At 60.9% G+C, this 57,671-nt stretch carries 49 protein-coding genes, 1 other RNA gene and 1 riboswitch (2 of these 51 cut by a window edge); of the genes, 34 read left to right on the forward strand and 16 right to left on the reverse strand.

Going from position 1 to position 57,671, the window contains the following annotated elements:
* From DKK75_RS02220 to DKK75_RS02230, 3 genes are all read right to left on the reverse strand, one after another.
* Nucleotides 1-250, reverse strand: partial view of an MFS transporter gene (locus tag DKK75_RS02220; RefSeq protein WP_110451848.1) — the beginning only. Its footprint begins 1,043 nt before the window's first position; 250 of the gene's 1,293 nt are visible here — the first part of the coding sequence; the start codon lies at nt 248-250; its stop codon lies off the left edge, out of view.
* Between the two features lie 260 nt (nt 251-510).
* Nucleotides 511-1,584 carry a LacI family DNA-binding transcriptional regulator gene (locus tag DKK75_RS02225; RefSeq protein ID WP_110451849.1) on the reverse strand — a complete coding sequence of 358 codons (1,074 nt, stop codon included), beginning with the start codon at nt 1,582-1,584 and terminating at the stop codon, nt 511-513.
* A gap of 61 nt (nt 1,585-1,645) precedes the next feature.
* A complete protein-coding gene (locus DKK75_RS02230) occupies nt 1,646-1,981 on the reverse strand; it encodes an MTH1187 family thiamine-binding protein (protein WP_110451850.1) in 336 nt (111 codons plus the stop codon).
* Between the two features lie 200 nt (nt 1,982-2,181).
* On the opposite strand from DKK75_RS02230, the gene DKK75_RS02235 reads away from it, so the two are divergent.
* The 16 genes from DKK75_RS02235 to glnA all read left to right on the forward strand — a co-directional run bounded on the left by DKK75_RS02235 (nt 2,182) and on the right by glnA (nt 20,633).
* Nucleotides 2,182-3,699: a glycine--tRNA ligase gene (locus tag DKK75_RS02235; protein WP_110451851.1), complete on the forward strand. Its 1,518-nt coding sequence runs from the start codon at nt 2,182-2,184 to the stop codon at nt 3,697-3,699.
* Nucleotides 3,686-4,864, forward strand: coding sequence for a tRNA dihydrouridine synthase DusB (dusB, locus tag DKK75_RS02240; RefSeq protein ID WP_110451852.1), 1,179 nt, complete (start codon nt 3,686-3,688; stop codon nt 4,862-4,864). The genes DKK75_RS02235 and dusB overlap by 14 nt, the downstream gene beginning before the upstream one ends.
* Nucleotides 4,865-5,094: 230 nt before the next feature.
* Nucleotides 5,095-6,267 (forward strand): cell division protein FtsZ, encoded by a 1,173-nt coding sequence (gene ftsZ, locus DKK75_RS02245; RefSeq protein WP_110451853.1) that lies wholly within the window; start codon nt 5,095-5,097, stop codon nt 6,265-6,267.
* Nucleotides 6,268-6,285: 18 nt separating this feature from the next.
* A complete protein-coding gene (locus DKK75_RS02250) occupies nt 6,286-6,753 on the forward strand; it encodes a cell division protein SepF (protein ID WP_110451854.1) in 468 nt (155 codons plus the stop codon).
* Between the two features lie 41 nt (nt 6,754-6,794).
* Nucleotides 6,795-7,079 carry a YggT family protein gene (locus DKK75_RS02255; RefSeq protein ID WP_110451855.1) on the forward strand — a complete coding sequence of 95 codons (285 nt, stop codon included), beginning with the start codon at nt 6,795-6,797 and terminating at the stop codon, nt 7,077-7,079.
* Between the two features lie 91 nt (nt 7,080-7,170).
* A complete protein-coding gene (locus DKK75_RS02260; RefSeq protein WP_110451856.1) occupies nt 7,171-8,505 on the forward strand; it encodes a DivIVA domain-containing protein in 1,335 nt (444 codons plus the stop codon).
* A gap of 12 nt (nt 8,506-8,517) precedes the next feature.
* Nucleotides 8,518-9,048, forward strand: coding sequence for a signal peptidase II (locus tag DKK75_RS02265; protein WP_110451857.1), 531 nt, complete (start codon nt 8,518-8,520; stop codon nt 9,046-9,048).
* The gene (locus tag DKK75_RS02270; protein WP_110451858.1) at nt 9,045-9,974 is read left to right on the forward strand and encodes an RluA family pseudouridine synthase; all 930 of its coding nucleotides are present in this window, start codon (nt 9,045-9,047) and stop codon (nt 9,972-9,974) included. Before DKK75_RS02265 ends, DKK75_RS02270 begins: the two co-directional genes overlap by 4 nt.
* A 43-nt stretch (nt 9,975-10,017) precedes the next feature.
* Nucleotides 10,018-13,575 carry a DNA polymerase III subunit alpha gene (gene dnaE / locus DKK75_RS02275; protein ID WP_110451859.1) on the forward strand — a complete coding sequence of 1,186 codons (3,558 nt, stop codon included), beginning with the start codon at nt 10,018-10,020 and terminating at the stop codon, nt 13,573-13,575.
* Nucleotides 13,576-13,657: 82 nt separating this feature from the next.
* Complete coding sequence (hisD, locus tag DKK75_RS02280) at nt 13,658-15,055, forward strand: histidinol dehydrogenase (RefSeq protein WP_110451860.1); 1,398 nt, start codon at nt 13,658-13,660, stop codon at nt 15,053-15,055.
* The gene (locus tag DKK75_RS02285) at nt 15,052-16,200 is read left to right on the forward strand and encodes a histidinol-phosphate transaminase (RefSeq protein ID WP_110451861.1); all 1,149 of its coding nucleotides are present in this window, start codon (nt 15,052-15,054) and stop codon (nt 16,198-16,200) included. The genes hisD and DKK75_RS02285 overlap by 4 nt, the downstream gene beginning before the upstream one ends.
* Before the next feature lie 131 nt (nt 16,201-16,331).
* Nucleotides 16,332-16,934 carry an imidazoleglycerol-phosphate dehydratase HisB gene (gene hisB / locus DKK75_RS02290; RefSeq protein ID WP_110451862.1) on the forward strand — a complete coding sequence of 201 codons (603 nt, stop codon included), beginning with the start codon at nt 16,332-16,334 and terminating at the stop codon, nt 16,932-16,934.
* The gene (locus DKK75_RS02295; protein WP_110451863.1) at nt 16,931-17,710 is read left to right on the forward strand and encodes a hypothetical protein; all 780 of its coding nucleotides are present in this window, start codon (nt 16,931-16,933) and stop codon (nt 17,708-17,710) included. The genes hisB and DKK75_RS02295 overlap by 4 nt, the downstream gene beginning before the upstream one ends.
* Before the next feature lie 32 nt (nt 17,711-17,742).
* On the forward strand, nt 17,743-18,516 hold the full coding sequence (gene hisH, locus DKK75_RS02300; protein WP_110451864.1) for an imidazole glycerol phosphate synthase subunit HisH: 774 nt from the start codon (nt 17,743-17,745) through the stop codon (nt 18,514-18,516).
* A gap of 1 nt (nt 18,517) precedes the next feature.
* Nucleotides 18,518-19,249: a bifunctional 1-(5-phosphoribosyl)-5-((5-phosphoribosylamino)methylideneamino)imidazole-4-carboxamide isomerase/phosphoribosylanthranilate isomerase PriA gene (gene priA, locus DKK75_RS02305; protein ID WP_110451865.1), complete on the forward strand. Its 732-nt coding sequence runs from the start codon at nt 18,518-18,520 to the stop codon at nt 19,247-19,249.
* Nucleotides 19,250-19,295: 46 nt separating this feature from the next.
* The gene (glnA, locus tag DKK75_RS02310; RefSeq protein ID WP_110451866.1) at nt 19,296-20,633 is read left to right on the forward strand and encodes a type I glutamate--ammonia ligase; all 1,338 of its coding nucleotides are present in this window, start codon (nt 19,296-19,298) and stop codon (nt 20,631-20,633) included.
* A 9-nt stretch (nt 20,634-20,642) separates the two neighbouring features.
* Here the strand turns inward: glnA and DKK75_RS02315 are convergent, their stop codons facing one another.
* The 3 genes from DKK75_RS02315 to DKK75_RS02325 are packed head-to-tail and all read right to left on the reverse strand — an operon-like array spanning nt 20,643 to nt 26,280.
* On the reverse strand, nt 20,643-21,530 hold the full coding sequence (locus DKK75_RS02315; RefSeq protein WP_181414422.1) for a hemagglutinin: 888 nt from the start codon (nt 21,528-21,530) through the stop codon (nt 20,643-20,645).
* Complete coding sequence (gene hrpA, locus DKK75_RS02320; RefSeq protein ID WP_110451868.1) at nt 21,527-25,621, reverse strand: ATP-dependent RNA helicase HrpA; 4,095 nt, start codon at nt 25,619-25,621, stop codon at nt 21,527-21,529. The genes DKK75_RS02315 and hrpA overlap by 4 nt, the downstream gene beginning before the upstream one ends.
* Entirely contained in the window at nt 25,618-26,280 is a 663-nt protein-coding gene (locus DKK75_RS02325) for a class I SAM-dependent methyltransferase (protein WP_110452269.1), read from the reverse strand. The genes hrpA and DKK75_RS02325 overlap by 4 nt, the downstream gene beginning before the upstream one ends.
* A gap of 223 nt (nt 26,281-26,503) precedes the next feature.
* Here DKK75_RS02325 and hflX point away from each other — a divergent pair, with 223 nt between their 5' ends.
* From hflX to DKK75_RS02340, 3 genes are all read left to right on the forward strand, one after another.
* Nucleotides 26,504-27,970, forward strand: a complete 1,467-nt coding sequence (gene hflX / locus DKK75_RS02330) for a GTPase HflX (RefSeq protein ID WP_110452270.1) — start codon at nt 26,504-26,506, stop codon at nt 27,968-27,970.
* A gap of 98 nt (nt 27,971-28,068) precedes the next feature.
* On the forward strand, nt 28,069-29,031 hold the full coding sequence (locus tag DKK75_RS02335; RefSeq protein WP_110451869.1) for an L-lactate dehydrogenase: 963 nt from the start codon (nt 28,069-28,071) through the stop codon (nt 29,029-29,031).
* A gap of 72 nt (nt 29,032-29,103) precedes the next feature.
* Nucleotides 29,104-30,033 (forward strand): cation diffusion facilitator family transporter, encoded by a 930-nt coding sequence (locus DKK75_RS02340; RefSeq protein ID WP_110451870.1) that lies wholly within the window; start codon nt 29,104-29,106, stop codon nt 30,031-30,033.
* A 105-nt stretch (nt 30,034-30,138) separates the two neighbouring features.
* Here the strand turns inward: DKK75_RS02340 and lexA are convergent, their stop codons facing one another.
* A complete protein-coding gene (lexA, locus tag DKK75_RS02345; protein WP_258333122.1) occupies nt 30,139-30,951 on the reverse strand; it encodes a transcriptional repressor LexA in 813 nt (270 codons plus the stop codon).
* Nucleotides 30,952-31,249: 298 nt separating this feature from the next.
* Between lexA and DKK75_RS02350 the strand changes: the two genes are divergently transcribed.
* Nucleotides 31,250-31,531, forward strand: a complete 282-nt coding sequence (locus DKK75_RS02350; protein ID WP_219997307.1) for a LysM peptidoglycan-binding domain-containing protein — start codon at nt 31,250-31,252, stop codon at nt 31,529-31,531.
* Nucleotides 31,532-31,687: 156 nt separating this feature from the next.
* Entirely contained in the window at nt 31,688-32,170 is a 483-nt protein-coding gene (gene nrdR / locus DKK75_RS02355) for a transcriptional regulator NrdR (RefSeq protein WP_110451872.1), read from the forward strand.
* A 125-nt stretch (nt 32,171-32,295) separates the two neighbouring features.
* Here nrdR and DKK75_RS02360 read toward each other — a convergent pair whose 3' ends face one another.
* Nucleotides 32,296-34,530: a HelD family protein gene (locus tag DKK75_RS02360; protein WP_110451873.1), complete on the reverse strand. Its 2,235-nt coding sequence runs from the start codon at nt 34,528-34,530 to the stop codon at nt 32,296-32,298.
* 273 nt (nt 34,531-34,803) lie between these two features.
* Here DKK75_RS02360 and mraZ point away from each other — a divergent pair, with 273 nt between their 5' ends.
* From mraZ to DKK75_RS02420, 12 genes are all read left to right on the forward strand, one after another.
* On the forward strand, nt 34,804-35,286 hold the full coding sequence (gene mraZ / locus DKK75_RS02365; RefSeq protein WP_110451874.1) for a division/cell wall cluster transcriptional repressor MraZ: 483 nt from the start codon (nt 34,804-34,806) through the stop codon (nt 35,284-35,286).
* A gap of 11 nt (nt 35,287-35,297) precedes the next feature.
* Entirely contained in the window at nt 35,298-36,389 is a 1,092-nt protein-coding gene (gene rsmH / locus DKK75_RS02370) for a 16S rRNA (cytosine(1402)-N(4))-methyltransferase RsmH (RefSeq protein WP_181414425.1), read from the forward strand.
* Nucleotides 36,386-36,877 carry a hypothetical protein gene (locus tag DKK75_RS02375; RefSeq protein ID WP_110451875.1) on the forward strand — a complete coding sequence of 164 codons (492 nt, stop codon included), beginning with the start codon at nt 36,386-36,388 and terminating at the stop codon, nt 36,875-36,877. Before rsmH ends, DKK75_RS02375 begins: the two co-directional genes overlap by 4 nt.
* Nucleotides 36,874-38,655, forward strand: a complete 1,782-nt coding sequence (locus DKK75_RS02380; RefSeq protein ID WP_110451876.1) for a peptidoglycan D,D-transpeptidase FtsI family protein — start codon at nt 36,874-36,876, stop codon at nt 38,653-38,655. The genes DKK75_RS02375 and DKK75_RS02380 overlap by 4 nt, the downstream gene beginning before the upstream one ends.
* A gap of 46 nt (nt 38,656-38,701) precedes the next feature.
* Nucleotides 38,702-39,583, forward strand: coding sequence for a UDP-N-acetylmuramyl peptide synthase (locus DKK75_RS02385; RefSeq protein ID WP_110451877.1), 882 nt, complete (start codon nt 38,702-38,704; stop codon nt 39,581-39,583).
* 9 nt (nt 39,584-39,592) lie between these two features.
* Nucleotides 39,593-41,119: a UDP-N-acetylmuramoyl-tripeptide--D-alanyl-D-alanine ligase gene (locus DKK75_RS02390; protein WP_110452273.1), complete on the forward strand. Its 1,527-nt coding sequence runs from the start codon at nt 39,593-39,595 to the stop codon at nt 41,117-41,119.
* Nucleotides 41,120-41,193: 74 nt separating this feature from the next.
* Nucleotides 41,194-42,297, forward strand: coding sequence for a phospho-N-acetylmuramoyl-pentapeptide-transferase (mraY, locus tag DKK75_RS02395; protein WP_110451878.1), 1,104 nt, complete (start codon nt 41,194-41,196; stop codon nt 42,295-42,297).
* 79 nt (nt 42,298-42,376) lie between these two features.
* A complete protein-coding gene (gene murD / locus DKK75_RS02400; RefSeq protein WP_181414426.1) occupies nt 42,377-43,816 on the forward strand; it encodes a UDP-N-acetylmuramoyl-L-alanine--D-glutamate ligase in 1,440 nt (479 codons plus the stop codon).
* A complete protein-coding gene (locus tag DKK75_RS02405) occupies nt 43,800-45,023 on the forward strand; it encodes a peptidoglycan glycosyltransferase FtsW (protein WP_110451880.1) in 1,224 nt (407 codons plus the stop codon). Before murD ends, DKK75_RS02405 begins: the two co-directional genes overlap by 17 nt.
* A gap of 70 nt (nt 45,024-45,093) precedes the next feature.
* A complete protein-coding gene (locus DKK75_RS02410; protein ID WP_181414457.1) occupies nt 45,094-46,326 on the forward strand; it encodes a UDP-N-acetylglucosamine--N-acetylmuramyl-(pentapeptide) pyrophosphoryl-undecaprenol N-acetylglucosamine transferase in 1,233 nt (410 codons plus the stop codon).
* A gap of 97 nt (nt 46,327-46,423) precedes the next feature.
* The gene (murC, locus tag DKK75_RS02415; RefSeq protein ID WP_375314994.1) at nt 46,424-48,064 is read left to right on the forward strand and encodes a UDP-N-acetylmuramate--L-alanine ligase; all 1,641 of its coding nucleotides are present in this window, start codon (nt 46,424-46,426) and stop codon (nt 48,062-48,064) included.
* Complete coding sequence (locus DKK75_RS02420) at nt 48,061-49,338, forward strand: cell division protein FtsQ/DivIB (protein ID WP_258333123.1); 1,278 nt, start codon at nt 48,061-48,063, stop codon at nt 49,336-49,338. The genes murC and DKK75_RS02420 overlap by 4 nt, the downstream gene beginning before the upstream one ends.
* Here the strand turns inward: DKK75_RS02420 and dtd are convergent.
* The 4 genes from dtd to DKK75_RS02440 all read right to left on the reverse strand — a co-directional run bounded on the left by dtd (nt 49,331) and on the right by DKK75_RS02440 (nt 51,127).
* Nucleotides 49,331-49,831, reverse strand: coding sequence for a D-aminoacyl-tRNA deacylase (dtd, locus tag DKK75_RS02425; RefSeq protein WP_110451883.1), 501 nt, complete (start codon nt 49,829-49,831; stop codon nt 49,331-49,333). The genes DKK75_RS02420 and dtd overlap by 8 nt on opposite strands.
* Before the next feature lie 143 nt (nt 49,832-49,974).
* Nucleotides 49,975-50,163 carry a hypothetical protein gene (locus DKK75_RS02430; protein ID WP_110451884.1) on the reverse strand — a complete coding sequence of 63 codons (189 nt, stop codon included), beginning with the start codon at nt 50,161-50,163 and terminating at the stop codon, nt 49,975-49,977.
* A 58-nt stretch (nt 50,164-50,221) separates the two neighbouring features.
* A complete protein-coding gene (locus DKK75_RS02435; protein ID WP_110451885.1) occupies nt 50,222-50,740 on the reverse strand; it encodes a GNAT family N-acetyltransferase in 519 nt (172 codons plus the stop codon).
* Nucleotides 50,741-50,809: 69 nt separating this feature from the next.
* Entirely contained in the window at nt 50,810-51,127 is a 318-nt protein-coding gene (locus DKK75_RS02440) for a DMT family transporter (protein ID WP_110452275.1), read from the reverse strand.
* Between the two features lie 8 nt (nt 51,128-51,135).
* Nucleotides 51,136-51,199, reverse strand: a riboswitch (guanidine-III (ykkC-III) riboswitch).
* A 200-nt stretch (nt 51,200-51,399) separates the two neighbouring features.
* Here DKK75_RS02440 and DKK75_RS02445 point away from each other — a divergent pair.
* A complete protein-coding gene (locus tag DKK75_RS02445) occupies nt 51,400-52,839 on the forward strand; it encodes an FtsX-like permease family protein (RefSeq protein WP_110451886.1) in 1,440 nt (479 codons plus the stop codon).
* A gap of 19 nt (nt 52,840-52,858) precedes the next feature.
* Here the strand turns inward: DKK75_RS02445 and DKK75_RS02450 are convergent, their stop codons facing one another.
* From DKK75_RS02450 to DKK75_RS02465, 4 genes are all read right to left on the reverse strand, one after another.
* Nucleotides 52,859-55,543 carry an ABC transporter permease gene (locus DKK75_RS02450; RefSeq protein WP_110451887.1) on the reverse strand — a complete coding sequence of 895 codons (2,685 nt, stop codon included), beginning with the start codon at nt 55,541-55,543 and terminating at the stop codon, nt 52,859-52,861.
* A complete protein-coding gene (locus DKK75_RS02455) occupies nt 55,537-56,238 on the reverse strand; it encodes an ABC transporter ATP-binding protein (protein ID WP_110451888.1) in 702 nt (233 codons plus the stop codon). Before DKK75_RS02455 ends, DKK75_RS02450 begins: the two co-directional genes overlap by 7 nt.
* 337 nt (nt 56,239-56,575) lie before the next feature.
* Nucleotides 56,576-56,974, reverse strand: a transfer-messenger RNA (tmRNA) gene (gene ssrA, locus DKK75_RS02460).
* 244 nt (nt 56,975-57,218) lie between these two features.
* Nucleotides 57,219-57,671 carry the 3' portion of a carbohydrate kinase family protein gene (locus DKK75_RS02465; RefSeq protein WP_110451889.1) on the reverse strand. Its footprint extends 447 nt past the window's final position, so 453 of the gene's 900 nt are visible here — the last part of the coding sequence; its start codon lies off the right edge, out of view; the stop codon is at nt 57,219-57,221.

Raw genomic sequence — 57,671 nt, forward strand, 5'->3', positions numbered from 1 at the left:
TGAAGATGGCCAGGCGACGCTTCACGCCAAGTTCGTCCTGGATGACCCCGTAGACAAACATGATGATCAGGGTTGCCACGGAGTTGATGGAGTAGATGTTGCCTACCTGCGTGTTGTTCATCCCCAGGCCCGTCACCAGCCACCGCTGGTAGAAGGACCACCAGATGCCCCATGCGCAGAAGAAGAAGAATATTCCGGTGGAGGATTCCAGATAGGATGGGTTCCTCCACGCCGATGATTTGGCGGCCATGCTGCCCCTCTCTCCTTAGTTGTGCACCGCTTCTCCGCAGTGCCTCCAGGTTCGCTGCACGTCCTATGTGCAGAGCGAATCCTGGTATGTATAGTAGGCTGTCAATCGATTTACGTCAAACGATTGACGAACGCTGTGCGTTCCTAAGAGCACGACTAGTAGCTAGCAAAGGATCCTGACCGATTGGCGATTGCCGCTAAGCCTGCCGGAATTCGATCCTGGCTTATCATCTTGCTAGGGCAGGGGGGGCGATCCTGGATTTAGTGGCTGGCTACGACTGGGTCCAAGGCGGCATCGAGTCGAGTGGAGCCCTTGCGGATCAGGGCGCAATGGATCCGCACCCCGTCAGTTTGATCAAGCGGTGGCAGGATGGCACGGGTTTTAGGCAGCGGCAGGGCAACGCGACGGGGGTTGATTTGCGCCAGCAGTCGCCGCACTGCCCAGAAGCCCATCTCGTAGTGGGGCAGTTCGACCGTGGCCAAGGGGGGTGCTGTGGTTTCGGCTACGACCTGGTGGTTGTCCACGCCTACCAAATTGAGGTCCACGGCGATAATCAGATGCCGGGCAGCGGCGGCCTGATACAGGTAGAAAGAGCGCGAATCATTGAAGCAGAAAACTCCATCGGGATGCTGACCGTCCACCAGATCATTCACCTGGTCCATGGCTTCCTGATTGAAGCCCACTAAGCGAATCAAGGCTTTACTCGCAGGTAACCCAGCCTCCTTGAGAGCGGCCTGGTATCCGCGCATTCTGTCTGCTTGTGCCGGCAAATCCTGTGTGGTGCCCAGGTAGGCCACTCGGCGGCAGCCTGATTCGATCAGGTGACGGGTGGCATCGTAGCCGATCAGAAATTCGTCAGGGGCGATGCTGGGGCAGCGGTTGTCCCGCTCTACCGCGTTGACCACCACGGTAGGGCAGGAGCGCAGAGCCTGGGGCAGGTCGACATTCTGGTCATACATTTTGGCGAAGAGGAAGCCGTCCACCCCATAGCGCTTCAAAGCCCGGATCTGCTCGGATTCCCGGACGCTTCCATCGGTGGAGACGGTGAGAAGCACATAGCCGCGCTCGGCCGCCGCATCCTGTGCTCCCTGAATGATGGCGCCTGCATATGGTGTGGTGGCCACATCTTCGCTGATGAAGCCCAGCATGCCGGTCTTGCTGGTACGCAACGACCTAGCCATGGGATTGGGCCGATAGCCCATAGTCTTGGCTGTACTGCGCACCTTTCGGGCGGTTTCCGACTTGACTCTGCCCTTGTCGTGGCCGTTAAGCACCAAGGAGACGGTGGAGACGGAGACGCCTATGCGTTCGGCGATCTGCTTCATCGTGATCATGGGCATACCTTAACTTGCTCAGGCGATTTCAGCGCGGCCGATTTTCGGTGACAAGGAGGCTTCAGCGATTTTTTCCTTCCAGGATCCGGTCGATCAGCTCCACCTTCTCATGGATCTGGTCCCGCTTGCCGGGGCGGATGTCCAGCCTGAGGCTGACGCCGGTCCGATATCCCTGCTCGGCCAGGACCCGCGTGGCCTCTTCCGTAACCTCCATGACCTTGTGCAGATCCCCTTCGATGACGGTGCTCATGGCGTTGGTCTGATTGGGCAGTCCCGAATCCCTGATGACCTTGATGACCTGGGCCACGTAAGTGGACATCTCCTCGCCCTGGCCAGAGGGTGCAATCGTGACCTCGGCTACGGTATTCAGATAGGATGGGTCATTCATATCGGGCATATCGGGAACCTTTCCACATCGATTGGTGTTCGTAGGCAGGATGCCCGGTGTCCCCAGCGGTCACCTGCGCGGCCTCCCGTTCCTCCTTCGATGGTAGGCCTCTACGCTGACAGCCGGTCATCCGCCGAAGGTATGCTGGAGGCCGGTCATCAGGTCGTATGTCCCCCGAGGAGGGGGTTTCCGAGCAGAAGGTGTGATCAGTGGCAGTATCGAAACTGGATGAGGTCATCTCCCTGGCCAAGCGTCGGGGATTCGTCTTCCCTGCAGGGGAGATATACGGCGGGACGCGCTCGGCCTGGGATTACGGCCCCCTGGGCGTAGCGCTCAAGGACAATATCAAGCGCGAATGGTGGAGGACTATGGTCGTTACCCGCGACGACGTGGTCGGCGTAGACACCTCGGTCATCCTGCCCACGGCGGTCTGGGAGGCCTCGGGCCATGTCTCCGTATTCAACGACCCGCTGATCGAGTGCCTGAACTGCCACAAGCGGCACCGGGCCGACACCTTGGAGGAGGCCTACGCTGAGAAGCACGGCCACGATCCGGAAAATGGCCTCAAGGACATTCCCTGCCCGGATTGCGGCACCAAGGGTCAGTGGACCGAGCCGCGGGACTTCAACATGATGCTGCAGACCCACCTGGGACCTGTCCAGGACGAGAAGAGCCTGCACTACCTGCGCCCCGAGACCGCTCAGGGCATTTTCGTGGACTTCAAGTCCGTCATGGCATCCTCCCGCTCCAAGCCTCCCTTCGGCATCGCCAACATGGGCAAGAGCTTCCGCAACGAGATAACTCCCGGCAATTTCATCTTCCGCACCAGAGAGTTCGAACAGATGGAGATGGAGTTCTTCGTCCATCCCGGTACCGACGAGCAGTGGCATCAGTACTGGATCGACGCCAGGACACGTTGGTACGTGGACCTGGGCGTCAAGCCCGAGAACCTGCGCCACTATGAGCATCCCAAGGAGAAGCTGGCCCACTACTCCAAGCGGACCGTGGACATCGAGTACCGGTTTGGCTTCCAAGGCTCAGAGTGGGGCGAGCTGGAGGGCGTGGCCAACCGCACCGACTACGATCTCAAAGCCCATGCCGAGCACTCGGGCGAGGATCTGAGCTACTTCGACCAGGCCAGCGGGGAACGCTACATCCCCTACGTGATCGAGCCCGCGGCCGGTCTGACGCGCTCGCTTATGGCATTCCTGGTGGATGCCTATGACGTGGATGAAGCCCCCAACACCAAGGGCGGAGTCGACCGGCGCACCGTACTGCGTCTGGATCCGAGGCTGGCCCCGATCAAAGCCGCTGTCCTGCCTCTATCCAAAAAGCCTGACCTGCAGCGGATCGCCCATGACCTGGCCGCCGACCTGCGCCAGAACGAGTGGATGGTGGACTACGACGAGTCCGGCGCTATCGGACGTCGCTACCGTCGTCAGGATGAGATCGGCACCCCCCTGTGCATCACCGTGGATTTTGACACTCTGGATGACAAGGCAGTCACCATTCGCAACCGCGACTCCATGCAGCAGGACCGGGTGGCCCTGGATCAGGTGGAGGACTATGTGCGCCGGGTCGTCGGCGAGCAGCGGGTGCGTTACCCTATGGGCCCGGCTGATCTGACCGGTGCACGTGCCGCTGACGGCTACACGGACCTGGCCGGCGAGCCGGGCACGGACGAGAGCGAACCGATCAAGGTGGCCGAGGCCGGTGGCCGGTACTGAGACTGATCGCGCCGCTTCCAAGGTCGCTCCGGTTCAGCTCGGCCCTATTACCGTGCCTGTGCCGGTCATGCTTTCACCTATGGCGGGTGTGACCAACTGGCCCTTCCGCCTGATCTGCCGCGAGTATGGACCTGATGGGCTGTATGTGGGGGAGATGGTCACGGCCAGGGCCTTGGTGGCGCGCAATCCCAAGGCCTTCCGGCTCTGCCGCTTCGCCTCGCAGGAGAGGGTGCGCTCCCTGCAGCTGTATGGTGTAGACCCTCAGATTATGGAGCAGGCCACGCGGATGGTGGTCGATGCTGGCTGGGCTGATCACATCGACATGAACTTCGGCTGCCCGGTTCCCAAGGTCACTAGGCATGGCGGCGGGTCCGCCCTGCCCTGGAAGACCGACCTCTTCTCCGAGCTGGTTCATCGCGTGGTAGCTGTTTGCTCTCCTGTCGGAATCCCTGTCACTGCAAAGATCCGGGTGGGCATCGACCACCAGCACGAGACCTTCCTGGAGGCTGCTCACATCGCCCAGGAGGAAGGGTGCGCCGCTGTGACCCTGCACGCCAGAACCACGGCTGAATACTATGGCGGTCATGCCGACTGGGATCGGATCGCTCAGCTGGTCCAGGCCGTCGACATCCCTGTCTTCGGTAACGGGGACATCTGGACCGCTGAAGATGCCTTGGATATGTTTGCACAGACCGGATGCGCAGGCGTGGCTATTGGCCGGGGCTGCCAGGGCCGCCCCTGGCTCTTTGCAGACATCGCGGCGGCCCTGGCAGGTTCTCCGGAACGGCAGGAGCCCACCCTGGGCCAGGTGGGGGCCATCATGGCTCGCCATGCCCGGCTCCTGGTCAAGTTCTACGACGGCGATGAGCGCATGGCCGTCCACGATATGCGCAAGCACGTGGCCTGGTATCTCAAGGGCTTCGCCGTAGGAGGACAGGTGCGCCGCGACTTCATGGCCTGCGAGAGCCTGGATGAGCTGGACCGCTGCATAGCTGATCTGGACCAGGACATGCCCTATCCGCGCGCTGTGGCCGGCAAGCCCCGGGGTCGGGTCCGCTATGCCAAAAAGGTCCGTCTGCCCTATGGTTGGCTGGATTCGCGGACCACCACCCATCAGGAGCGCGAGACGCTCTTCGGCAACGACCCTATGGATGCGTCCTACTGAAGATGGAAATATTCTCGTCGCCAACCATGCGCGCCCAGATCTAGAATCAGGGTTTAGAATACGGACAGAACGGCGTGGAGGTTCTCTTGAAAGCCGGGGTAGTCGGCTGCAGTATCCCGTGCCCAAGGCCCACGGCCGTAAGAGAGGGTCGGAACGCCTGTGGGCAAATGCGTGTTGGCGTATACGACCTGCGCTAGAGTTGAGCGTAACGTGAGTGACAGGAGCATACTGTGAGCGAGATTGCCCAGAATGACAATTTCAACGACAAGACCAACATCAAGGTCGTTGGTGTTGGTGGAGCCGGTGGCAATGCTGTCAATCGCATGATCGCCGAGGGCTTGCAGAATGTCGAATTCGTGGCCATTAACACCGATGCCAAGGATCTCCTGCGCTCCGATGCCGATGTGAAGATCTCCCTTTCGGATGCCAATAGCCGCGGCTTGGGGGCCGGAGCCGATCCGGAGAAGGGAGCTAAGGCTGCCCAGGACCATCAATCCGACATTGAAGAGGTCCTCAAGGGCGCCGACATGGTCTTCGTCACAGCTGGGGAGGGCGGCGGCACCGGCACCGGTGCCAGCCCGCTGGTTGCGCGCGCGGCCCGTCAGCAGGGCGCGCTCACTATTGCTGTGGTCACCCGGCCTTTCACCTTTGAGGGACCCAGGCGCTCCGCTTCCGCCGAATCGGGCATCGAGAACCTGCGCAAGGAGGTCGATGCCCTTATCGTTATTCCCAATGACCGGCTTCTGGATCTGTCCGATCGCACGGTATCGGTCATGGATGCTTTCAAGACTGCTGATACGGCCCTGCTGGCCGGCGTTCAGGGCATCACCGACCTGATCACCATGAACTCGTACATTCACGTGGACTTCTCTGACGTCACCGCGATCCTCAAGGATGCAGGCACCGCCCTCTTCGGCATCGGCGCGGCTAGGGGCGAGGATCGAGCCACCCAGGCGGCCGAGATTGCCATCTCCTCTCCGCTCCTGGAAGAGAGCATTGAGGGAGCACATGGAGCCCTGATCAACGTCGCTGGCCCCACTGACCTGAGCATGCAGGAGGCATCTGCCGCCGCCCAGCTGGTGCAGGATGCCATCCATCCCGAGGCTCAGATCATCTGGGGTCTGGCCTTGGATGACGCTTATGGGGACGAGGTGCGGGTCACGGTCATTGCTGCGGGATTCGATCCCACTCCCAAGAAGGAGGAGACCCCGGCTCCGACAGTGGATTCGACTGCAGCACCGGCAGTGGCCGCCCCGGTCCAGGAGCCTCAACAGCCGGTGACAGGCCCGTCCGTTCAAGCGGAGTCCGATGAGACCTCCGAACATGATGTGGTGCTCCCCGACTCCGGCGACGACGGCACTTCCGACCCGGGATATCTGGATATCCCCGATTTTCTGCGGTGATGAGGTGAAGGAGCAGATATGGCAGGATTGATGAAAAACGCGATGTCCTTTTTCGGAATGTCGGATGTCGTGGACGACGATGACGACGACCTGGCCGATGATGACGAGGCCTGTGAAGGCTTCGACACTGATCACTCCGTGACCCCCATGGCTGCACAATCCACGTCCAACGGCCAGGAGGCCGAGTCCACGCCCTTCCAGAGCCGGATCAACCGCATCACCACCATCCATCCCAAGTCCTATGAGGACGCCCAAATGGTCGGCAGGGCCCTGCGGGACGGGGTGCCGGTGGTCCTCAATCTGACTGGAGTGTCCGAGTCAGTAGCATACAGGATTGTCGATTTTTCAGCTGGTGTGGTCTTCGGAGTGCGTGGATCCATTGAGCGGGTCACTCCCAGAGTCTTCCTGCTCAGTCCCGCACAGGTCAACATCAAGGTGGAGGAGCCCAAGTCAGGCTCATCGGCCAGGGGGCTTTTCGACCAGTGACCGACGCCCCGAAAGCCTTGCCCGCAGGAGCTTAAAGACGCATGCTTGTTTCCTTTGTTCGATATCTGGTGGACATCCTCATCGAGACCTACCTGCTGATACTCTTCGTGCGGATGATCCTGGACTGGGTTCTGGTTCTGTCGCAGCGCTGGTATCCGCGTGGCTTCATGGCCTCGCTCATCCGTGTCATCTATGCCTTGACTGAACCGCCCCTGCGATGGTTGCGCCGCTACATTCCGCCCCTGCCTATGGGCAGAATCCAACTTGATGTTTCCTTCATGGTGCTCTATGCAGCACTGATCATCATCCAGGTGTTGTTGGGGTAGCGACAAGACCGCTGATACGACATATCCCGTGCTAGCATGCAGTTAGAGAACACGATCGGGCTAGTTGGCCTGAAGCGAGGTGGAGAAACATATGGCTCTATTGACGCCTACTGACATAAGTGAGCATACGTTCCAGACAGTGAGGTTCAAGGAAGGCTACGACGTCGACGAGGTTGACGACTTTCTGGATCAGGTCCAGCAGACGGTTGAAGCTCTGGGCAAGCAAGCCATGCAGAGCAACTCGGCTTCGACGCAGTCCTTGGGTACGGATGTCGCCTCGCTGAATTCCAAGATCTCCGATCTGACGGCTCAGGTGGAATCGCTGCAGGCGGAAAACCGGGATCTGAAGCAGGCCCAGAGCTATGCGGAACAACAACCGGCCACTGATGCCCAAGCCAAGAGGCTTTTGGCCGAGTCCCAGAACCAGGTCAAGACCCTGGTCTCCCAAAACGACCAGTTGAAGCGTCAGGTTGAACAGCTCAACACTCAGATTGATCAGCTGACAGCCCAGGCCGCTGCAGGCAACGACAGCCAGGCGCTGAACAACCAGCTGACAGCCATGCAGAAGGAGCGCGACCAGGCCCGCCAGCAGGTTCAGTCGCTGGACAACCAGCTGACAGCCATGCAGAAGGAGCGCGACCAGGCCCGCCAGCAGGTTCAGTCGCTGACCAACCAGCTCAATAGCTCTCAGCAGAGCATGGCCACCGTACGCCAGCAGATCGCCCAGGCTCAGAAGACATCTCAGGAACAGCAGCAGCGCACCGAGCAGTTGAACAAGCAGCTGGAGGAATCCCGTCAGCGTGAGGAGCAGCTGCGTCAGCAGGTTTCGAAGACCGAGCCTTCCACCGAAACAGGCAGTCTGCAACGGATAGCAGGTGCTGGTGCCGACGAGGACAGCATCGAAGCGAGATCCACCGCCATGCTCAAAATGGCCACGACGCTACATAACCAGTACGTGAATAAGGGCAAGGCCAAAGCCGCCGAGTTGGTGGGCGATGGTCAGGCTAAGTACGACGAAATCGTCAAGAAGGCTGAGGAATACTCCAAGCGAGTGCACTCCGAAACTGATGGCTACTCGCAGCGTATACGCTCGCAGGCCGATGAATACTCGACCAGGACCCGCTCTGACGCCGATGCTTATTCTAAGCGCCAGCACACCCAGGCCGACGAGTACGAGACCCAGGTGCAGACTCGGGCACAGGAGTACGACAAGAACACTCGCGACAGCGCCGACCGCTACGCCACCGATGTCAAGAGCAAGCTCATGGACCAGTCCAAGGTTCTGGAGGAGAATATCCAGGGGCTCAAGCAGTTCGAGGCTGGCTACCGCAGCAAACTGACCGAGTTCCTTAACCAGCTTGTCCACCAGCTTTCGGACACCAGCAATTACCAGTCCATGGAGAAGAAGTCCGAACAGGCACACTGAGCCCATCCGGTAATGACGAAGAACATACACGAGGGACGGCTGCGCAGGCGCGTGGCCGTCTTCGTCGCTCTGGCTGCGGCGGCCATTGCTCTGGATCAGGTGACCAAGGCCCTGGCCTTGGCACGGCTAGGTGATGGATCCAGGGTGGCTCTGCCAGGTCCTCTGCGGGGCTTGCGTCTGGTGCGCAACCCTGGAGCCTCCCTAGGTCTGGGGTCCGGGCGCACCTGGGTCATATCCCTGATCGCCCTGGCCGCTTGTCTGCTCCTGATTGTTCTGGCTCTGCGCACCACTTCCATGGTCTGGACCATGGCCCTGTCCTTGGCTTTCTCCGGGGCAGCAGGCAATCTGATCGACCGAGTGGCCTATGCTTCAGGCTTTCTTGACGGCGCCGTGGTCGACTTTCTGGACTACGGCTGGTCGGTGGGCAATGTGGCCGACATCTATCTGACCTTGGCCGCTGTGGTCATGGTGGCTCTCATCGCCTGCAATGTAGAGTTCAGTGATCGGTTCAGAACCCAAGGACATGGGGGAGCGGCCAAGTGACCCGGCTTCTTCCTGCGCCTGATGCTCTGGTGGGTCGGCGCTTGGACATGGCCCTGTCCAAGATGCTTGGCCTGTCCAGGGCCAAGGCCAGCGATCTGGTGGCCCAGGGCCGTGTGCGGATCATGGGCCGCAGGGTGAGCAAGGCCACCATTTTGATGCTCGGCGATCTGATAGAGCTGGATGAGCCCGAGTCGATAAAGCAGGTGGAGCCGGTGGCCGAGGATATGCCTGTGGTTTACGAGGATGAGGACGTGGTCGTCGTCGACAAGCCAGTGGGGGTGGCGGCGCATCCCTCCATAGGCTGGACCGGACCAACCGTTCTGGGCAGCCTCCTGCAGCGGGGCACTCACATCACCTCCATGGGTGCCCAGGGCCGTCAGGGCATCGTCTCCCGCCTGGACGCAGGTACCAGCGGCCTCATGCTGGTCTGCAAGTCCGATCTGGCTTACAAGGAGATGCGCCGACAGTTCGCCCGGCATGAGGTCGTGAAAATATACCACGCCCTGGTCCAGGGCAATCTTTCCGAGGACAAGGCCACCATCGAGGCCCCCATTGGCCGGGCCCGCGTCTCGGACTTCCGTTTCACGGTCACCCCTGCGGGCAAGGAGGCCATCACCCACTGGGATGTGCTGGAGCGCTTCGGCTCGGCTACTCTGGTCAGCGTCAATCTGGAGACTGGGCGTACTCATCAGATACGTGTGCACTTCTCCTCAATAGGCCATCCCCTGGTGGGCGACCATATGTATGGAGCCAACCCCGACCTGGCGGACAGACTGGGCTTGAAGCGACAGTGGCTGCATGCCATGCGTCTTGAATTCCGCCATCCCCGCACCAGGATCTGGACCAAGGTGGTTTCCTCTTACCCGCCTGATCTGCGCCGTTCCCTGCAGATCGAGCGTCAGAGCGCCTCCGGCATACGCAGCTAGCGGACTCCGGCGATTCTGCCAGGGGCCTGGGTAAATTAGAGATATGTCCTCAACTCGGTCAGACTTCGTTCACCTTCATACTCACACCCACTATTCCACCTTGGACGGGGCCAGCAGGATACCCGATCTGATTGCTGAGGTGGGACGGTTGGGGCAGTCGGCCGTGGCCATCACTGACCATGGCAACATGCACGGAGCCTACGAGCTCTGGCGGACGGCCGTGGATGCCGACATCAAGCCCATCATCGGCATTGAAGCCTATGTGACCCCAGAGACCGCCCGACAGGACAAGAGCCGGGTCCACTGGGGAACCGACGAGCAGCGTTCGGACGATGTTTCCGGAGGCGGCTTCATCACTCACATGACCCTCTGGGCCAGCGACGATACGGGCCTGGTCAACCTGATCAAGGCCTCCTCGGTGGCTAATCTGGAGGGCTTGGTCGGCAAGTGGCCCCGTATGGACAAGGACCTGCTGTCCACCTACCACAAGGGGGTCATCGCCACGACCGGCTGCCCCTCTGGCATCGTCCAGACCAGGCTGAGGCTGGGCCAGTTCGACGAAGCCCTGCGGGCTGCCGGGGAGTTCCAGGACATCTTCGGCAAGGAGAACTACTACGTGGAGCTGATGGATCACGGGCTGGAGATCGAGCATCGGGTGACCAAGGATCTGCTGGAGATCGCCCGCCGTCTGGATGCTCCCCTGGTGGCCACCAACGATTCGCACTATGTGCGCAAGGAGGATGCTTCGGCCCAGGATGCTCTGCTCTGCATCAACTCGGGATCCCGGCTGACCGATCCCGGCCGCTTCAAGTTTGACGGCAGCGGCTACTACATCCGCTCGGCCCAGGAGATGCGCGAGATCTTCAAGGAGTTTCCCCAGGCCTGCGACAATACCCTGGAGATCGCGGAACGCTGCAACGTCATGTTCGACGATCACGAGGACGGGGCCTTCATGCCCCGGTTCGACTGCCCGGAAGGCTGGGACGAGACCTCGCTCTTTCTGAAGAAGGTGGACGAGGGCCTCAAGAACCGCTACCCGGACGGGGTACCCGAGGAGGTATCCCACCAGGCCGACTACGAGTGCGGGGTCATCTGCCAGATGCAGTTCACCGGATACTTCCTGGTGGTGGCCGATTACATCAACTGGGCCAAGAACCACGGGATCATGGTGGGGCCGGGCCGTGGATCGGCGGCAGGATCCATGGTGGCCTACGCCATGGGCATCACCGAATTGGACCCGCTCAAGCACGGTCTGATCTTCGAGCGATTCCTTAACCCTGAGCGTGTCTCGCTGCCTGATATCGACGTGGACTTTGATCCTGAGGGGCGCATGAAGGTCCTGGACTATGTGGGCCGCAAGTACGGCTCCGACAAGGTGGCCCAGTGCGTGACCTACGGCACCATCAAGACCAAGCAGGCCCTGAAGGACTCGGCCAGAATCATGGATTATGAGTACTCGGTGGGCGACAAGGTCACCAAGGCCCTACCGCCTGCGGTCAACGGCAAGGACATGAGTCTCAAGGATATCTTCGATCCCCAGTCCAAGCGCTATCCGGAGGCCAAGGAGTTCCGTGACCTGTACGAGTCCAACCCGGATGTCAAGCGGATCACCGAGGAGGCCAAGGGCATCGAGGGCATCATCCGCCAGACCGGCGTGCATGCATGCGCCACCATCATGGCATCCAATCCCATCACCAATACCTCGCCGCTGATGGAGCGCACCGACGGCACGGTGACCACCACCTTCGAGTACCATACCTGTGAGACCCTTGGGCTGGTCAAGATGGACTTCCTGGGGCTGTCCAACCTGACGGTCATCAGAGACACGGTCGCCAACATCAAGCGCAACGGCAAGGAGCCCATCAGCATCGAGAAAGTTCCCCTGGATGACAAGGAAACCTACCAACTGCTTTCCCGGGGCGATACCTTGGGCGTATTCCAGCTCGATGGTGATGGTATGCGCTCCCTGCTGCGCATGCTCAAACCCGATAACTTCAACGACATCTCCGCCCTGATCGCCCTCTACCGGCCAGGGCCCATGGATATGAACTCGCACATCAACTATGCCAAGCGGAAGAACGGGCTGCAGAAGATCGAGCCCATCCACCCCGAGGTGGCCAAGCCCTTGGCGGGCGTGCTGGATGAGACCTATGGCCTGATCGTCTATCAGGAGCAGGTCCAGTCTGCAGCTCGAATTCTGGCAGGTTACTCCCTGGGCCGAGCCGATGTGCTGCGAAGGGCCATGGGCAAGAAGAAGCCTGAGGTCCTGGCCAAGGAGCAGGTCCCCTTCTTCCAAGGCATGAAGGAGCACGGCTACTCTCAGGAGGCTGCACAGGCGGTCTGGGACGTTCTGGTGCCCTTCTCCGGCTACGCCTTCAACAAGGCGCACTCTGCTGCCTACGCCTTGATCGCCTACTGGACCGCCTACCTGAAGACCCACTATCCAGTGGAGTTCATGGCCGCCCTGCTGCAGAACGAGCGGACCAACAAGGACAAGACCGCCCTCTATCTGGGCGAGGCAAGAAGGATGGGCATCCGCATCCTGGCGCCTGACATCAACGAGTCCGTGGCTGAGTACTCCGCCGTCGGCGACGTGGTCCGCTTCGGCCTAGGAGCCATTCGCAATGTGGGCGACAAGGTGGTGGCGGACATCATCAAGGAGCGCCAGGGGCCCCGGGGCAAGTTCGTCAACTTCATGGACTTCGTCAAGCGGGTGCCCATGGAGGTGCTCAACAAGAGAACCGTGGAATCCCTGATCAAGGGCGGCGCTTTTGACGGCATCGACCCCAATCGAAGGGCTCTCTTCCAAATCCATGACGAGGCCGTCGACCAGGTCATGCCCATCAAGCGCAAGCAGGCCGAAGGCCAGTTTGACCTCTTTGCTGATGCCGATGACGACGTGCCCCAGCAGGACGCCTTGGGTGATGCCCAAGTAACCGTGCCCGACATCGATGAGTGGGACAAGTCCACCAAGCTCAACTTCGAGCGGCAGATGCTGGGCCTGTACGTATCCGACCATCCGTTGAGCGGCATGACCTCGGTCCTTGCCGGCATGCGTGACATGTCCATCGCTCAGCTGCTCAACCGGTCCAACAGCATGGACGGCAAGGTGGTGACCCTGGCGGGGCTGGTCACTGCAGTGGATCGCCGGGTCTCGAAGAAGGGCAATCCGTGGGCCATCGTTACCATCGAAGACCTGGAGAGCTCCATTCAATGCATGTTCTTCGGCAAAGTCTACGAAGCACACGCCGATGACCTGATCCTGGACTCGGTCATCCGGATAAAGGGAATGGTCGAGCTGCGCGATGAGGCCACCAACATCCGCGCCAATGATATGGAGGTGCCTGTCCTTGAGTCTGCGGACGAGCGGCCCCTGACCATCACTCTGCCCAGGCAGGCCCTGGATCGGGGGCACATGGAGCGGCTGGCCCGGATACTCAAGTCCCACCCTGGCTACTGCCAGGTCCGTCTGGCCGTCCGCGACGACCGGGGCAATGTGCGTCTGCTGACGTTCGGCGACGGATTCCGTACTAGGCATGACACATCCATGGTGGCCGAAATCAAGTCGGTCTTTGGGCCCTCCTGCCTGCCGTCGGCCTAGAACGCGCCCGGAACCGTCTCACCATTTGGGATTGGGGAGAGTCGCTGGCTGTGGCGACACAAAAGTTCACTACCATCAAAGTATGTCAAAGCTCATGATGAGAACCATGGATCTGCGTGGGAAAACCATGTCCCGCGCCCAACTCCTCGCCGCCATGCCCCGAGCCGATATGGGCACGCGGGAGGCCAGCGCCCAGGTGCAGCCCATACTGGACCAGGTGCGCGAGCATGGGGCTGCGGCCCTGCGCGACCTGGAGGAGAGGTTCGACCATGTGCGTCCTCATGATTTGAGGGTTCCGGCATCGGCCATGCAGGAGGCCCTTGAGCAGCTGGATCCCAGGGTCAGGGCAGCAATAGAGGAATCCGTTGCCCGCGTTCGCAAGGTCTGCACCACCCAGGTGCCCAAACCCTTGGCTACCGATCTAGCCTCTGGCGCCCGGGTCAGCGAAAGGTGGATCCCGGTCGAACGGGTTGGTCTGTACGTGCCCGGAGGCAAGGCCCTGTATCCCTCCTCAGTCATTATGAATGCTGTGCCAGCCCAGGTGGCCGGTGTCGATTCTCTGGCTGTAGCCACCCCGCCCGTCTCTGATGACCCCCGCGGTCTGCCAGCGGCAATCATCCTGGCCACTTGCGCCATCCTGGGAGTGGACGAGGTCTATGCCGTGGGCGGCGCGCAGGCCGTGGCCATGTTCGCGTACGGGGCCAGGGGATCCGAGCCGCAGGACGGAGAGATTCTCTGTGATCCGGTCGATAAGATCACCGGCCCGGGCAACATCTTTGTGGCAACAGCCAAGCGGATGGTCTCCGGCATGGTGGGCATCGACGCTGTGGCCGGACCGACGGAAATCGCCGTTCTTGCCGACGGGCAGGCCAACCCAGACTGGGTTGCGGCAGACCTGATCGGTCAGGCTGAGCATGACGAGCTGGCCGGTTCGGTGTTGATCACTGACAGCCAGAAACTGGCTCAGGGTGTGCAGGAGGCTCTGGAACGCAGGGTGCCTCGAACTGAGCATGCCGACCGGGTGCGCACCTCCCTAGGCGGCAACCAGTCAGGAATCATCCTGACCGACGGGATCGACCAGTCCATCGACGTGGCCAATGCCTATGCCGCCGAGCATCTGGAGGTTCAGACAGCTGATCCTGATGCCGTCATCGACAGAATTCGGAATGCCGGCGCTATCTTCCGCGGCCCATACTCTCCTGTGCCCCTGGGCGACTATATGTCCGGGTCCAATCACGTTCTGCCCACTGGCGGCACGGCCCGATTCGACGTAGCCTTGGGCGTCCACACCTTCATGAAGCCTGTGGAAGTCATTGAGTACGACCAAGAGGGACTCAAGCCCATTGCAGCCAAGATCAATGATTTCGCCGTATCCGAGGACCTGCCCGCCCATGGCGAATGCATCCTGAGCCGGTTCCTGGACGACCCCTACGACAAGGCCGACCTGGAGGCCAACGAAGAGAAGGCTGGTCTGCGGTGAGTGCCATACCTGCCGATCTTCCTCTCCGTACGGATCTGGCGGGGGAGGAGCCCTACGGCGCTCCCCAGCTGGACGTTCCAGTCTGCCTGAACGTCAACGAGAACCCCTACCCCCTGGACCAGGAGGTGGTCGAGGCCATCTGCCAGCGCGTGCGCCAGATGGCGCCCGGCCTCAACCGTTATCCGGACAGGGAGCATGTGGATCTGCGGCGGGCCCTAGCCGGCTATCTCAAGAAGGAATCAGGGGTCTCGCTTGAGCCTGAGCAGATCTGGGCAGCCAACGGTTCCAATGAGATCATGCTCCAGCTCTTCCAGGCCTTCGGAGGGCCGGGCAGGACCGCAATGGGCTGCGACCCGACCTATTCCATGTACCCCGAGTACGCCAGAGACACCTTCACTGACTGGAAGCTGGTTCACCGACTGCCTGATTTTAGCTTGGATATGGATACGACCATCGAGCGCATCAAGGCTTTGGGGCCAGCCATGGTTCTGGTGACCAGCCCCAACAATCCTACAGGGACGCCTTTGCCCATGGATCAGCTGACCCGGCTCCTGGAGGTCTGCTCTACGGTCCCGGTATCGGGCGCGGATCCGTTCGCCCGGCCCATCGTGGTCGTGGATGAGGCCTACATCGAGTTCCGTGACCCGGGCACGCCCTCAGCGGTCAGTCTGGTCGGGCAGTACGATCACCTGGCGGTCAGCCGGACCATGTCCAAAGCCTTCGCCTTCGCCGGAGCCAGGGTGGGCTACCTGGCTGCATCCAGGGGGATAGTCGACGCGGTCCGCATCGTTCGGATGCCCTATCATCTGAGTGCCCTGACCCAGGCTGCGGCCCTGGCTGCCCTGGAGCATACGGACCTCCAGCTGGCTCGGGTGGATCAGCTTCGCCAGACCCGTCGAAAGACCGCTGAGTGGCTGGCTGGGCAGAAGTTTCATGATCAGCCGCTGACCGTAGTCCCTTCGGCCTCCAACTTCATTCTCTTTGGCACTTTTCCTGACCGCGATGCCGTCTTCGAGTCCATGAAGGACGAAGGCGTGCTGATCCGGGCCGTGGGTCCTCAGGGCTACCTGAGGGTCTGCATGGGCACGGACGCAGAGATGGATCAATTCCGCCGAACCCTGGTCGATGTCCTCAAGCGATTCTAAAAGGATGCGGACCAGCGGCCCGGCTATGCTGGTGGTCTAGACGCCGTGCAGAAGATACAGTGCGGGCCGACGCGATGGCTTTCTGGCCCGTGGCGCAAGTGGAGTGTGCGGCAGAAAGCGGAGGAGCAGCAATGGCAGGCAGAACAGCCACCATCACCCGCCAGACCAGTGAATCCAAGGTGAGCCTGAGTCTGGACCTGGATGGCACAGGAGTGACCGATATCGACACTTCGGTTCCTTTTTATGACCATATGATGACGGCCCTGGGCAGGCATTCCTTGATTGACCTGACCATTAAGGCCAGCGGTGACACCCAGATCGACGTGCATCACACTGTCGAGGACGTGGCCATCGTCTTTGGCGAGGCCTTGGCCCTGGCCTTGGGGGACAAGCGAGGCATCAAGCGCTTTGCTGATGCCACCGTGCCCTTGGACGAGGCTTTGGCGCGAGCCGTGGTCGACATTTCCGGCAGGCCATATGCGGTTTGCACCGGCGAACCGGAAGGGTTCGAGTACGCCATGATCGGTGGGCATTTCACTGGCTCCCTGGTCAGGCATGTCATGGAGTCCATCGCTCTGCATGCCGACATCTGCCTGCATCTGACCCTCTTGTCGGGAAGGGATCCGCACCATATCGCCGAGGCTGAGTTCAAGGCCCTGGCCAGGGCTCTGCGTTTCGCTGTGGAGCCTGATCCCAGGGTGAAGGGCATCCCCAGTACCAAGGGGTCGCTATGAGCGCCGATGAGCACGAGGACAGGGACAGCAAGGATCAGGACCTGCCGGATTCCGGTCATCATCTGAGCGAGGAAGAGGTCGAGCGGGCCCTGGCCAGCTTTGAGGCCGAGTTCAATGAGAACCAGGACCAAGTGGATCATCCTGCCAGGAGCGATTCCAGTGTGGATCCTGCCGGAAGCTCCGGATCAGCCGTGGATAACGAGACCGGGCTCAATTCAGGGTCCGCTGACGAATCCTCGGCGAAACCGGATGAGGCCCATGGAGTTGCCGCTGATTTCGATCAGGAGCTTGAAGGTCTGATCGGCAACCGTGCCAAGGCCGCCGTCATGGTGACCCGCCTGGCTTCTGCAGAGCTTCTCGCAGCCTTCTGCCAGATATCCGATATCTCTGCCTGGTGCGTCCAAGCCCGCGAAGGCGCCGTGGCCGTCCTGAGGAATCTGGACGGTGGCGGACCAGAGGCGGCCATCCGCGATCTGACCACAGTCGTATCCGGGCTCAGCGCCATCCTGGCGGTCAACCGGGCCGACAAGCTCGAAGCGACCCTCTGGATCAGCGGACAATCAGGGCAGACGCTTGCGCCGCCCATTCTCTTTGCCGCCACCGCCGACTTTGTGGAGGATCTGATGATCGGGACCACCACGGTGGACAGGCTGCGCCAGGATGGGGCCACCATCTTCGATTCAGGAGAGTACGACCGCGAGAAGGCTATGGGCATCATAGCCTCGCACACCAGGTTCGGGGCCGGAGGATCGACTCGAAAGGGTCGCGTGGAGTAAATGTTCAGGTAAAAGGTTTGGCTAGGAGGAACATGACCAGGATACAGGTGTTTGACTATGGATTCGGCAATGTCAGATCCATGGTGCATGCCCTCTCCCAGCTTGGGGTTGATGCGCGAATCAGCGCTGATCCGGACCTGGCCATGAAGGCCGATGGCCTGGTCATTCCCGGCGTGGGTGCCTACGGGGCCTGTATGGCGGGGCTGCGCGCTGTCGGTGGCGATCGGATCATTCTGAATCGCCTGGCCCAGGGTCTGCCGGTTCTGGGGGTCTGCATAGGCCTCCAGGTCATGTTCCAGTTCGGGGACGAGGACGGTCGCAGCGAGCCCGGTCTGGGCCTGATCCCCGGTCGGGTGACCAAGCTTGACGCCGACGTGGTGCCCCATATGGGCTGGGACCATGTCCAGGCGCCTCAGGAAACACGACTTTTAGCGGGGGTCCAGGATCAGCGTTTCTACTTCGTCCACTCCTATGCCGCCATGGCGGCGCAGGGGGAAGACTACGCCAGCGGGTCGCAGATCGATCCATCCTTGCGTGTATCGGCAGTGGATCGAAAGGGCGAAATCCGGCCAAGGTCAGTCCAGCTAGAGTCTGACAAGACCTCACAAGGCGCATCTTTCAGTAAGCCGCTGGTTACCTGGGCCGACTATGGACGAAGCAGATTCGTGGCTGCCTATGAATGCGGTCCCTTGAGCGCCACCCAGTTTCATCCTGAAAAATCCGGGCAGGCCGGTGCACGGCTGCTGACCAATTGGGTGCGAACCCTTCCCGGATCTTCCATGCTTCCGTCCGAGAAAGGTGAATGAGATGCTGACGCTCCTACCTGCTGTCGATGTTCGTGACGGAAAGGCGGTCCGCCTCAGGCAGGGGGTATCCGGATCCGAAAAAGTCTACGGGGAGCCTGCCGACGCTGCCAAGACCTGGGTCGATCAGGGTGCCGAGTGGCTCCACCTGGTCGACCTGGATGCGGCCTTCGGCACCGGAGACAACCGTGACAAGCTGGCCGCTCTGGTCAACGAGCTGGGCGATCGCGTCAAGGTCGAGCTCAGCGGCGGCATCCGCGACGATGCCAGTCTGGAGACAGCCCTGGATGCCGGTGCCACACGGGTCAATATCGGCACTGCAGCATTGGAAGATCCGGAATGGACCGGTCGGATCCTGAGCCGCTACGGTCAGAAGGTCTGCGTGGGGCTGGACGTGCGCGGACACACCCTGGCCGCCCGGGGCTGGACCAGACAGGGCGGGGATCTTTTCGAGGCCATGAAGCGACTGGACAGGGATGGGTGCAGCCGCTACGTGGTTACCGACGTGAGCCGCGACGGGATGATGACAGGCCCCAATCTGGACCTGCTGGGCCAGGTGGCTGACCGGACCCCAGCCAAGGTGACCGCCTCGGGCGGCATATCCAGCCTGGATGACCTCAGCAGGATCATGAACCTGGCCGATCGGGGCGTGGACAGCGCTATTCTGGGCAAGTCCCTCTATGAGGGCGCCTTCACCCTGGAGCAGGCGCTGGACCTGGTCTCGGGTCATTGTTAACGCTATAAGCAAGTCTGCGAAATATAGGAATGGGAGCATGAGCTCTATGGATAAGCAAGAGGAGTTCGCGCTGCGCACTGTCGAGGAGCGCGATGTCCGGTTCATTCGTCTTTGGTTTACCGACGTCTTAGGCACGCTGAAGTCAGTGGCCATAGCGCCCACCGAGCTGGAGGTGGCCTTCGAGGAGGGGCTGGGCTTTGACGGCTCAGCCATCGAGGGCATGACCAGGGTTTCCGAGGACGATATGATCGTAAAACCCGATCCGTCCACCTTCCAGATACTTCCTTGGAGAGGCGGACCGCAGGGCACGGCGCGAATCTTCTGCGACGTGCTCACCCCGGATGGCGAGCCCAGCAGCGGTGACCCACGGCACGTGCTCAAGCGGGCGCTGGCCAAGGCCAAGGAGAAGGGCTTCATCTTCTACACTCACCCGGAGATCGAGTTCTATCTGTTCGAGAACCAGGAGGACTGGTCCCAGACCCCGACCCCCATCGATGAGGGCGGCTACTTCGATCATGTGCCCCGTAGCCCGGGGATGGACTTCCGCCGGGCCTGCGTCAACATGCTGGAGCAGATGGGCATTTCGGTGGAGTACTCCCACCACGAGGCCGGACCAGGACAGAACGAGATCGACCTGCGCTATGCCGACGCCCTGACCACGTCCGACAACATCATGACCTTCCGGACCGTGGTCAAGGAGATCTCCCTGGAGCGGGGGATCTATGCCAGCTTCATGCCAAAGCCCTTCACTGACCAGCCCGGATCGGGCATGCATACCCATCTGAGCCTGTTCGAAGGGGACGCCAATGCCTTCTACGAGGTGGGTCAGGAGTTCAACATGTCCCAGACGGCCAGGCAGTTCGCCGCAGGCATCCTGGCCCATGCGGCCGAGATCTGCGCGGTGACCGACCAGTACGTCAACTCCTACAAGCGTCTCTGGGGCGGAGCCGAGGCGCCCAGCTACGTCTGCTGGGGGCATAACAACCGATCCGCTCTCCTGCGCATCCCTCAGTACAAGCCCGGCAAGGGCAACTCGGCCAGGATGGAGTTCCGCGGGCTGGATCCGGGGGCCAATCCCTACCTGGCCTACTCGGTGCTGCTGGCTGCCGGGCTGGACGGGATCGAGCAGAAGATGACCCTGGGCGAGCCCACCAGCGACGATGTCTGGGAGCTGACCGACGCCGAGCGGCAGGCCATGGGCATCGAGCCTTTGCCCGACAGCCTGGACGCGGCGCTCAGGGTCATGGAGAAGTCGGACTTCGTGGCCCAGGTGCTGGGCGAGCAGACCTTCGAGTACTTCCTGCGCAACAAGCACCGGGAGTGGGCCGGATACAGCCGGCAGGTCACCCCCTATGAGCTGGCCTACTACCTGCCCAGGCTTTGAACCCGGGACCTACTGGTCCGATCGGCCGAACCAGCTGTTGTAGATCATGACGAAGTTGCGGTTGCCATAGCTTGAGCAGTGATTGCCCTCGCCGCCGCCTGCCCGCAGCGCTGCTTCGTTGGGCTGATAGGGCGTATAGATGTAGAGCAGGGCAGTGGCATCGTTCTCGATATAGACCTGACCGCTGCCGCAGGAGGCATCGGGGCTGAAGCGCACATCGTTCAGGGCCCTGGTCTTGTAGGGATACTGGTCCCGATGGGCCTGGTAGTAGCGGAATCGGTGGGCGGCCCCGTAGACCTGGTTGAAGAATCCGGCGTAACGGGTGTCGCATTCTGCATCATCAGGGCAGGAAAGGCCCATGGCTGACTGGAGCTGGACCTGTGTGGCGGGCTGGTCGGTGGCTACCAGGTGCTGTTCCTTTTGCAGCATGGTCAAGAGGACCTTTTGACTGATCCCACAGGCACGAGCAGCTCCGTCGATGATCTGGGCCGCGCTCTGTCCCTTGCCGCCCTTGTATGCATCGCATAGACCGTCACCGGGACGGTCGGGGACATCCATGTGCAGGCTGCGCAGGCAGGTGGACCCGTTGCATGCGGCTCCCTTCTGATCCAAGAAGGCCTGGACATCGTCTGTGTTCATATCGACGATGTCATGAAAGCGATGGTCCGTGATGATTCTGCCTGGGTTGAAGACGTACTCCTGGGACAGCTGCTCCTGGTGGCTGACGACGCGATTGACCATCAACCGGTAGGAGACGAAGCGGACTGCCAGGATGCACAGGGCGACCACCAAGACCGCGGCCATCAGGGCGGCCCCTAGGGTTTGCGCGCGGCTGAGGGTCATTCTTCTGCCCTTAGCGCCGCTCCTGCGTGTTCGCCTCCATGGTTTTGTGCTCATGGCTTCTCTTCCAGCGCCTTTCTGATTCGCTGCAGACTGACAGGGATGGCCGTTCCCAGCTCCTGAGCCCAAATGGAGACGAAGTACTCCTCCATCATCCAGCGTCCCCTTCGCGCGCGGTCCATGGCATCATCTCGTCCTGGCCCGGCGGGGAGAGCCTGGGCCGTCTTGACCGCTTGGTCCACCAGATCCTGAGCGGTCTGCGCCTGCCATGCCCATCGTACGTCGCGGTCCTTGTCCCTGCGGGCCTTGTCCAGACGCATCAGGTCGGCTTTCAAATACGTGCACAGGCGAGGGAGAGCATAGGGCGGATCAGCACCGATGAAGCCCTTGGCCATCAGCCCTGCCAAATGCTGGCGTATCCATTGCAGGACCGAGAGCAGAGGGAGATCAGCCGGTCCTGATACGGCCTTGTCCACCTTGGCGTAGGTCTCCAGAATGGCGACTACATCCTTGGCCACCTGGTAGACGGTGTCCTCGTAGACCTGACTGACGCTGGCTACGGCCTCCTGCAGGGTTCGGTCGTCGGTAACGGCCTCGGTATGCGGAATAAGGCGCTTTACAGTAGCCAGCTGCAGGTCCTCGGCCAGGGCGGAGGTATCCGGGTAAGGGGCAGAGGCCAGCATCAGGGTCTCTCTGCTCAGCCAGCGGGAGGATATCCGCTGGGCGGGCAGGCGGAGCTTGTCCAGTGCGGCCTTCCAGATCAGCTCCTCCCGTGGCCTGGTCGTGGCACCGGACTGGTGGAGCAGATCGACGCTTTTGACCACCTGGCCCTGACGGGCGGCCTTGGTGGCCTGGGAATCCACCCGGGACCGGGCCGACTGTCGGGCCTGTCCCGCCAAGTCGCGTTGCAGATCGGTCAAGGACTTGGACCGGCCCAGGATCTTGAGGTGGCCTCGGTCCTTGCGGCCGGAACCATGGCCGTGGCGCCGATCCTCCTCCACCTGGAAGGTTGGTCGCAGGTAGTCAGGCAGTCTTTCCAGCCTGGCCTGGGTGAAGACCTCCGGATGCAGCTGGGCTCCGAGAGTATCAATGGCCGCGGCAGTGAAGGCCTGCTCGAAGTCCGGCCAGCCCTCGGCGGGGATGGTGCCTGCATCATTCTCATCTTCTTCGGCAGGCTGTTCCGCCGATCCGTAGGTGGCCCGTGCTGCCGAAGCGGGATCGGCGCCGGGCAGCAGGGGATAGTGACCGTCTATCCAGGCGCGGATGGTTCGGGCGGCATCAGGGGCGGGGACGAACTGTACTCGCAGGGCCTTGGGAAGGGACTTGATGGTGGCTGTGATCAAATCGTCCAAAAGGCCGGGCACAGTCCAGCTGAACTGTCCGGGCGTCAGCTGATTCAGGCAGTGCAGGGGGATATGGATCGTGATGCCGTCGTCCGGCTCTCCTGGCTGGTAGCGGTAGGTCAGGGGCAGATCCATGGGCAGGCCGTCGGTGCCTAGGGTGTGCCAGTGGTCGGGGTAGTCTCCAGGTCGGTAGGAGGCGGACTGGTCGTTCAGACGCTCCACCTTGTCAGGATCGAAGTCCAGTAGATGTGGATCTGCATCGTGGTGCTTCCGCCACCAAGAGCCCAGTGCGGCCAGGGAGGTGGCCTCCTGGGGAATTCGCTCCTGGTAGAAATCATAGAGGTCCTCCTCAGTGACGGTGCCGGTCACCTGGCGGGTCCTGCTGGTCCGCTCGCCCGCTTCGCTGAGCACCTGCCGGTTCGCCTGGATGAAGTCGTCATGCGGGAAGCGCTCGCGCACATCGCCCTGGACCAGACCTTGGCGTATCAGCATGTCCCGGGCCTGGCCGGGGTTGATGCGAGCCCACTGGACGGTCCTGTCGCGCACGATGGGCAGACCGTAGAGCAGGACCTTGGAAGTTGCCACTGCGGCACCACGGGAGGCCGACCAGTGGGGCTCGGCATAGGTGGTCCTGGTCAGGGATTTGGCCAGAGGTTCGGCCCAGGCCGGATCGATGGCCGCGCAGCAGCGAGCCCAGAGCCGGGAGGTCTCCACCAGCTCGGCGGCCATGATCCAGGGCGGATTGGCCTTGGAGAGGGCAGAGCCGGGGAAGATGGCGAAGTGCGTGCCGCGTGCCCCCTGGTAGTCGTTCTTGGCCTGCCGACGCGCTCGCTTCATGGCTTTGGCCCGTGCCGAGCCGTGCAGACCGGCGAAATCTGAGGCCTTGGGTTCGTGGACCACCTGCATGCCCAGGCTGGAGAGCAGGCCGGCCAGCATGGATCGGTGGATGCCTTGATCATCCCAGGAGCAGACCAGAGCATGTGCCGCCTGTTGCCCAATAGGTAGGGCCAGCAGGGCCTGATCCGGTGCCTTGACGGGGACCGGGGAGCCTACCTTCATATGCAGTCCCCGGCACATTTGTGTCAGCTGCCGGTAGAGGTCATGCCACTGTCGCATGCGCAGGAAGGCCATGTATTCCTGCTTGCAGGCCTTGCGCAGGGCTCCGTTGGAGGGCTCCTTGTCCTGCGGGAAGAAGCGGTTCCAGATGTTCAGGGCCGTCAGGAAGTCGCTGGAGGGGTCCTCGTAGCGGGCATGGATCCTGTCGGCCTCCTCGCGCTTTTCCTCCGGGCGTTCCCGCGGGTCCTGCAGGGAGAGGAAGGCCACGACAACCAGAACGGCAGCCAGGGTGTCCGGGGTGGCATCCTGCCCGGCCTGCAGGATCATTCTGCCCAGACGGATGTCGATGGGGATCCTGGCCAGCTGCCTTCCCAGGCTGGTCAACCGAATGAGACCCTGCCGGCGGGAGATGGCCTGCAGCTCGGTCAGCTCCCGCAGACCGTCGCTGACCGCACGGGTATCGGGCGGATCAATGAAGCCGAAGTCAGTGACGTCCTCGGCTGTATGGGCCACGCCCACCGAGAGCATGTGCAGGATGACCGACCCCAGGGAGGTGCGCAGGATCTCCGGATCAGTGAATTTGGGACGGGTATCATAGTCATCCTTGGCATACAGACGGATGGCGATGCCGTCGGCCACGCGCCCGCAGCGACCTGCCCGCTGATCGGCCGAGGCCTGGGAGATTGGTTCGATGGGCAGGCGCTGGACCTTGGCCGATTTGGAATAGCGGCTGATCCTGGCCATTCCCGGGTCCACCACGTATCGGATGCCCGGCACTGTAAGAGAGGTTTCGGCCACGTTGGTGGCGATGACGATGCGCTGATGGCCATGTCGTTCGAAGACCCGGTGCTGCTCCTTGGCGGACAGGCGGGCGAAGAGCGGGATGATCTCCAAGGCATCAGGGCGGCGCATATCGGAGGTTCGCGGGCCGAAGTGTCGCCGCAGGGCGGTCTCGTACTCGCGGATGTCGCGCTCTCCAGCGGCAAAGACCAGGATGTCCCTGGGGCCGTCCACGTGGGAGGAATGGATGACCAGCTCGGCGCAGGCACGGGCCACTGCCTTGGGCAGGTCCGGCTCCTCCCTGTCCTGGCCATTCTCATCGGAGTCAAATCCGGGGACATGCCGCATTAGTGCCGGCGCCGATCCGGCGGGCTCGTAGAGGGTCTGGACCGGATAAGTGCGGCCGGAGACTTCCAGTACGGGCACCTGGGTGTGCAGGGCCTTGGCGAAGTGTTCGCGGAACTTGACCGAATCGATGGTGGCCGAGGTGATGATCAGCTTCAGATCCGGCCGTTTGGGCAGCAAGGCGGTCAGATACCCCAGCAGAAAGTCGATGTTCAGGCTGCGCTCGTGGGCCTCGTCGATGATGATGGTGTCGTAGGCCCGCAGCTGGGGATCACCCTGGATCTGCGCCAGGAGAATGCCGTCGGTGACCACTCGCAGGCGGGTGCTTCGGCTGGACTTGTCGGTGAAGCGGACCTGGTAGCCGATCTGGTCGCCCAGCCTGGTGCCCGTCTCCGAGGCGATGCGTTCGGCTACTGTTCTGGCGGCGATCCTCCTGGGCTGGGTGTGCACGATCTGGCGGCCGTGGTCGCCGCGGCCCATCTGAAGAAGAATCTTGGGGATCTGGGTGGTCTTGCCAGATCCGGTCTGTCCTGAGACGATGACCACCTGGGAGGACTGCACGGCATGGACAATATCCTCCTTGGCCGCGCTGATGGGCAGTTCGGCGGGATACTCGAACTTCATGCCCGGCCTACCTCGATGATCCGGTAGCCCTTGGCCGAGGCATACTTCTCGGCCGTCCAGCCGGAGTCCAGGGCATCAGCCAGCCAGGGAATCAGGGAGTCGGCGCCCAGATTGCGCTGGACCACCAGATAGGCGCGGCCCTGCTGCTTCAGCCTGGGCAGGTAGGTCATCAACAGGTCGTGCAGGGCCGCCTTGCCCACTCGGATGGGCGGATTGGACCATATCAGGTCGAAGCGCAGATCGTCCGGCACCTGTTCCGGAGTCAGGGCGTGCACTCCATGAAGGTCTTGGGATCGGGCGTTGCGGGCGGTCAGATCCAGGGCCCGCAGGTTGGTGTCAACGGCATAGACGTTGGCCTTTGGCGACTGCATGGCCATGCTTAGGGCGATGGGTCCCCATCCGCAGCCGAGGTCCAGAAAATCGCCCTCGGACGGAGGCTGAGGGACGCGTTTGAGCAGGACCGAAGTGCCCAGATCAAGCCTCCCCGCCGAGAAGACCCCGTGGGAAACCTCCACCTGGCAGGTATGACCGGCCAGCTCCACCTGGATGGTCCGCCTTTGATCGGGGGAGGCTGGACGGGCTACGAAATACTGTTCGCCTCCGTACGTCCCGGTCTTGGAGGATTGCCCCCGACTGCTGCCATGGTCCCTTTGTGTCATGTCCATCCCGTCCGTCTTTGAAGCCTGCCCGTCCCTTGGGCGCCCACTGATGTCTGCTAAGAAGATGATAATAAAGACTGTGTCATGATTCCGCCTATACCGGATTCGTTCCCTAGTTCGTAGAACCAGTGCAGAGGTGCCTTTGACCCAAGAAAAACCGACCCAAGAGCATGGCTCAGCCGCCTTTGATGCCCGCCAGGACCCGCTTTCCTCCGAGTCCGAGGTGTTGACCGGCAGTAAAGGGCAGGTCGGGCAGGACCAGGATCAGGAGTGGCAGGAGCGCAGCCGGCGCAATGCCTTCCGTCATGTCGAGGGGCTGGGCGAGCTCCAGGACGTGACCGAGGTGGAGTACCGCAAGGTCCGTCTGGAACGGGTGGTCCTGGTTGGCGTCTGGTCGGGTTCGCGGACCACGGTAGGGCAGGCCGAGGAGTCTCTGCGCGAGCTGGCCGCACTGGCACGGACCGCTGGGGCCGAGGTGCTTGACGGATTGCTCCAGCAGCGAGTCAAGCCGGATCCGGCCACCTATCTGGGTTCAGGCAAGGCGCGTGAGCTGGCAGATATCGTGGCACGGCTGGGTGCCGACACCATCATCACCGATGACGACCTTCATCCCTCCCAGCGACGGGCCCTGGAGGATGTCACCAAGGTCAAGGTGGTCGACAGGACGGCACTGATTCTGGACATCTTCGCCCAGCATGCGACCAGCCGTGAGGGCAAGGCCCAGGTGGAGCTGGCTCAGTTGGAGTACATGCTGCCCAGGCTGCGTGGCTGGGGTGGATCTCTCTCCCGCCAGGCCGGGGGGCAGGCTGCCGGACAGGCTGGCGGCATAGGCTCCCGTGGCCCGGGGGAGACCAAAATCGAGACCGATCGGCGCGTCATTCGACGGCGTATTTCCCGGTTGAAGCGTCAGATCGCTCAGATGGCCCCCTCTCGCCAGGTCAAGCGTGGATCGCGTCGGCGCTATCAGCTGCCGTCTGTTGCCGTAGTGGGGTACACCAACGCTGGCAAGTCCTCGCTGACCAACCGGCTGACAGGGGCCGAGGAGCTCGTGGAGAACGCCCTCTTCGCCACTCTGGACACGGCTGTAAGGCGCACCAAGGCGGCAGATGGCCGACTCTACGTCTACGTGGACACGGTCGGATTCGTCCGCCGACTGCCCACCCAGCTGGTCGAGGCCTTCAAATCCACCCTGGAAGAGGTAGGGCAGTCCGACCTAATCCTTCATGTGGTGGATGGCTCCCACCCCGATCCCTTCGGTCAGATCAGAGCTGTGGATGCTGTGCTGGCAGACATCCCCGGCGCGGAGTCCATTCCCCGTCTGCTGGTTTTCAATAAGGTGGATCTGATAGACCAGGATGCCAGGCTGCGGCTTGCCAACCTTGAGCCCGAGGCCTTCCTGGTTTCGGCCAGGCAGGGTCATGGTCTGGAGTCTCTGCGCAGGCGAGTGGAAGAGCTGCTGCCAGCCCCCGCCGTGCATGTCCAGGCCATCCTGCCCTACACCAGCGGCTCCCTGCTGGAGCAGGTGCGGAAGTTGGGACGGGTGGAATCATTGGAATACCGAGCCGACGGGGTTGCGCTGAGCGCTGATGTGGACGACCGGCTGGCGGCCGCTGTGCTTGACCAGGCCGTTGACCAGAAGACTTCGCAGGCTCCGGGTCGTGACACGCCAACAGCTAGGCTGAGCTCCTGAGAACAGGTGCGCCTCAGGTCATCTATGCTGGGTAGACTACCTATGTTGTCAGCGGCAAACCCGTTTCCAGGGTTCCGATAAGAGAGGTCCATAAAACTATGGCGGAATCACCAATCAAGCCAACCAAGCTAGCGATCGTAGGAGCCGGAGCCGTGGGGTCGACCCTGGCCTTTTCGGCGGCCCAGCGCGGTGTGGCTCGGGAGATCGTCCTTGAGGACATCAACGCCCAGCGTGTTGAGGCCGAGGTCCGCGACATGCAACACGGATCCAGCTTCTATCCCACAGTCACCATCGACGGTTCGGATGATCCGCAGATCTGCGCCGATGCCGACATGGTGGTCATTACTGCTGGGGCTAGGCAGAAGCCGGGGCAGACTCGACTCGATCTGGCCGGTGCCACCATCAACATGATGAAGTCCATCATCCCTCAGATGGTGCAGGTGGCTCCCAACGCCATCTTCCTGCTGATCACCAACCCCGTCGACATCGTTACCAGGGTATCGCTGGAACTGTCCGGACTGCCGGTCAACCAGATGTTCGGTTCTGGAACCAACTTGGATTCCGCCCGCCTGCGCTACCTGATCGGACAGCAGACCGGAGTCAACGTCAAGAACGTTCATGCCTACATCGCCGGCGAGCATGGCGACTCCGAAGTCCCGCTTTGGAGCTCGGCCACCATCGGCGGAGTGCCCATGTGCGACTGGATGGAGCTTCCCGGCCACGAGCCTCTGGACGCAGCAAAGCGCGAGGAGATACATCAAGAGGTGAAGAACGCCGCCTATCAGATCATCGAGGGCAAGGGGGCGACAAACTTCGCCATCGCCATGTCCGGCGTGGATATCATCGAGTCCATCCTCAACGGCACCGACCGGATCCTGCCAGTCAGCTCCCTGCTGGAGGATTTTCATGGGATCTCTGACGTGTGCATGTCGGTGCCCAGCGTGCTCAACCGCGACGGCGTCAACACCCACATCAACACACCACTGAGTGATGGCGAGCTGGCAGCCCTGAAGCGTTCCGCCGAGACCCTCAAGGAGACGGTCAGCAAGTTCGGTTTCTGAGCATTTCGCAGAAGACCCTTGCCTTCTGGACCCCTGGTGGCATACCTTGGTTACTGATGAATCGGGGTATGCATGAGTAGTCATGAAGGTAGCATCCAGGGTGGGGGATCCGCCCATCGTCGACAGTTGCTGACGACCTTGGCTCTGACGGGATCGGTCTTCGTGGCTGAGGTCGTCGGCGCCTTGGTCACCCGCAGCCTGGCCTTGCTGGTCGACGCCGGACACATGATGACCGACATGGCTGTGCTTATCGCCTCCACGGTCACTGCTGTGTTGATGGAGCGTCGTCCCACGGATCGTCGCACCTGGGGCTGGTCCCGTCTGGAGGTCATCACGGCGGCTGGCGGTGCTCTGGTTTTGCTGGCTGTAGGTATTTACGCCATTGTGGAGGCAGTTTTGCGGCTCTGGTCGCCCGGGCGCGACCAGGTTCATCAGCAGGGATTGCTGCTCTTCTTTGGCATCTTGGGTCTAGCCGCTAATGTGGGGTCCATCCTGGTTCTGGCATCAGGGCATAAGGACAATTTGAACATGCGTGCCGCTTTTCTCGAAGTGGTCAACGACGCATTAGGCTCAGTGGCTGTCTTGATATCAGCTGTGGTAATGATGATCACCGGTTGGTCCGGGTTCGACGCCGTGGCGGGAGGACTGATCGCTCTCCTGATGATTCCTCGTGCGATTAAATTGCTGTCCAGCAGCGTCTCCGTGCTTCTTGAGGAGACTCCAGCGGAGCTTGATATGGCCAAGGTCAGGAAGCACCTGGAGGGTGTGCCTGGCGTGCTTGAGGTTCATGATCTGCATGCCAATAGTGTTTCCACCGGCCTGCCGCAGCTGACGGCGCATGTGATTGTGCGACAAGGCACGTCGGCTGTCGAGAACGAGCGTATTCTGACCAGCATGCAGCGTTGTCTGCGTGATCATTTTCCGGTCTCAGTCGAGCATACGACCTTTCAGATAGAACCGCAGGGACACCGAGACAGCAGCGGCGAGCATCTGGACATCTAGCTCTCGCTGCGCTCTTTCAAAAAGGCGCTTCGCTAAACTCATCCACCAGGATTTGGTCCACGAAAGAATGCAAGTATCTGCGGTATGAATACAAGGCTGCAGGCATCAGATCTTTCGCAGGACGGTGACCACCTTGCCCATGATTGCGGCATGGGTGCCGTCAATGGGGGAGTAGGACGGGTTGTGGGGGATCAGCCAAACATGTCCGTCCTCGCGGCGGAAGGTCTTCACCGTAGCCCCATCGTCCAGCAAAGCTGCGACGATATCTCCGTTCTCAGCTTCCTGCTGGCGGCGGACCACCACAAAGTCTCCGTCGCAGATGGCGGCATCGACCATGGAATCACCATGGACCTCAAGCATGAAGAGTTCGCCGGAGCCGGTCAGTCGTTCGGGCAGACGCATGACATCGTCCACATGCTGCTCGGCTAGGATAGGCTGGCCGGCTGCGATTCTGCCGACTAGAGGCACATCGCGCGACTGCATGATGGCCTCGTCGGTCTGCGTATCAGGGAAAGGCATGATCCTGGCGGTTCCTGCTGCCGGTTCAGGCTGATCCTGGACCAGCTCTATGGCGCGTCCCTTATTGGCAGTCAGACGGATGTAGCCCAGATCCTGCAACACCTGAAGCTGGTGCTTGACGGAAGAAGTGCTGCGCAATCCCGCATCTCTGCCGATCTCTCTGTAGGAGGGCAGGAATCCACGCTCTGACAAGTGACGCTTGATGGCTTCCAAGACCTTGGCCTGGCGATCGGTCAGCTTGGGTCTAGACCCCTGGCTCAGACTCTTGGTGCCGCTCGCGTTTTCTCCCACGCCGCTCTTAGTTGAGGTCTCAGCGGTTTCCTGTGAGGTGGCGTTACCAGAAGTGGACTGCCTGACGGAGCTCATAGACGTGGACCCGACAAAGGGGATGGTGCTCACAATGGGCTCCTTTCCTTGAAAACTGAACCAAGTCTAACCCGACTAAAGCAGAAAATCAAACAAATGTTCGAATCGGCCTTGCCAAATGAGGATTGAGGTGCCAGAATAAGAACATCTGTTCGATAGAACAAATGTTCGAAAGGGGTGTGCCGTGGTTGTTCATACTTGTGCTAGTTCCCACATGTCTACGCTGTCGAACCTGTCCTCGGCCTGCAAAGCTTATGCTGGTTCTGCATTTTCGTCTGTCATGCTTCATCTCCGTAAAGCCGTCAAAGCCTGTGTATCCGAGCAGGGTTTTGTGGGTGTCATCGTGCGCAGATTCGGGGCTTTTTTGGTTGCCGGGGCACTGATCCTGGCTGGAATCGGATGGATGGCGCGACCGGCCACCTCCGCTCCCGGGCCGCAGGAGGTCGTCACCAGAACAGTTCGACCGGGCGATAATGTCTGGTCCTATGCGACCTCGATCACGCCTAAGGGCGAGGATGTCACTAAGAACGTTGACCGCATCATGCAGATAAACAATATGTCCTCACCCAATCTGCGCGTGGGCGATCGGATTCTGATTCCAAGTGAGGATTGAGGCGGCGATTTTCGATTCAGGGCGTCTGCGACGGGGTTTTGATAATTTGTAGCTAGGAAAAAGCTGCTTGCTGAATTCGAGGAGTTTGTTCAGGTTTATAAGCTCATAGGCCCGGTATACGTGGGTCTTGCGGCCTTTGGCGTTAAGATGTTGCCTATGCACTGTCCTTTCTGCCAGAATCCCGATACCAAGGTTGTGGATACGCGAATCAGCGACGACGGCCATGCCATTAGACGCCGTCGTGAGTGTCCGCAATGCTCGCGTCGGTTCACTACGGTGGAGACCTCGATCCTCCTGGTCATGAAACGTTCAGGCAATGCCGAGCCCTTCAACCGCGACAAGGTCATCTCTGGCGTTAGGAAGGCCTGTCAAGGCAGGCCCATCGATGAGAACGACCTGAAGCTCCTAGGCCAGCAGGTCGAAGAGGATCTGCGTTCGCGTGGCCTGGCCCAGGTCGATTCGGAAGAGGTCGGCAGGGCCATCCTGAAGCCCCTTAGAGAGCTGGATGAGGTGGCCTATCTGCGCTTTGCTTCGGTCTACCGCAACTTCAGCAACCTAGAGGACTTCCAGCAGGCCATCGATACTTTGCGGGCCGAGGACCAGTCAGCTGAAAGCCAGTCTGCTGCTGCACAGTCCTGAAGTGAGTAATTTCAGTATCAGCTGTGCTGGTTGTAGTGGTCTCGAAAGCTTCGGTCAGCCTGTGACAGGTACGGATTATTTGGCAATCAATGAGCAGCGGCAGGCATGTCGAAGGCTTGCGCCTGTCAACTGAGATCCAGCAGCCTCTGATCCTCGGCGGTTTGGGCGATTATTAATTCCTGAGTGGCGCGCGTCATGGCCACATAGAGGTCGGCCGCTGCGCTCAGCCTGGAGGGGGCTTCGTTCTGGATGGTTCCGGGCTCCACAAGAACCACTGCATCAAACTCCAAGCCCTTGGTATGGCCGGTGGTTGTGACCATGATCTGATGCTTCTGCCCCTGATTGATGTGCAGCCGTGAGCTGACCCTGGCTTTCAAGGAGCTGGGAACGATGATCGCCAGGCGTCCGGTACCGTCCTCGCCCAGATGACGTTCTGCCAGTTCGCCCACTAGGTCAGGCAACTGGTCCAGCAGACTCGCCCGATCCTCTGCACGCAGGTGGCCCACTGAGCCTTCCACATCGCGCACGGCTTTGAGCGTTGAAACTTCAAGACCCTCGGAGGCTGCGAAGGAGGAGGCCAGGTTGGATACCTGACGAGGATTGCGATAGTCGATGGTCAGCTGCCGCAGATCCCATCCATCCGGGCCGAAGAGCGCATCCATGGTGGATGTCCAGGACCGGGTGCCGCCCAAAGCCGCCGTCTGAGCCACGTCTCCGACAATGGTGAAGGAGCGTGAGGGGCAGCGCCTGATCAGCATCCTCCAGTCCATGGCCGTCAGTTCTTGAGCTTCGTCAACCACGATGTGCCCGTATACCCATTCACGGTCTGCAGCCGCCTGAAGGGCTGCCTGGTTCTCACCCTGGCCGTTGATGGAATCCAGCAGCATCTGCGAGGTCACGATGCCTGTTCCGATCCCGTTCTGAGCCAAGGTATCGCTGGCGAATCGGCGTTCCTCTTCTCGACGGGCCTTTTCGGCCTGGTCGCGATCCGCCTGACGGGGGTCAGGGCCCAGCAGCTCCATGGCCTCATCCAGGATCGGGATGTCAGATACGGTCAGTTCGGCGCCATTCTGTCGGGTCAGCAAATCAATCTGTTCCGCATTCAGCCAGGGAGCGAAGCGGTGCAGGCGGTCCGGCCTGGACCAGAGGTCGTTGACCAGCCAGCGGGGGTTCATAGGCAGCCAGGCCAGGTTGAGGGTCCGTCGCACCTGCTCGTTCAGCCGCAGCAGGGAGGTGACCCGGGCAAGTTCCTCAGCTCCGGGCTGATAGTCCACTCCCTCGGCATAGCGGGCAGTCATGGCATTCAGCGCTGAGCGCACGAAGGTGTTCCTGGCCTTGTTGTGGGGCTGGTGGCTGCGTCGTGCATCGACCAAGGCCTGCTCCAAGTCGACTGCCAGCATGGGTACGGCAACTCCATCCACCTTGACCGTGGGCAGGGAGGCAGGCACCCGCTCCCGGGAGGTGACGGCGTTGGCCACGGCCTCGGCCATGCGGATGTCTCCCTTGAGTCGGGCCACGTGCGGGTCCTCTCGGCGTTCGGTACTGATGCCGGGAATGAGGTCGCCCATGGTTCGGCTGAGCACTCCGGTCTCGCCCAGGGAGGGCAGCACCTGGTCAATGTAATGCAGGAAGGCGTTGGTGGGCCCTACGATCAGCACGCCTGAGCTCTCCAGTCTGCGCCGATGGGTGTAGAGCAGATAGGCGGCCCGGTGCAGGGCCACAGCCGTCTTGCCGGTGCCCGGTCCTCCCTGCACTACTAGTGGACGAGTCATGGGGAAGCGGATGATCCGGTCCTGTTCGGCCTGAATGGTGGCTACGATGTCGGTCATCTGACCGGTGCGACGGCTGGACAGGGAAGCCATGAGCGCGCCCTCGCCGGCTAAGGTCCCTCCTTGGGCTGCCCTGTCCACTTCTGGGGACGACATATCCAAAACCTCATCCTCGATGCCGGCGACCTGGCGGAAGTTGAGGGTGATGTGCCGACGCATGACAATGTCGCCGTGGTCTGCCGGGGTGGCCTCGTAGAAGGGGCGCGCGGCCTCGGCCCGCCAGTCGGTCAGGATGGGTTCGTGGTTGCTGTCCAGAAGGCCCAGTCGCCCGATATATCGGCGACTTCCCTGGACCGTATCCAGTCGGCCGAAGACCAGACGGTCCTCCACGGCTCGCAGCTGGGTGAGTCGATCCTCGTACATGTTGGCGAAGGAATCCCGCTCGGTGCGCTGGGTGGGGGATCCGTGGGAGCCGGCGGCACGAACCGCGTCCAGTCTGGCTCTGGCCTGTGTCCGCAGCTCGTCTAGACGGCCGTAGGCCCTGTCCACCGCCCTCTGCTCTTCATGCAGCTGTGAGGAATAGCTCGACATGTGCGTCCGTTCTGTGCAATGTTCAAAATCGGATGATCCAATATACCGCTCGTCCTCTACTTTTCCGGCCTGGCGGACCGTTGGTCACCTTCTGTTTGCCGGGTGGCGAAACGCCGAGGCGGATCCTTCGGCGAGGCGAATGGCCGGGTTTGAGCCTGAAGTGGCGTTAAAGTGGTGATAGATGGGGGTAAGTGGGGTAAAGTGGGGAGCATTCCGTAGGGGGTGCAACCTGATGAGGCCTCCCAAGGTGACCAACAGGCAAGGAGGTGAGGCATGACCGATATATACGACGCAAAGGCTGCCTCGCCGTCCCTGCCTCCTATGCTTCTGGGCACCTACACTCCCAAGATGGATGCTAAGGGGCGCCTGGCTCTGCCGGCCAAGTTCCGTTCTCAGCTGGGTCAGGGGCTGGTCATGGCCCGTGGTCAGGAACGCTGTGTCAGTCTGTTGCCCCCTGATGAATTTCAGCGAATGGCCGTGCGCATCCAGCACACCTCCATGGGCGACAAATCGGCCAGGGACTACCTGCGCGTATTCCTGTCCGGTGCCGTCGACCAGGTCCCTGACAAGCAGGGCCGCATCCTGATCCCGCCCATGCTCCGTTCCTATGCACGGCTGACCGGCCCTGTGGCGGTCATCGGCGTGGGCACCCGTGCTGAGATCTGGGATCAGGATTCCTGGTCCGCCTACCTGGAGAGCAAGGAGCAGGGCTACGCCGATATCGCCGACGATGTTCTTCCGGCGGTGGATTGCTGATGGAGGCCCTCATGGAAGATCGCAATCCTCCCGACCAGGAGGCTGTGGACAAGGGCATAGTCCATCGTCCAGTTCTGCTGGAGCGCTGCCTGGCGCTGGCAAGACCTGCCTTGGAGCACAGGGGGGCCGTGGCTGTGGATTGCACGCTAGGCCTGGCCGGGCATGCCACCGCCTTCCTCAAATCCTGTCCTGAGGCCCGTCTTATTGGCATCGACAGAGATCGTCAGGCCCTGGATCTGGCTACTGGCCGGATGCGCGATGAGGGTCTGGCCGACCGTTTTACACCGGTGCATGCCCCATTTGACCAGCTGGATGAGCAATTGGATGCCCTGGGTGTGGGCCAGGTGGATCTGGTCTTTATGGATCTGGGTCTATCCTCTTTGCAGATCGACCAGCGTGACAGGGGTTTCACCTACCGGCAGGATGCTCCGCTGGACATGCGCATGGACACTGGCCAGGAGCTGACAGCAGCCCAGATCCTGGCCGAATACGACCAGGAACGTTTGGCTGATATCTTCTCCCGGTACGGGGAGGAGCGTTATGCAGGACGCATCGCACGGGCCATTGTCGAGGCCAGACGAGATCAGCCGCTGACCACCTCGGCGCAGCTTGACCGTCTGGTCGATATGGCAGTGCCTCGTGGCCGCCGTCCACCAGGCAATCCTGCTAAGAGGGTCTTCCAGGCCCTGCGCATCGAGGTCAACGGGGAGCTGGATCGTTTGAGGCGCACCCTGCCCCAGGCCGTTCTGCGGCTGGCTCAGGGAGGTCGTCTGGTCGTGGAGTCCTATCACTCCCTGGAGGACCGCATGGTCAAGCGCTTCATGGCATCAGGGCTGCATGTGGACCTGCCGGCGGGCATGCCGGTGGTGCCGGATCAGGCCCGCCCTTATCTGTCGGATCTGACGCATGGTGCCATCAAGGCCGACTCTGCCGAACGGGAACGCAACCCCCGTTCCGCCTCAGTGCGTCTACGAGCCGTGGAGAGGATCGGAGCCATCCCTGAGGAGCGTCGTCGTCGGCTTCAGGCCGAGGCCAATGGGGAGAGCTCAGATCGACATCATCGTCACGTCGACCATGGTTTTGGATCGAGGCGTCAGCCATGACCATGCCAGCACGTTCAGTCCGTTCCAAGGCCTCTCCGGATAGGGGCCATCCACGCATCCAAGAGTTGCCCACCAGGCCTGAGCTCAGTCTGATCAAGGGTACAGGCAAGCCAGGCAAGGCCCGTCATCCCGAACGGGGTCCAGTAGCTGAGGGGGCCATGCGCCTGATCGGCTGGACACGGACCCGTGGCAATCCCTTGTTGCGCATCATGGTCTCCGTGGTCTTCCTGGCCGCCTGCATGTTCGGATCACTGATGCTGCGCACCCAGATGGTCCAGGATTCCTTCGAGGCTACTCGGGTCCAGCATGAGATCAGCAATCTCACTCAGGACGTCCAAGACGACCAGAACAAGCTCGACCAGCTTCAGGCCTCCCTGCCGGACAAGGCCCAGCAGCTTGGCATGCAACCCCAGCAAGGTCTGAATTCCATTGATCTGCAGGGCTATAAGCCCCCTCAGACCCCCCAGGGCAAGGCGGGTAATCCATGAGCGGTAAGGAAACCAAGCGCTTCTGGCACCTGTCTTTCTGCAAGCGCTCGCTGTCTGTGGGCCTGATCCTGGTTCTGGTGGCCTCGCTGGCCTTGGGCAAGCTGGCCTACATCCAGCTCTTTGATGGAAGGTCCATGGCACAGGCCGCTGCTGCGGGTCGCACCGTGCCCCACGCCATCAAGGCCCAACGTGGCCGCATCCTGGACGTCAACGGCCGTGTGCTGGCCCAGAGCCTGGAGCGATACAACATCGTCGGCGACCCCGAGGCGGCAGCCTCCTTTATTCCTGTCAACTGCACCAAGCACACTGGCGACAACTGCCATAGCATCAAAGGACATCCGGTGGGCGCTGACGGTGCTGCCGGGGTGGCCCGCCTCCTGGCACCGGCTCTGGGAATGAACGCCATGGAGCTGGGTGGCAAGCTCAGCGTCCCTGGACGGTACGTGGTCCTAGCCAAGAGGGTGACTCCCGAGGTCAAGCGTGCCATCGACAAGCTGGGGTTGCAGGGGATCATTACAGCCGAGCTGAGCAGCGAACGCACCTACCCTCATGCTGATCTGATGGGAGCTCTGATCGGGGGCATCGACGACAGCGGCAAGGGTGTAGCCGGGATTGAGCAGATGGAGAATCGGCGGCTGACCGGCTCTGACGGCTATACGGTCTATCAGCAGGGGATGCTGGGTCAGGAGATTCCCGGAACCGTAACCCGTCAGCGCAATCCAGTCAACGGCAAGGACGTCACCCTGACCATCGATCAGGACGTGCTCTGGTACGTCCGTCAAGCCCTCAAGTCAGGCTGCGAGCGCTATCATGCAGACTGGGCCCTGGCGGTGGTTCAGGACACCCGCACCAACGAGATCCTGGCGCTGGCCGACACCGATGATTACCAGGCGGGCAGCGACCAGGCCAAGGTCAACTCCTCCCGGGCAGTGGCGGAGACCTTCGAGCCTGGCTCCGTCGGCAAGACCATCTCGGCTGCAGGCATGCTCCAGGAGCAGGTGCACTCCATGACTGATCGATTTACGGTGCCGGACCATATCACTCTGGACAACCAGCAGTACAAGGATTCCTTTGATCATGGGGCCGAGCATTGGACACTTGCCGGCATTATACAGAATTCCTCCAACGTGGGCATGGTCATGGCCGGCCAGAACTATCCGGACCAGAAGCGCTACGACTACCTGACCCGCTTCGGTATCGGACAGGTCTCAGCCTTGGGTCTGCCTGGGGAGTCCAAGGGGTTGCTGACCGCGCCTCAGACATGGGACCGCCGCACCCGCAACACGATTCTGTTCGGCCAGGGCTATGCCACCAACGCCGTCCAGCTGACCAATGCCGTCGCCACTTTGGCCAACAAGGGGGTCCGTTCCGACCAGACGATAGTCCGCAGCCAGGGCGCGGTCAAAGCACATCCGGTCAGAGTCGTGGACGAGAAGGTGGCCGCTGAGGTCATGAACGCGATGGAATCAGTGTCTGAGAAATACGAGAAGATGGTCAAGGTGGAGGGCTATCGAGTGGCCGCCAAGACAGGCACCGCCGAGGTGGCCGATAGCTCCGGCGGCCTGGGCGGCATCGTCAGTGACTGGGTGGGCATACTGCCCGCTGACGATCCGCATTTTGTGGTCACCGTGGTGCTGAAGAACCCTCAAAGCGCCTCCGGGGTTTACGGTGGCATCACCGCAGGTCCCATCTTCGCTCAGATCGGTGAATTCCTTATGCAGAAATACCAGGTCCCCACGTCTTCCCCCAGAACCGATGCTATCCCGGTAACATGGTGATACCGGCAGGCATCATGGCGTTTCCGAACGAAGGAGAGATTGCAGCATGAGCGCGCTGAATGAATCAATCTCCCGACGGTTGACCTTGGGCCAGCTCAAGGGGCGCTACGGACTGACCTTGGTACCGGACTTTGCTGAACCGGTCACAGTGACCTCAATGGTGGACGATCTGCCCTCAGTGCGCCCCGGCAGCCTTTATGTGCCTGCAGACCAGCAGGTGGATCAGGGCATGGTCGAGGAGGCCGAGCGTCGTGGAGCCTATGCCGCCCTGTTGCCGACTTCGGCTCGTCAGGAGGTGGGACAGGCACGCATACCTCTGCTCTTCGGCACTATGCGCGCCTGGCAGATGGGCCAGTTGCTGGCCAATGCCGCCGGCGATCCCTCGGGGGCTTTGGCTGTGTTCGCCTTGGTAGGTTCCCAGGTACAGGACCAGGTGGACCTCTTGGCTGACTTCCTGCAGGTGCTGGGCAATCCTGTCGGTATGCTCAGCGCCAAGGGCTCGTGCTCGCTGGACCGACGACTGGATCTGGAATATCCCCTGAGCATGTTCGATGTGCAGCGCGGTCTGTCCATCGCTTTGGAGGATGGGGCGGCCGCCATGGTCATTTCCGTGGAGGATCAGACCTTGGCCATGGACGCTCTGCAGGGGGTGGACCTGGATGTGGTGGCCCTGGGAGCCCAGGAGGGCTCCACTCGGGATGCGCGGCACGTGCGGCTGATCTCCAAGGCCCGCCGCTACGGGTTCAACCTGGGCGGGCACACCATCGTGGCCCGGCGCAACGAGGAATCAGACGGGTTGGCTCGTCAGTCTCTGCCCGCTGATGCGCTGAGCGACGATTTGTCCCTGTGCATCGCCATGACTATGGCTGCTGGCGTCAAACGCAACAACATCAGGAGCGCCCTGCGCGTCTCCCGGGAAATGTCCTGAGAGGTGAGGATGAGTCAGTCTGTAGGGGCCGGATCCATGCCCATGACCCTGGATGAGGTCGTTGGATATGTGCACGGTCGGCTGGTCGAGGTTGGCCCTGCTCTCGAACCCGATCTCGGATCCGTGCGTATGCGGGTGGTGACCGACTCACGGCAGGCGGGGGTCGATGGTCTTTTCGTGGCCATCAAGGGCGAGCACGTGGACGGTCATGACTATGTTCCCGGCCTGGGGGCCAAGGGCTGCCGTGCGGCCCTGGTGGACCACCTGGTTCCGGGCGCTGATTTGCCGCAGATTCTTGTGGATGATACGGTCGGTGCCCTGGGGCTGCTGGCCCGGGCCAACATGGACTGTCGGCGTAAGGCTTCAGGCCCCTTCACGGTCATTGGCATCACGGGGTCTGTCGGCAAGACCACGACCAAGGATCTGCTATCCTCCCTGCTGGCACTCTTGGGTCCTGTAGTGGCGCCGGTCGGATCCTTCAACAATGAGATCGGTCTTCCGCTGACTGCCTTGGCGGTCGGACCGGACACCCGCTACCTGGTGGCGGAGATGGGCGCCAACCATGTGGGCGAGATTGCGGACCTGACCCGCATAGTTCCTCCGAACATAGCCCTGGTTCTCAAAGTGGGAGTGGCCCATCTGGGCGAATTCGGTTCTGTTGAGCGTATCGCCCAGGCCAAGAGCGAGATCGTGCGAGGCCTGGTGTCGGGCGGAACCGCTGTTCTCAATGCAGATGATTCCCGGGTGGCTGCTATGGCTGATCTGGCCTCTGGCTCTGTTTTACGGTTTGGCATGGCCGATGAAGACGGCGGGCAGGACCGTGACCTGGACGGTTCGGCTCGTTTTCTGGACAGCGACAGCTTGGATAGGCCTGCCTTCGAGCTGCGACTGCGCGGTCAGCAACCGGTTCGGCTGCGATTGGGCATCCCGGGACGGCACAATGTCATGAACGCCCTGGCCGCCGCCACGGTAGCCCATGCCCTGGGTCTGGATGCAGAGCGCATTGCCAATGAACTGGGTCGACAGAGGCGTATCAGTCCGCATCGAATGGCTGTATCGATGGTCCGGTTGCCGGATGCTGTCTTCAGACTGATTGATGATTCCTTCAATGCTAATCCCGATTCCATGCGGGCGGGTCTGGACGCTCTGGCTGCCTGGAGCGGGTTCAACGGCCCGGCCTACCGGATCGCAGTCCTTGGGGTCATGCTCGAGCTGGGGGATCGGGGGGAGCAGCTGCACCAGGAAATCGGTGCCTACTGCCGCCGTCTAGGTATTGATGCATTGATTGCGGTGGGCTGCCCGGATCAGCAGATGAACAGCCTGATCCAGGCCTTGGTGCGTGGTGCAGGCGGTACGTCTGATCCCAGCGATGGCCAGCCAGGGTCCATGCGTGTCCTCTTTGCCCGCGATGCTGACCAGGCCGACCAGATGGTTCGTCAGCTGTGCGCCAAGCATTCGGATCGGCAGAATCTTGTTTTGCTGAAAGGTTCGCATATGTCTGGGCTGTCCGATCTGGCCGACCGGTGGCAGGGCTGAGACATGTATCGACAGGCATCCCCGCAGCGGGTTCGAACGTTCAAGGACGGAATCCAAGAGTTGGAGTACACACTGTGATTGCACTCATCATCGGAATCCTGGTCGCCCTGGTGGTGACGCTGGCGGGAACCCCGCTGCTGATAAGGCTGGTCCACCGCTTGCACTACGGCCAGTACATCCGCCAGGACGGCCCCAAGTCCCACCTGGTCAAGCGCGGCACCCCGACTATGGGCGGGGTGGTCATCAACCTGGCCATCCTGCTGGGCTGGGCAGCCTCGGCGCTCTACCGCTACCTGTCGCGGGGCGAGTCCGTGTCCCTGTCGGCTATGCTGGTCCTGTTCGCCATGCTCTCCATGGGTTTCCTGGGCTTTATCGACGACTTTGCCAAGGTGCGCAAGAAGCAGAATCTGGGTCTGTCGGTCAGGGCCAAATTCGTCGGCCAGTTCATACTGGCCACCATCTATGCGGTGCTGGCCCTGAAGCTGCCTACCAAAAACGGCTATCCCAGCGCTCAGGCGGGCATATCCTTTGTTGAGCAGCCCATCATCGACTTCCGAATGGCAGGCAGCATCCTGTCCGTGGTGCTTTTCATCATCTGGGTGAATCTGCTGATGACGGCCTGGAGCAATGCCGTCAACCTGACCGATGGCCTGGACGGGCTGGCTTCGGGCTCTTCCATGATCGCCTTCGTGGGATACACCGTCATCGCCTTCTGGGAGAGCTACCACTTGAAGGGCGGTGGCCATGCCGGTCACGCCTACGCGGTCTCCGATCCCCTGGACCTGGCCATTATCGCCTGCTGTGCGGCCGTGGCCTGCTTTGGGTTCCTCTGGTACAACACCAATCCGGCCTCCATATTTATGGGCGACACCGGATCCCTGGCTCTGGGCGGACTCTTTGCAGCCCTGTCCATCGCCACCCATACCGAGCTTCTGGCGGTCATTCTCGGCGGGCTCTTTGTGGCAGAGGCCGCTTCCGACGTCATCCAGGTGGGCTATTTCAAGCTCACCCACAAGCGGGTCTTCAAGATGGCGCCCATCCATCACCACTTCGAGCTGATGGGTTGGCAGGAGTCCAAGGTGGTTGTGCGGTTCTGGATGATCGACCTGATCTTCGTCCTGCTGGCCTTGGTCTGCTTCTATGCAGACTGGGTGGTCCGCTCTGGGCTGACCATCTGATTCCGTCCATTTATGGTGCCAGCCCTCGGCAGCCGGTATCATGCCAAGCAGATGCCGGAGCTAACGGAATGAGGTGTTCGTGGATATGGACTTGAGCCGGAAGCGAGTGTTGGTAGCCGGACTGGGCATTTCCGGACGGAGCGTGGCTGCAGCCTTGCGAGGGCGGGCTGCCGGGGTGACCACTGTGGACCAGTCCGCCCCGCATGCCGATCTTCGTGACTTCGATCAAGTGGACTGGGACCAAGTGGACCTGGTCATGGCCTCGCCCGTCTTCAACCCGCGCACTCCTTTTATTCTTGAGGCGCAGCGTCGGGGCATTCCCGTGGTCAGCGAGGTGGAGATGGCTTGGATGCTGCGGGTTCCTTCAGCACGGACCGGCCGGCCAGCGCCCTGGATCGGGATCACCGGCACCAACGGCAAGACCTCGACCACCAGAATGGTCGCCGCCATGATGCAGGCCAGCGGGTTTACGGCTCCTGCGGTGGGCAACATCGGCAAGGCCATCTCGACAGCCGTCCTGGACCCAGCCAACGACATGCTCTGTGTGGAGCTGAGCTCCTTCCAGCTGCACTTTACCTTCTCTACGGCTCTGGAGTGCGCGGCCATCACCAATTTGGCCGACGACCATCTGGATTGGCATGGGGGATTCGAGGCCTATGCGGCCGACAAAGCACACATTTACCGGGGCGTGCGCAAGGCACTGGTCTACAACGCAGATGACTCCCGTGTCTCTGATTTGGCCAGACAGGCTCAGCCAGCCCCCGGTTGCCGAAGGGTGGGCTTCACTCTGGGTAGGCCCGAGCCTGGGCAGTTGGGCGTGGAGAACGGCTGGGTCGTGGACCACAGCGGATTGACCGGGCAGGATCTGCAGGAGAGCGTCAGACTGGTCCAGGTGGCCGAGTTGACGGACCTGTGCGAGCCTGACGGTACCGTCTATCCCCATCTGCTGGCCGATGCCCTATGCGCTCTGGCCTTGGCTCTGGGTGCTGGAGCTCGCGTCGATGCGGCTATCGAGGCCATGCGCACCTTTACGCCCGGCAACCATAGGATCAGCACCGTGGCCACTCTCGGTCAGGGTTCGCAGGCCATTCGCTTTGTAGACGATTCCAAGGCCACCAATGCCCATGCCGCTGAGGCTTCCTTGGCCAGCTACCATGACGGCCAGGTGGTTTGGCTGGCCGGCGGGCTGGCCAAAGGCGCCCGCTTTGACGATCTGGTTCGGTCCCGCAGGTCCAAGCTGGCTGCAGCCGTGGTCATCGGCCAGGATCAGCAGCCCATGATCCAGGCCATCAAGGACCAGGCACCCGATCTGCCGGTTACTCTGATTGATCCTGGCGATGGAGATCAGGTTATGGCCTGGGCTGTTCGGGCTGCAGGCTCCTATGCGCAGCCCGGTCAGGTGGTTCTGTTGGCGCCTGCCTGTGCATCCATGGATCAGTTCGCATCTTATGCCGACCGAGGCGAACAGTTTGCCAAGCAGGCCAAACAGTGGGTCCGCGAGCATGAAGCGCGTCACTGATCCGCACACGGCCTCCTCCCGCGGGTCTGACGGCAAGGGGGGCTACCGGGGCTGGCGGGCTATTCTTAACCCGCTCTGGTGCTACTACGGCTTTCTGGCTACGGTCGTCGCCACTACAGTCTTCGGTCTGATGATGGTCTTCTCCTCCTCGGCTGTGGATCTGGTAGCCCAGGGCAGCTCACCCTGGAGTCAGGTCATTCGCCAGAGCATATATGCAGTGGTGGGGCTGTTTCTTGCCCTTTTGGCTGTGAGGATCAGCGTCGACCACTACCGGAACTGGAGCACTGGGTTTCTGATCGTCAGCCAGGGCGTCCAGCTGCTGACCCGTACGCCGCTGGGGCGGTCTGCCAACGGCAACGAGGGCTGGATCTCGGTGGGCGGCATTTCCATGCAGCCGGCTGAGCTGCTCAAGCTGGCCCTGTGTCTGTGGCTGCCGCAGGCCCTGATCGAAGCCCAGCGGCAGGCTGGCAAGGATTCTGACTTGAAGACCCTGGCGAAGGCCTATGCCAAGCCGGCCGTCGGCTTTATAGTCAGTTTCCTGCTGATCATGCTGGGCAAAGATTTGGGAACCGCCATGATCATTGTCATCATCGGTTTCGTGGCCTTCCTGGTCTCAGGCTTCCCCCTGCGCTGGCTGCTCAGCCTGGCGGCTCTGGGGATGGCTGCTGTCATCGGTTTTTCGGTCTATGGCAACAGCAACCGGACCCAGCGGATCATGGCTGCCTACGGCAAGTGCTCGGCGGATGACATTCAAGGGGTCTGCTACCAGTCCATCCACGGGCTTTATGCCATGGCTTCTGGGGGATTGACCGGAGTAGGGCTGGGCAATTCAAGGGAGAAGTGGAACTACCTGCCCGAGGCGCACAATGACTTCATCTTCGCAGTCATCGGCGAGGAGCTGGGCTTCGTAGGGGCGGCCATGCTTATTCTGGTCTTTGTGGTCATGGGCTGGTGCATGCTGCGAATCGCCCTGACAACCAGGAACCGGTATGCGGGCATGGTGCTGATCTGTCTGGATGTGTGGCTGGTGGGTCAAGCCCTGATCAACATCTGCGTGGTTCTGGGCCTGCTGCCGGTCATCGGGCTGCCTCTGCCCTTCGTTTCGGCTGGAGGGACCGCCCTGATCTCGTGCCTGGCATCGGCCGGGGTGGCTCTGAAGATGATTCGGACCCAGCCAGACGTGAAGGCAGCCACGGAGGGGTCCTGAGAAGCGGAATGGACGTGATGGGAAGGAAGCGGATTCGAGGATGACGACAGCGACTAGGGCTGAGAACGAAATGCCTGGGCATGACCAGAAGCATGCCGAAAGAGGTGCTGGTCCCCATCTGGTGCTGGCCGGAGGGGGGACGGCAGGACATGTCAACCCTCTGCTCAGCGTGGCTGCGGTCATTCGGGAGCGCCGCCCCCAGGCTTCCATCAGCGTGATCGGCACCGCTGTCGGCTTGGAGCACGACCTGGTGCCGGCTGCTGGACTTCCCCTGGACCTGATTGAGAAGGTGCCCTTCCCTCGTCGCCCCGGCAAGGCCGCCCTGGACTTCCCCCGGCGCTGGCGGCGTGAGGTGCAGCGGGTCCGAGGGTACCTGCAGGATCGGTCGGCCGACCTGGTGGTCGGCTTTGGCGGTTATGCCTCGGCGCCGGTCTACAGGGCCGCACGGAATCTGGGTCTGCCCATCGTCGTCCACGAGCAGAACGCCCGGGCGGGCATGGCCAACAAGCTGGGTGCCCGCTGGGCCGATTTTGTAGGTACAGCCTACGAGGATACGGGCATCCGGGCCCGGGCGGGAGTACCCGTGCGCCGCGTGGGTCTGCCCCTGCGGCCAGCCATCGCCCGACTAGCCAAGCAGATGGAGACTGACCGCTCCGGCGCCCGTCGTGAGTCGGCACGGTCACTGGGTCTGGATCCCGATAGGCCCATCCTGCTGGTCACCGGCGGTTCCCTGGGCGCGCTCAGCCTGAACAAGGCGGTAGCTGGCGCGGCTCGGCAGCTGTTGGACCGAACCCAGGTGATCCATCTGACCGGTCGTGGCAAGACCGGTCAAGTCAAAGAACAAGTGGCTGCGAATCTGTGCGATGCAGCCATCAACGATCTGGATCCGGCTCACCGGGGCCAGGGGGACTACCACATGGCCGAATACCTGGAGCGGATCGATCTGGCCTTCGCCTGCGCTGATCTGGTGGTCTGCCGGGCCGGTGCCGGATCTGTCAGCGAGCTGGCCGCCTTGGGCGTGCCCGCCATCTACGTGCCCCTGCCCATCGGCAACGGCGAACAGCGATTCAACGCTCAGCCTGTCGTACAGGCCGGGGGAGGGCTCATGGTCGATGATGCGGTCCTGGATGCCAAATGGATGGTCGATCATGTTCCCGCTCTTATGGACGACAGGGATAGGCTGGCTGACATGCGCCACCGGGCCTGGGGGTACGGGATTCGCGATGCCGCCCAGGTGATGGCAGAGCAGATCCTGACCATGGCTGACCGACACCTTGCCCACAAGGACTCAGGGAGAGGCTGATCGGGCATAATAGAGGCAGACGACGGGCGACCGACCCGAATGGTCCTGAACTGTTGGAGGAGATGCAACTACTGTGCGCAAGGTTGAATTGAATGCTGTGCCCGGTTCGCAGGAAGGCGGTGACCGGTCCCTGCCGGTCCTGGACCCCTGCCTGCCCGCCCTGGCCCAGGCCGGAGTGCACGATCCCAAGGATCTGGGGCCCACACACTTCATCGGCATCGGCGGTGCCGGAATGAGCGTGCTGGCTGAGATGCTCCATCAGGAGGGTGTGCAGGTCTCCGGATCCGACCGTGCCGAGGGGGACAAGACCCGCCGTCTGCGTCAGCTGGGGATTCGGGTCGCTATCGGCCAGGATGCCCGCAACATAGCCGGAGCGCGCACGGTGGTCTGGTCCAGTGCCATCAAGCCTGACAATCCCGAGATTCTTGCAGCTCGTGACGCAGGCGCCCGCCTGGTCCATCGCAGCGACATTCTTGACCTGCTCATGGCCTCCAGGATTTCAGTCACCGTGGCCGGCGCCCATGGCAAGACCACCACCAGCGCCCTTTTGGCCCACCTGCTGACCAAGGGCGGCAGCGGTGATCTGGCCGATCCTAGCTATGCCATCGGTGGCAGCCTCCAGAGCGGCCAGGGTCCCATGGACGGCGGGCACGTAGGAGCCGGACGGGTTCTGGTGGCCGAGGCTGATGAGTCCGACGGCAGCTTTGGCAAGTACACTCCTGACATCGCCATCATCACCAACGTGGAGCCCGACCATCTGGATCACTACGGCACTGCTGACGCCTTCCACCAGGCCTTTGTCGAACATGCCCGGCAGGCCCGCCGCTTCCTGGTGGTCTGCGGGGACGACCGGGGCGCACTGGAGGTCTTGCGGCGGCTGCATGGGGACTGCCGAGCCGGAATCATCATCTATGCTTCGGATCCCCGGCTGAGTGCTGAATCCTTGCCCGGAGTCCTTGGCCTGGTCCGCATCGAGTCCGAGTCCGAGAGCAGCGGCAGCGGTCGTGAGCATTGCCGTCTCGCTCTTCCTGCGCAGGTGCTCCAGGCGACAGGGCTGGAGACCAGCAAGCCGCTCGATCTGCAGGTGGACTTGGCAATTCCCGGCATCCACAATGCCCGCAATGCCGCTGCGGCCATTATCGCCGCTATCCTGCTGGGAATGGAACCTGATACGGCCGCCGCCTGCGCCGCCGATTTTCGGGGGGCCTCCAGACGCTTCGAGGTCCGTGGATGCCAGCACGAGGTCACCGTAGTGGATGATTACGCCCATCACCCCACGGAGATCGCAGCACTGCTGACTGCCGCCAGACGACGTTATCCGGGTCGGACCATCAGAGTGCTCTTCCAGCCCCACCTGTATTCGCGCACCGCCATCTTCGCAGATCGGTTCGCGGACGCTTTGTCCCTGGCAGACGATGTGACGGTAACTGACATCTTCCCCGCCCGTGAGCTGGCCAGCGACTATCCAGGCGTGGATGCCGGGACCATTCCCTCCGCCGCCCGCAAGATTGCGGCTGCTGGGCCTCTTGTCGGCCGGGACTCGGACCAGAAGCCTCAGGATTCCGGCAATAGATCGAACGGGACAGTCTTCCGGTCCTGCCCGAACATGCGTCAGGCCGCTCTGGATCTGGCCGAGCGGGCTGAGCCGGGGGATGTGATCCTGACCGTAGGGGCCGGTGATGTTACTGCCATGGGGCCAGTCATTCTTGACAGGCTGGCTGAACGGGACCAGCAGTGACGACCGGCAAGGGTCGCAGCGCCTCCGGCGGGGCCTCGTCCAGGGCTAGGGCCGTCCGGGCTGCCAAGGCTGCGCGGACGGCCCGGTCTGGGCAGGCCAAGCCTTTGAAAAAGGAACCGCAGACCGGCACAACTGCCAGATCGGCCAGGTCAACCGTCTCCGATGCTGCATCCGTGACCGACAGGTCCAAGGCTAAAAAAACAGGCAACGGAGGCAAACGCCTCAAGCGGTCCGGAGATCTCAAGGGGTCGAAACGTCTCAAGGGTCGTCCGAATCGTTCCAAGAATGCAAGCGGATCCCGGACGCGTAGCCCCAGGTCGGCCTCCTCATCCTCCCGTTCGCTGGTAAAAGGCAGCAGCGCTTCCGTATCCGAATCCGGGGCACCCAAGTCTGCGCTCTCACGTTCGACGAGTTCGACCGGGGGGTTCGTCGATGCAAGGACCATACCGCCGGACCGACCGGTGTCAGGCAGGATAGGCACCGACCAGGAGGACCGGGGGCTGGGGATCTTCGTTCGGCCTAAGGTGCTGGACTTTCAGGCCCGGGTGCGCGAGAAGAAGAAGGTCAGTCGCAGGCTGGTTCTGATCCGAACAGGCGTCGTCCTCCTGGTCGTGGCTCTGATCGCAGGACTGGCGTGGCTGTTCTTTCTTTCTCCGGTCTTCCGCCTGCAGACTGACAAGATCAATGTCAGTGGTGGCAATGCATGGGTGTCCGACGAACGTGTCGCCTCAATCGTGGCCCATCAGGGAGATCGCTCGCTGCTGCTGATTTCCACCAATGGCGTCGAGCAGGAGATCAGCGGCATGGCCGGGGTGACCGATGCCAAGGTCCGCAAGAGCTTTCCGCACGGGCTGAAGGTGACCTTCGAGGCACAGGAGCCCACTGCGGTCTTCAAGGACGCCCATGGCAAGCTGACGGCCGTTGACAGACAAGGCAGGACGCTCAATACCGTCTCCAAGCCGGTGGACGGGGTGCCGGTTATCCAGGTGGCCACTGTGAAGCGGGCCCAGCAGGATCAAGCGGTCAGGCAGACCTTGCGGATTCTGTCGACCATGCCGGAGGCCATGCGCCATTCGGTGACCAAGGTGACTGCAGAGACCCAGGACTCCATCACCACCGAGCTGGATCAGGGCAAACATGTCATCATATGGGGCGACGGATCTGACCTGAAGCTCAAACAAGCCGTGGTCGACAAGATCATCAACGACCCTTCCAAGATCGGCGACAAGCATCAGCTGGATGTGTCGGCGCCCCTGCGGCCTATCGTCAAATAGCTGCTGAAGAGGATGTTGTCTTCATCAGCCTGTCAGTGTCCAGCAGGATTGTCACAGGGCCGTCATTGATGAAATCCACTCGCATGTGGGCGCCGAATTGTCCCACGGCAACGGGGACACCGGTTGCTGCCAGAGCCCGGTTCAGATCCTGCCAGACGCTCTGGGCGTGCTCAGGCTCTCCCGCAGCTATGAAGCTTGGACGGTTGCCGTGACGCAGATCCGCATAGAGGGTGAACTGGGAAATGGAGAGGATGGAGCCGCCGCAGTCCAGGACCGATCGATTCATCCGGCCCTCCTCGTCGGCGAAGATACGCATTCGGGTCAGCTTGCGTACGGCATAGTCCACCTGGGTATCGCTGTCGCTGTCCTGGACGGCCACCAAAAGCAAGAGCCCCGTGCCGATGCTTTGGGGTTTAAAATCAGGATCCGGCTGTCCCTGCTCGTCGACCACATCGACCCGGGCACGGCTGACCCGCTGTATGACGATTCTCATGGTTCCAGTCTAGAGAGTTCAGGCATTGTTATAGTGCCGAAAGGAAAAGCTGGACCGGTACTTGGTGGGGAGCAGGCAGAGAATGTTTGAAGACCCGCATGAGGGAAGCTCACCTCAACGCAGGCATGACAAACGGGTCCTTGTCAGTGGTCCAGTCGATGGCTGTCTCTTTCAGCCCTTTTGGCGGGTGGCTTCAGGTCGAAGTGCACGGTGCTCATGTTGCCAATGTAATCGACGGGCTGATCTTCGGTGCAATCCTGATCGGTGTGCATCGATGATGTCATGATGAGTGACCTGCTTTCTCCGCCGATATGCGGATTCTGGCCGGTCATGGCTTCCCTTGGGTCGTCTCAGATTCGTCGGCGCCGCTTGGTTGTACAGACGCATCCGTCAATTGACCGCTGCGGTCATGATCCAGTCGGTCTGTAGATCCTCGCCCAAGATGAAGGTGTGGTCTCCGGTCCGTTTGAAGCCCATGGCTCGGTAGAAACGTTGGGCGGGCTCATTGTGCTCCCATACGCCCAGCCAGATTTTGCTCAGGCTCTGGTTCCAGGCTCGTTCGAAGGCCTGATTGATCAGCATGCTGCCCAGTCCCTGGCGTTTGAAGTCCGATAGGACGTATAGCCGCTCGATCTCCATCGAAGTGTCACCGAACTGCTCTGTCTGGGCCTTCCCGGTGTTGAGCTGCATATAGGCTGCGGGCGTGCCATTCACGCTGGCCAGAAGAAAAACGGACTCAGGTTCGGACAGTTGTGACTTGACCAGTTCGGGGGAGAAGGAGTGCCGGAGGTAGTCTTCCATGTTTTTCCGGCTGTTGTCGGCGGCGAAAGTGTCGCGGAAGGCGGTCATGCCCAAGGAACGTATCAGCCTGGTGTCATTCGATGTGCATCGCCGTATTACTGCGGTCATGATGGCGATTCCTTTCCTCTTGCTCTTGATTCGATCGCTCGGATGTATCTGTGTTGATGAGCGCTGTTCTTAATTGATGACCTTGAGTCCGACCACGCAGGCGACTAGACCGATGATGAGTAGAATGCGGGCGAGTGAAACAGGCTCCGATCCAATAGCCATGGCGTATAGGACAGTCAAGGCAGCTCCGATGCCGACCCAGACCGCGTAGGCCGTGCTGGCAGGAATGCTGCGCATGGCAAAGGCCAGACCCGCCATGCTGGCAATCAGTCCCACAATAAAAACGATGTCAGGGACGATTTTGGTAAAGCTTTGAGACTTGCCTAGGGCGGTGGCCCAGACCGATTCACAGATGCCAGCGAGTATGAGTACGATCCACGAGGACATGGTTCCCTTTCGGCAAGTCTTGTCGCTGTCCGGGTACTTGACCATCGTCCGGGAACCTGAACCAGATTCTGAGCATCAGAATAGCACGGGGGCAACTCTGATAATGGACTGAGCACGGGAGTGATCGACAGTCCATCGTGAGAAGGAATCAGGGTTGATTCAGGGTCGTTTCAGGGGTTTGCCGGATGTTGCATTCCGCGTCGATCGACTATGCATATAAATAGATGAATGTAGCCGAGTGTACGCACGAGGATGTGGCAGGTGAATGAATCATGACTTGGGCCTTGCGTGACCTGAAAGCCAATAGTGACATCTGGGCTGGCGTCTTCATCGTTCTTGTGGTTACCCAAACCCTGCTCTGCGCCATGAGCGTCAGCATGGGCGTCAACAGCTATTACCAGGGTCTGTCAGTCAAGACCAGGGATCCTGCCAAGAGTCTGGCTTCGGCTCTGAGTCTGGTCTTCCTCACGGTCATTGTGCTCGGCTGCCTGGTGATCAAGCAGACTCTGCAGGCATCAATTCGCCAACGTCGGCAGGGGCTGGCCCTTCTCTCGCTGCTGGGAGCTACGCCTAAGCAGATCCTGGTGCTTACGCTTTTGCAGGTGATGATTTTGGTTCTACCAGCCTCCCTAGTTGCCGTGGCTCTTTCGCCTGCGCTGGCTGGAAGGATCCTCGATTGGTATTCCACAGGGATGCGAATGCCGGTACATTTCGCTTTTACCTGGCACGGTTTTCCCTGGTCTGCCCTGACTGGTCTTGCAGTGGGATTGGCTACGGCCGTCTTGGCGACCAGCCGGACATTGCAGGATTTGGGAAAGATGACACCCGTCCGGGTAGTGCGTCGTGCTGAGGAGAGCGAATCGATTGACCGGCCACGACATGGACGTGGTCTTGTATCCCTTTTCCTTGGGCTGGTCTTGCTGCTATTGCCGTTGCCTGTCTTTGCCTATCTTTCGCACAGCGGCTCTGTGTCCTTAGAGCCTAAGCAGGTCCAGGCAGTCATAAGTACCGTTGGAAGTGGACCGCTGTTTGCTATTCTCTTGTTGCTGATTGCCTTGGCGCGTTCTGGGGGGTCTGTTATAAGCAGGGTCACTCAACTTTGGACCGCTCTAGTGCCGTCGTCATCTGCCGTTTGGCGGATAGCGCGTTCACAGGCTGTGGTCAGGAGTCGAGATACCACATTCGGCTCAACAGTTATAGCTCTGACTGCCTGCATGTTTCTAATCGGCGGTCTGCTGGCTGCTGGAGGCACCAGTACCGTCGCCATGAACAAGGTATCGGGAATAGAGAACGTCACATCGGGAGGAACCTTGGAGTTGCTCTATGGTTTCTGGGCAGCGCTGCTGGTCGCCTTGGTCGGCGTCATCGCGGGGTTCGCCATCGCCGCTCGGGATCGTGACCTTGATCTGGCGCTCCTGTCAATTGCCGGCGCAAACCCGCAGCAGCTGACTGCTATATCCATATTGGACGGCACCATCGTGATGGCTACAGGCATTATCATCGCAGCAGGCGGCACCGGACTAGTTGGACTGAGCACTGCTATGGTCTATTGGCCCCTTGTTCACAGTCTGTCAATAGCTTTTCCTTGGCAGTTCTTCCTTATATGTGGGTTGCCGATCATCGTCGTCGGGTCGCTAGCGACCATGCTGACGGTGCGGCCTGCTTTGAAGCGCTCGCCCATAGCCATTCTGCAAGGCGCCATAGGCGAATAAGACCGTATACGGCTCCGTCTCATTCCATGCTTTTCAGCGCTGAGACAGGGTCGATGCGGTTCAAGGTGGGGTTGGTAAAGAACTGGACCACAAGGGTGAATGCCATTGTGGCACCAGCTGAGATCAGATAGGAAACCGGCTTGATCTGAACAGCGAAATAGAGCGATGGCATATTCAGGGCTGAAGTCAACAGTCCGGCGACATACCGGCCCAGTGGCAGGCCTAGAAGAATGCCCAGCAGTGTCAGGATCAGCATCTCCTTGTTGATGTAGGTGTGGACCTCCCGGTCGTGGAACCCCAGGACTTTCAGGGTGGCTATCTCCCTGATGCGTTCGGACACGTTGGTCGAAGCCAGGGTGAAGAGGACAGCCAGAGCCAGGCCCCCGGCCAGCGCCACGATCAGCATGACCACCGCGTACATCAGATCAAAGTTCATGGACCGCTCCATGTCGACGGTGCTGACGGCCGAAACGACCTCCTGGTTTCGGCTCAGACGGTTGGCGTAAGAGACCTGCTCATCAGGAGAGCCGGTCAAGAGGGCATAGACCGCATTCATGGCAACTGCGCTATCGCCTTGGCTGGTTTTATCAAATAGACGCTGATAACAGCTCGCTGTCAGATAGATGTCCGAACCGATCAGACTGCGGGAGACAGCAGCAACCCGCGTTTGTACCGTGTTCATATCCTTGTCGAGCAGGTGGATGGTCGATCCGGCAGACAGGCCTAGGGAATGAGCAGCCGATCGGGAAACAATCGGACCTGCATCATTGAGATGGAGAGTTTGAGCCTGCCGATCCGTCGAACGCAGATTGACCATTTTGGAGAATGTTGGTTCTTTGTCTTTTGGAACGACTACCAGTTGAATCGCCTCGGACTTCTGCCGATGTGAATGAGGCAATTCAGCAGTCATCCGACTCGACTCCACCCGAATCGGCAACATCGAGCGTGTGCGGCCATCCTTCTGCAGCAGCTGACGCAGCGGGGTTAGATTATTCTCCGAACTGATGGCCAGCAGATCGTAGCGATAGACATCATGGAACTGCCTTGGTCCCAGAGAATCAACTGTGTCGCTGATGGCCAATCCGCACAAAATTAGCGCCGTGCAGCCGGCTACTCCGCCCACGGTCATGATCAGCCGCCCCTTGAATCTGAAGAGATTGCGGGCCGTGACCTTGTTGAGGAAGGACATGCGCCGCCAGAGGGGCCCGATCTTTTCCAGGAAGATGCGTGCGCCTGCCTTAGGGGCCTTGGGAAGCATCAGCTGTGCCGGCGTCTGTCTCATTTCGTTGGCACAAGTCGCAGCAGTTGCCAGAAGCACTCCCACGGCGAACAAGGCCACTCCGAACGAACCGTAAGCCCAGTCGTAAGCCAAACGAGTGCCGGGCACGACATACAGATCGCGCAGAATCGTCAGCAGGAAGGCGGGGATGCCGATGAAACCTGCCAAATTCCCCAGACCGCCGCCGATTAGGCAGGCCAGAAGGGCGAACAAGAGATACCTGAGGGCAACAGGTACGCGTCCGTAGCCCAAGGCCAGGTAGGTGCCGATCAACCCACGGTCCTCTTCGACCATGCGAGTCATGGCAGTCAGGCTCATGAGCACGGCAACCGTTAAAAAGATTACAGGAAAAGCTCGGCCCAGAGATTGGATGGAGTCGATGTCGGACTTGAAATCAGAATATGATCCGCTGGTTGCGCGAGTGTTGAGATACCAGCGCACAGGTGGCACCAAGGTGGCAGGATCCGTTGTCACTCCACCTGCTGTCTTTGACATGGTCTGGTCGCCTGAAACAGCTTCAGCCGCCTGCGGGAATTGGCCCGTCTGCCTTGCTTGTTCGAGTTGCTGTTTGACATTGTCTACCAGCTCTTGATGACGGGCCTCTTGCCTGTCGGTCTGGACCTTATGCGCTATCCGGTCGGTCATCCGATTGACCGCGTCTTCGTAGTCGTCGCTGAAGGTGTCCATCTGCTCGCTGCCCTGCATGCGCAGTGAAATGGCCGCATAGACTGGCCTCTGCTGTCGGCTTTCTGACTCGGCAGGTGCCTTGTTGGGCAGGAAGAGGCGGTAATCGGAGGTTGCTGTTCTGCGGAACCCTCCTGCCCGCCGACCTTGGGGATTGACCAGATCCTGTGGATCAAGGACGGTGCCGGTTATGGTCAGTTCAGAGGTGCTATCGGCAGTCTGGCTGGCATCGTGATCGTCCTCCAGCTGGATGTGACCACCCAGCCGCAAATGACTGTCAGTCAGGAATTTTTGCGTGACCGCCACCTCATTCTTGGACTGAGGCAACCGTCCCGCCTGAAGATAGGGTTGGTTCAGACCGTGGGAGTGCAGACGGACCAGAGTCAACTCTTTCTTGCTGCCATTTACCGATGTTTGAGCTTTCTGGAATTCTTCCGCCTGGGCCTTGCTGACATCGGGCAGCCGCCTGAGGGCCTGCAAGTCGTCGTCAGTGAGGCCGGATGATGAGACCACCTGCACGTCGTACAGCCCCTGGGTCTTATAGAAGCGGTCGGCTGCCTGATACATGTCCTGGCAACCTGCCCAAATGCCCGTCAGGACGGCCACGCCCAGAGCAGAGATCAGACCGATGGCCAGGAAGCGTTTCCAGCTGTGGAGCCAGGAGCGCAGCATGTCTTTGACAAAGGCGACGGGAAAGCGGGCATGGCTGTCCTGCCTAGGAGCTGTCTTGACCCTTACCATTCGATCTCCTCGACCGGAGTGGGGTGGTCGTTGGCTTCCTGGCTGATGACCTTTCCCGAATGGAAACGGATTAAATTATCAGCCATTGGCGCCAGAGCCGAGTTGTGAGTGATGATCAATACCGTCATTGACTGTTGGCGGCATATGGTTTGCAGAAGATTCAAGACTTCACGCCCGGTTGTAAAGTCGAGAGCGCCTGTAGGTTCGTCGCACAGGAGGATCTTTGGCCTTTTGGCGATCGCTCGTGCAATGGCCACCCTCTGTTGCTCGCCGCCGGACAGCTGTGATGGAAAGTTGTCCATACGGTCTTTTAGGCCAACGTCTTCCAGAGTTTGAGCCGGGTCAAAGTGGTCAGTGCAGATCTGTGATGCCAATTCAACATTTTCAAGAGCTGTCAGGCTGGGAACCAGGTTATAGAACTGGAAAACGAAGCCGATGTCGTTGCGTCTGTAGTCGATCAGTTCATGGGGATCCAGGCTGGTTATCTGCCGGTCGCCCACGGATACCTGACCAGAGGTGGCGGTGTCCATACCCCCTAGAATGTTGAGCGCAGTCGTTTTTCCCGCCCCGGATGCGCCCAGAATAATCGTCAACTTCCCCTGATCGGCTGTGAATGAGGCCTGATCCAAAGCTTTGATGATTGAGCGACCAGAGGGATAGGATTTGACGACCGAGTTGAACTCGATAAAAGTCATACTCCTCCTCGCAATACTGCTTTATCAAGGCTATCGTGAAAAAGAGGTTTTCAAAGAGGGGCTCAAATAGAGGCGTGTACCAAGGCTTTTATGCATGTCATTCATCTCTCAGATGAATCCGGGTTGCGTCAGAGTGCTTCCAGTCTTGAAGTGCAGATTAGCAAGCAAGGGCATGAGCACTTATCTGTGATATCTCAACAGATCCATTCTTGGTCTTGGCGATTGCTGGGTAGATACCAGGCGACGGGTGTCAGCCGGTAAGTAGTAGAGACACGCATGTCCTAAAGCGTGTAAAGCAACAAAAAGAGCCAGCCAAGTTACCTCGGCTGGCCCTTGTTTGTGGAGCTGCGGGGAATTGAACCCCGGTCCGGTGACCGCACCCTCAGTCTTCTACGTGCGTAGTCTGCTGGCCTTTGTGGCTATCTGTCTGCCCCCACCTATATCGCAGACAACCGGTGGCGGGCATAGCCGCAGAAAAAGTCCCCGAACCGCTCTGTGGCGCGGCAATTCAGGCAAGTCTTCTTAATGACGCTCAGCATCCCCCCGAAGGCGAAGGGGAGTGAACGGAGCAGCTGCTCACTGGTTAATCCTGGCGCGAAGCTCAGGCAGCGAGAGCGAACTCAGTGCGGTTAGATTTAGCACTTGTTGTTTGCGGGAGGACATTAACGAGCGGACCCCCGCGTTCTCGGCACGCTTCCCTGCGACGAACAGGTCACCGTCGAAACCGATCAGCCCCAATCTTGAATTATCAAGCTCCGCTGGTGCCATTATGGACCAACCTCGCCAGTATACAACAGATGGACGCTGCGGATATTCCCGCTTCTCCCTCGGCATTGACTTGAATCCTGATCAAGCCACAGAGCCCAGTCGACGAGGGCTCATCGGCATCTGGTAAATTCTCAATTTCGAAGATATAAGCTTGGTCCCGTCCGGTCGACAGTTCGAAAGGGCGGGGCCAAATTATGTTCGAAGGTGAGGGGTCACTGACCCTGCTGGCCTAGATAGTCGGGGATATGCTCGGGATATTCAGGCCAGGCGCCCTGCTGGGTGCAGACGAAGGCGGCGGTATTGACGGCAGCCCGGTGGGCCTGAGTCAGGGAGGCTCCCAGAAGGCGGTTGATGGCAAACGTCCCGGAGAAGGCATCGCCGGCCCCGACCGTGTCGGCCACAGTGATTTCAGGAGTGGGCAGATGCGAGGACTGGCCGTCCGCCAGATAGATCGTGCTGTAGTCGCTGCCAGCGGTCAGCACGATGGTGTCCAGGTGCCACTGGTCCATGAACCAGCGGCAGAGCTCGTCGTCAGTGGCCCCGGGAACGTGGAACATATCGCGCAGGGTGACCAGCTCCTCGTCGTTGAGCTTGAAGACCGTGGCCATGTCCAGCAGCTCCTGGATCAGATCCTTGCTGTAGAAGGTGCCACGCAGGTTGATGTC

The organism is Bifidobacterium asteroides (assembly GCF_003202695.1).
Lineage (GTDB): Bacteria > Actinomycetota > Actinomycetes > Actinomycetales > Bifidobacteriaceae > Bombiscardovia > Bombiscardovia asteroides_G.

Coding starts and splice junctions, on each gene's coding strand:
- nrdR (WP_110451872.1), top strand. CDS start 31,688: ATGCACTGTCCTTTCTGCCAGAATCCCGATACCAAGGTTGTGGATACG.
- DKK75_RS02260 (WP_110451856.1), top strand. CDS start 7,171: ATGGCTCTATTGACGCCTACTGACATAAGTGAGCATACGTTCCAGACA.
- DKK75_RS02335 (WP_110451869.1), top strand. CDS start 28,069: ATGGCGGAATCACCAATCAAGCCAACCAAGCTAGCGATCGTAGGAGCC.
- DKK75_RS02265 (WP_110451857.1), top strand. CDS start 8,518: ATGACGAAGAACATACACGAGGGACGGCTGCGCAGGCGCGTGGCCGTC.
- DKK75_RS02450 (WP_110451887.1), bottom strand. CDS start 55,543: ATGGTAAGGGTCAAGACAGCTCCTAGGCAGGACAGCCATGCCCGCTTT.
- hisH (WP_110451864.1), top strand. CDS start 17,743: ATGACCAGGATACAGGTGTTTGACTATGGATTCGGCAATGTCAGATCC.
- DKK75_RS02390 (WP_110452273.1), top strand. CDS start 39,593: ATGAGTCAGTCTGTAGGGGCCGGATCCATGCCCATGACCCTGGATGAG.
- DKK75_RS02295 (WP_110451863.1), top strand. CDS start 16,931: ATGAGCGCCGATGAGCACGAGGACAGGGACAGCAAGGATCAGGACCTG.
- hisB (WP_110451862.1), top strand. CDS start 16,332: ATGGCAGGCAGAACAGCCACCATCACCCGCCAGACCAGTGAATCCAAG.
- DKK75_RS02225 (WP_110451849.1), bottom strand. CDS start 1,584: ATGATCACGATGAAGCAGATCGCCGAACGCATAGGCGTCTCCGTCTCC.
- DKK75_RS02380 (WP_110451876.1), top strand. CDS start 36,874: ATGAGCGGTAAGGAAACCAAGCGCTTCTGGCACCTGTCTTTCTGCAAG.
- DKK75_RS02445 (WP_110451886.1), top strand. CDS start 51,400: ATGACTTGGGCCTTGCGTGACCTGAAAGCCAATAGTGACATCTGGGCT.
- mraZ (WP_110451874.1), top strand. CDS start 34,804: ATGACCGATATATACGACGCAAAGGCTGCCTCGCCGTCCCTGCCTCCT.
- priA (WP_110451865.1), top strand. CDS start 18,518: ATGCTGACGCTCCTACCTGCTGTCGATGTTCGTGACGGAAAGGCGGTC.
- DKK75_RS02340 (WP_110451870.1), top strand. CDS start 29,104: ATGAGTAGTCATGAAGGTAGCATCCAGGGTGGGGGATCCGCCCATCGT.
- dnaE (WP_110451859.1), top strand. CDS start 10,018: ATGTCCTCAACTCGGTCAGACTTCGTTCACCTTCATACTCACACCCAC.
- rsmH (WP_181414425.1), top strand. CDS start 35,298: ATGGAAGATCGCAATCCTCCCGACCAGGAGGCTGTGGACAAGGGCATA.
- DKK75_RS02440 (WP_110452275.1), bottom strand. CDS start 51,127: ATGTCCTCGTGGATCGTACTCATACTCGCTGGCATCTGTGAATCGGTC.
- DKK75_RS02255 (WP_110451855.1), top strand. CDS start 6,795: ATGCTTGTTTCCTTTGTTCGATATCTGGTGGACATCCTCATCGAGACC.
- hisD (WP_110451860.1), top strand. CDS start 13,658: ATGTCAAAGCTCATGATGAGAACCATGGATCTGCGTGGGAAAACCATG.
- DKK75_RS02250 (WP_110451854.1), top strand. CDS start 6,286: ATGGCAGGATTGATGAAAAACGCGATGTCCTTTTTCGGAATGTCGGAT.
- DKK75_RS02435 (WP_110451885.1), bottom strand. CDS start 50,740: ATGACCGCAGTAATACGGCGATGCACATCGAATGACACCAGGCTGATA.
- glnA (WP_110451866.1), top strand. CDS start 19,296: ATGGATAAGCAAGAGGAGTTCGCGCTGCGCACTGTCGAGGAGCGCGAT.
- DKK75_RS02430 (WP_110451884.1), bottom strand. CDS start 50,163: ATGACCGGCCAGAATCCGCATATCGGCGGAGAAAGCAGGTCACTCATC.
- DKK75_RS02455 (WP_110451888.1), bottom strand. CDS start 56,238: ATGACTTTTATCGAGTTCAACTCGGTCGTCAAATCCTATCCCTCTGGT.
- DKK75_RS02230 (WP_110451850.1), bottom strand. CDS start 1,981: ATGCCCGATATGAATGACCCATCCTATCTGAATACCGTAGCCGAGGTC.
- DKK75_RS02375 (WP_110451875.1), top strand. CDS start 36,386: ATGACCATGCCAGCACGTTCAGTCCGTTCCAAGGCCTCTCCGGATAGG.
- DKK75_RS02410 (WP_181414457.1), top strand. CDS start 45,094: ATGCCTGGGCATGACCAGAAGCATGCCGAAAGAGGTGCTGGTCCCCAT.
- DKK75_RS02325 (WP_110452269.1), bottom strand. CDS start 26,280: ATGACACAAAGGGACCATGGCAGCAGTCGGGGGCAATCCTCCAAGACC.
- DKK75_RS02385 (WP_110451877.1), top strand. CDS start 38,702: ATGAGCGCGCTGAATGAATCAATCTCCCGACGGTTGACCTTGGGCCAG.
- dtd (WP_110451883.1), bottom strand. CDS start 49,831: ATGAGAATCGTCATACAGCGGGTCAGCCGTGCCCGGGTCGATGTGGTC.
- DKK75_RS02360 (WP_110451873.1), bottom strand. CDS start 34,530: ATGTCGAGCTATTCCTCACAGCTGCATGAAGAGCAGAGGGCGGTGGAC.
- DKK75_RS02315 (WP_181414422.1), bottom strand. CDS start 21,530: ATGAGCACAAAACCATGGAGGCGAACACGCAGGAGCGGCGCTAAGGGC.
- hrpA (WP_110451868.1), bottom strand. CDS start 25,621: ATGAAGTTCGAGTATCCCGCCGAACTGCCCATCAGCGCGGCCAAGGAG.
- DKK75_RS02405 (WP_110451880.1), top strand. CDS start 43,800: ATGAAGCGCGTCACTGATCCGCACACGGCCTCCTCCCGCGGGTCTGAC.